This window comes from Sinorhizobium sp. 8-89 (assembly GCF_030124325.1).
GTDB lineage: Bacteria > Pseudomonadota > Alphaproteobacteria > Rhizobiales > Rhizobiaceae > Sinorhizobium.
Window position 1 is genome coordinate 1 of the sequence record NZ_JASKLR010000015.1, and the last position, 57,671, is coordinate 57,671.

The window sequence follows — 57,671 nt, forward strand, 5'->3', positions numbered from 1 at the left end:
GTGAAGCCATGAACACCGGCATCATCGATCGCTTCCTGGAGACCTTCACCTCCTATATCGATTCCGGCTTCGGCCTGCTCGGCAGCGAGGTCGCGTTTCTCTCATCGACGCTGATCGCGATCGATATCGTGCTCGCCGGTCTATTCTGGGCCTGGGGCGTCGATGAGGATGTCATCCAGCGTCTCGTCAAGAAGACGCTCTATATCGGCTTCTTCGCCTACATTGTCGGCAACTTCAACAGCCTCGCCCGCATCGTCTTCGAGAGCTTCTCCGGCCTCGGGCTGAAGGCGGCGGGATCGTCGCTGTCGAGCACTGAACTCCTGCAGCCCGGTCGTGTCGCCCAGGTCGGCATCGATGCCGGCAATCCCATCCTGCAGGCAGCAGGCGATCTTATGGGCTATGTCAGCTTCTTCGAGAATTTCGTGCAGATCTTCGTGCTGATGACCGCCTGGGTCATCGTGCTCGTCGCCTTCTTCATCCTGGCGATCCAGATCTTTATCACGCTGATCGAGTTCAAACTGACGACGCTTGCCGGCTTCGTGCTGATCCCCTTCGCCTTCTTCAACAAGACCGCCTTCCTCGCTGAAAAGGTGCTCGGCAATATCGTCGCTTCCGGCGTGAAGATCCTGGTGCTCGCCGTCATCGTCGGCATTGGTTCTGGCCTCTTCAGCCAGTTCACCGCCGGCTTCTCCGAGCAGCCGACCATCTCGGAAGCACTATCGCTGGTGCTTGGCGCGCTTGCGCTGATGGGTCTGTCGATCTTCGGGCCGGGCATTGCCACCGGCCTTGTCTCCGGCGCGCCGCAGCTTGGCGCGGGTGCTGCTGTCGGAACGGGGCTTGCTGCTGCGGGCCTCGGTGCCGCCGGCTATGTCGGCGCCCGCGCCGGCATGGGTGCCGCAGCCGGGGCGATCGGTGGCGCGATGCGGGGAGGGGCGGCTGTCGCCGGCGGTGCCAGCACCGCCTATGGCTTGGCCAGTGCCTCCTCGGACGCGGGCAGCACTGGGCGCGCCGCGGCGGGAATCGCCGGCGTGGCGAAGGCGGGCGCCGGCTTCGTGATGAGCAAGGCGAAGGAAGCCGCCGGACGGTCAGGCGAGGGGTTGCGGTCGAGCTTCGGAGCCGGGCAGGCGGCTGGCTGGAAAGCCACGGGCGGCGCGAATGATGTTGGCGCCGGTGCGTCTGGCAGCGCCGGCGAGTCCGCGAGCGGAGCCGCGCAATCCTCTTCGCCGCCGTCATGGGCCGAGCGCATGCAGCGCAGACAGGCTTTCCAGCACGGCGTCAGCACCGCCGCCCATTCCGTCCGTTCCGGCGATCACGGCGGTGGCTCCCTCTCCGTTTCCCTCAATCAGGATGACCGCAGATGAACCCCTTCAAACGCGCTTCCGTGCGCTATGCCCGTACGCTCGAGCCCGAAACCCCGTACCAGAAGGCAGCCCAGGCCTGGGATGAGCGGATCGGCTCCGCCCGCGTCCAGGCCAGAAACTGGCGGCTGATGGCCTTCGGCTCGCTGGCATTGGCCGGCGGGTTTGCCGCTGCGCTGATCTGGCAATCAACGCGAGGCACTGTCGTTCCTTGGGTGGTGCAGATCGACAAGCTCGGCGAGGCCCAGGCGGTGGCACCGGCAAGTGCCGACTACAGGCCAACCGATCCGCAGATCGCCTGGCATCTCGCTCGCTTCATCGAAAATGTCCGCGCGATCCCCGCCGACGCTGTGATCGTTCGCCAGAACTGGCTCAGCGCCTACGAGTTCACGACCGATCGTGGTGCGGTGGCGCTCAACGACTATGCCCGCGCCAATGACCCCTTCACCAAGGTCGGCAAGGTGCAGGTCGCCGTCGACGTTTCCTCGGTCATCCGCGCCTCGCCCGAGAGCTTCCGTGTCGCCTGGAGCGAGCGCCGCTACGAAAACGGCCAACTCTCATCCACCGAGCGCTGGACCGCCATCCTCACCGTCGTGATCGAACAGCCGCGCACGCCCGACAAGCTGCGCGCCAATCCGCTCGGGGTCTTTGTCAACGCCATCAACTGGTCAAAGGAGCTTTCGCAATGAAGGGGGCAACAGGAATATCCATGAACAGGATCCGATCGGGCGGGGCCGTCGTGCTGGCAACGGCGCTGCTGGCGGCGACGGCGCTTACCGGCTGCGCGAAAAAGTATATCCCGCCTGAAATCGACTACGACGACGCGGCGCCCGCCGTGAAGATCGCCGATCCGGTCGGACCGGTGAAGGTCGTCGAAGTGTCGAAGCCGCTTCCGCTGCCCGGCCAGTTGAAACCGATCGAGGACGGCAAGAAGAAGCAGGAATCGTCGGATCCAAAGGTGCGGATCGCCGCGGCCAACGAAGCGGCGCGCATGCAGCCGGTGAGGGACGGCTTCATCAACGCGGTGCAGGTCTACCCCTTCGCCATCGGCGCGCTCTATCAGGTCTATGCCGCGCCTGGCCAGGTCACCGACGTCGCGCTGCAGCCGGGTGAAGAGCTTGTCGGCGCCGGTCCTGTGGCCGCCGGCGATACGGTGCGCTGGATCATCGGCGATACCGAAAGCGGCACCGGCGCAGGAAAGCAGGTTCACATCCTCGTCAAGCCCACCCGATCGGAGCTCCAGACCAATCTCGTCATCAACACCAACCTGCGCACCTATCATCTCGAACTGCGCTCGACGGAAAAGACCTACATGGCCTCTGTCTCCTGGCAATATCCTGCCGATCAGCTGATCGCGCTTCGCCGCCAGAACACCCGCGCCATTGAAACTCAGGCCGTGGCGGCGGGCGTCGACATCTCGAAGCTCAATTTCCGCTACCGGATCGAAGGCGACGGCGCGCCCTGGCGGCCGCTACGTGCCTTCGACGACGGGTCCAAGGTCTATATCGAATTCCCCTCCGGCATCACCCAAGGCGAAATGCCGCCGCTCTTCGTTATAGGCGCCTCAGGCAATTCCGAACTGGTGAACTACCGCGCCCGTCAGAACTACTATGTCGTTGATCGGCTGTTCGCCGCCGCCGAACTGCGCCTCGGCGACAAGGACAGCCAGCGCCGCGTCCGCATCGTTCGCACCGACGGCCGCCGCGTCGGAAACCGCACGGCGCTGTTCTCCTCGGAGAGAAGCCGATGACCGGCCCGTCCGATCTCAAAGCGGAGTTTCGGTTGCGGCCCGAGCCGCCACGTGTCACCCGTCTGTCCCGCAAGGTGCTGATCGGTCTCGGTGGTGTGTCAGGCCTCGCCATTGCCGCCGCCCTGTTCTTCGCGCTCGACACCAGCAGACGGAGGGGTGAGGCACCCTCCGAGCTCTACAACACCGAAAACCGCACACCGGCGGACGGTCTCGCCAACCTGCCGAAGGATTATACCGGCATCCCGAAACTTGGGGTCCCGCTTCCCGGCGATCTCGGCAAGCCGATCCTCAAAGCCCAGGAGGAGGGCAAGCCGGTCATCGTGCCCTCGATCCAGACGCCACGCGCCGATCCGGAAGAGCAGCGGCGGCTGGCCGAAATCGAGGCCGCACGCGTCGCCAAGCTCTTCACCGACAGCCGCGGTGAGCGCACTGAAAGCAATCAGGCACTTGACGCGGGAAAGAGCACGACTGAACCCAATGCAGCCTTCAAGCAGCCGGATGCTGTCCCGCCGCTCGATGCTGGCGCGGCGCAGAACATGCAGGATCGCAAGCTCGCCTTCGTCAATGCCGAAGCCGACCGGCGCACCGTCAGCCCGGATCGGGTTGAAGAGAAGGCATCGCCCTATATCCTTCAGGCCGGTTCGGTGATTGCCGCAGCGCTCATCACCGGCATCAAGTCCGATCTGCCGGGCTCCATCACCGCCCAGGTGACGGAAAACGTCTATGACAGCCCGACCGGCTCCCATCTGCTCATCCCACAGGGCTCGCGGCTGATCGGCCAGTACGACAGCCAGGTCACCTTTGGACAGTCACGCGTGCTTCTCGTCTGGAACAGGGTCGTCATGCCGGACGGCACCTCTATCGTCCTTGAGCGTCTGCAGGGCACCGATCCGCAAGGCTTCTCCGGCCTTGAAGATGAGGTCGATTATCACTGGGGCCAGTTGTTCAAGGCAGCTGCACTTTCCACCCTGCTTGGCGTCGGCACGCAGATCGGCAGCGACGACGAGGAAAGCGAGATCGCCCAGGCGATCCGGGAAAGCGCGCAGGGAACGGCCTCGAATGTCGGCCAGCAGATCGTCAGCCGGCAACTCAATATCCAGCCGACCCTCACGATCCGGCCCGGGTTTCCGGTTCGTGTTGTAGCGAATCGCGACCTTCTGATGCAGCCTTACGGAGTCGCAAAGGAACCGAGATGACCAAGCTGAAACTATCTGCCATTCCGGATGATAAGCCTGTGAAGATCACGGTCGAGCTGCCGGCGGCGGTGTTTCGAGATTTGCAGGCCTACTCGACCCTTCTGGCGAAGGCGAACCAGGAGATGGTTGCGCCTGAGCCGGCGAAGCTTATCGTGCCAATGGTTGTCAGATTTATGGAAACGGACAGGGGATTTACGAGGGCAAAGCGGCAGGACGCCAGCCGTTTTGAGTCCGCGAACTCTTTGAAAAGCAAATACGAGTGACCACCCGATTAGAATTCTTGGCTTCGTTTGCACTTCTTAAATGTTCTTTGTATGTTCTCGCCAGAAATGGGGCCGTGTTCCGTTGAAAGAACGCATAAGCTGCGGCAAGGTGAGGCAATGAGAGAGGGTGAGTCGGCCATTTTCTGCCAGAAGCAATCTGGTGCTTATTTCACGCCGGGTGATGTCGCGCAGGCTCTTGTAGCTTGGGCGGTCCGCCGCGCCTCCGATCGCCTTATCGATCCTTCATGCGGCGACGGCCAATTTATTTCCATCCATCGCAAGTCCGTCGGCATCGAACAGAATCCGCTCTCTGCGCAGAATGCCATTGCAAATGCTCCCTGGTCCCTGGTGCACAAGGGCGATTTCTTCACCTGGGCTGCCGAGACGCGCGAGCGCTTCGAATGTGCCGCGGGCAATCCGCCCTTCATCCGCTATCAGAGCTTCAAGGGGGAGGTCCGCCGTCGCGCGCTGGAGCTTTGCGCGCTGGAGGGTGCACACTTTTCCGGCTTGACCTCGTCTTGGGCGCCGTTTCTCGTAGCAACAGCTGCCCTACTGAAGCCTGGCGGCCGTATGGCATTCGTCGTGCCGGCGGAAATCGGACACGCCCCTTATGCCGCGCCGCTTCTCGATTACCTCGTGAATTCCTTTTCCGAGGTGCATATCATCGCCATCCGGCGAAAACTATTCCCATCCCTTTCGGAGGATTGTTGGCTTCTCTACGCGGACGGTCATGGAGGTTCGACTTCGCAGATAAATCTGACTGTCTGTGAGGAGTTCAAGCCATCCAAACACCGTCCGAAGCCCGACGTCTTCGTCGACGTCGAAGAATGGCGTACGACCTGGTCGCGTCGGCTGCGGCCTTATCTTCTGCCGCAGGGTATTCGCCATGTCTACGCAGCGGCCGCCCACGATCCGGCAAGCAAGCGGTTCGGGGATATAGCAAGCATTGGCATAGGCTATGTGAGCGGCGACAACGAGTTTTTCCATCTGCGTCCCTCGGAAGCCAAGCGGCTGAAGATTCCATCCGAGCTCTTGCACCCGAGCCTCCGCAATGGTCGCGCGATGCCGAGCAATCACATTACAGAAGCGACGGTCGAAGCCTGGAAGAAGAGCGATGACAAGGTTCTCCTGCTTCGACTGAAGCGCTGCCAGGAGCTGCCGTCGAGCGTTCAGCGCTATCTGGACAGCAGCGCCGGCCGCGAGGCGCGCCTCGGTTATAAATGTCGAAATCGCACCCCGTGGTATGCCGTTCCCGACGTGCAGGTACCTGATTTTGTCCTGAGCTACATGGCGGGCCGCTCAGCGAACCTTGTGCAAAACCTTGCTGGGGTAACCTGCACGAACAGTGTCCATTCGGTTCGGGTCCGTGACCGCAAACTTGCCAAGAAACTTCTTCCGCAATGGTCAACCCCGTTCGTACGCCTCAGTTGTGAGCTTGAGGGACATGCGCTCGGCGGCGGTATGCTAAAGCTGGAGCCGCGAGAAGCGTCACGCATTCTCTTTCCTTCTGAAACGATAAATGTGCACGCGGACAACGAAGCGATGGAAGATGCGATAAGCACGCTTCAGCGTTGGAGACATTATGCCGAGTAATCTGGAGGCGAAAACCTGCCAATGGACCAATCAGGCAGACGCCTTGGCGGCATTCGCGGAATTTACCGGAAAGACCCAGAGCGCCAGCCATATCAAACCGCTGCATTGGTACGTTGCATGTCGGCTGGTCATCGAAGGTGGCTTCGATCCGGATGACATCGTTCCTCGTCCACCGTTTCGAGTACAGCGCCGTTCCGGCAAAGCCCCTGTGCTCGAATATGAGCCTACCTTGGGAGGCGGCGGCGAACGAACCGTCCTTGGTGGCCTGAAAACCAAGAACGTCGACGTCGTGGTGACTCGCAACGGTATCGGGCCTGTCCTCGCCGTCTCATGCAAAGGCGTGACCGGCGCCTTCAGGAACTTGACCAACCGCATGGAAGAGACGATTGGTGAGTGCACCAATCTCCACATCACCTATCCGGCGCTCGTTCTTGGTTATCTCGTGTTGTTGCGCGCTAACCGGATGGTCGAGACGGTGCTGGATGATGCCGCTAAAGCCGCCGCGGATGCCGAGCAGCCAAACGAAGGTGCCAAGACGCTCGCCGCCAACGATATCGCCATGACCGAGGGCGGGGAGCCAGTCGCCGGCATCGTCCGTTTCCACAATGCGCTGCGCGAGCTGGTGGGCCGGCGCGGCATCCGCGACGATGTAAGCCGGTACGAAGCGATTGGATTCGGTCTCGTTGAGATGCACGGTGATCATCGCAATGACTTGCTCGACAGCTTCCCTCTCTCGGATAGCCCGCTCAAGCTCAATGGCTTTTTTGATACGCTATACGCCCGCTACGATGAGCGTTTTGTCGTCAGCGCGCCTGACCTTTCGCGCACGACGCGGCGCCTGGAATGGGATGCGGCGTCGCCGGCTTTTCAGGTTCCAAATCTGGACTATGCGCCGCGAATCGATGGTGAAAGCGGAGAAATCGCGCCAGCCCAGAGTTTCGACTAAACCCTCGAGAGACAAGAACACTGTTAGTGGATTCTGTCAGGGAAGGGCACCGGGGAGCCTATGATGGCCTTGATCAGACTCGCCGGAGGCAAGAGATCTTGAAGTTTCACATCCTTGATGCGCTATAACTTGGAAAGAGAACGGATTGTTTTTCTTTAATGCGATTTCATAGTTTTCTCGGATAGAGATAACCCATAATTATGACCCCAACATATAGTCGAGTCTTCATTCGTGGAAACAGAAAAATACCTAGTCACGATGTTGAGGAGAGGAGCCGGCGACTACTCGCGCAGGGAAGCTTTGGTCGCCGCATGCATCCCCGTCGGACGACCGGATGCGGATTTCACACTTATGTCGACCGACTGCATGTCGGCTGGAAGTTGGAGCACAGATAATGACTGACCGTTCGGCCGCACTTTCGCTCCTTCAGAGGGCTCTCGACGATGCCGAAGCATCGTTTCGCGAGGGCCAATGGGAAGCCATCGACGCGTTGGTGAATAGGCAGGAGCGTTTGCTCGTTGTGCAGCGAACGGGTTGGGGCAAGAGCTCCGTGTATTTCATTGCGACACGCATTCTCCGGGATCGGGGTCGCGGACCAACGCTTATCGTGTCTCCACTTCTGGCTTTAATGCGCAACCAAATTGAAGCCGCTAACCGACTCGGTATCCGTGCCTTGACGATTAATTCTACGAACAGGAACGATTGGCCCGCGCTTCAAGATGCAGTTCGAGTCAATCAGGCAGATGCGCTTTTGATTTCACCCGAGCGCTTAGCCAACGATGATTTCGTCCAGAATCTTCTGCTACCAATTGCGGAAACGATTGGTTTGCTTGTTGTCGACGAGGCGCATTGCATATCTGATTGGGGCCACGATTTTCGTCCCGACTACCGACGGCTTGTAAACGTATTGCAAAGAATGCCCGATAACGTTCCGATACTAGGCACGACAGCGACGGCTAACAATCGTGTCGTTACGGATGTCCGGGCTCAACTCGGCGATATCGGAATTCAGCGTGGGGCGCTTACGCGTCAAACTATTGCACTACAGACGCTGCACCTACCCTCGCAGGCAGCTCGCCTTGCTTGGCTCGTAGAGCATATCAATGAACTTCCCGGCACTGGCATCATTTATACGCTAACCAAGCGTGATGCGAACCAGGTTGCCGACTGGCTCAACCAACACGGGGTTCCCGCTAAACCCTACTATAGTGGTGTGTTAGGCGATGGATTTGTAGACTCTGACGTCTATCGTGAGCACCTTGAAAACCAGCTTCTCAGAAACGAGATCAAGGCGCTGATTGCAACAACGGCTCTTGGAATGGGGTACGACAAACCTGATCTCGGTTTCGTCGTTCACTATCAGGCACCCGGATCGATCGTTGCCTACTATCAGCAAGTGGGGCGTGCGGGACGCAGCATTGGCCATGCGGTCGGCATTCTGATGTCGGGCGATGAAGATGATCACATCCACGAATACTTTCGCAGCAGCGCGTTCCCACGCGAACGGTGGGTACAATCGATCCTAGAGGTACTTGAAGAAAGCGACGGCTTGACCACGACCCAACTCGAAGAGGCCGTGAACTTGCGCCATGGCCAGATCGAGCAGGTGCTCAAATTCCTCTCTGTCGACAATCCAGCCCCCGTCCTCAAAGACGGCTCCAAATGGCAGAGGACACCCGTCCCATTCCGCATGGATCATGACCGCATTCAGCGCCTAATTGAGCAGCGCGAGATCGAATGGGGCGAAATTCAAGCCTACATCCATGAACCTCGATGCCTAATGGAGTTCCTGGCGCGCGCGCTAGATGATGTAAATCCACAGCCGTGCGGTAAATGTGCAAATTGCTTGGGTAGACCGGTCGTGGAGCCTTCGTTTGCGCGGGAGACGGCGGTTTTGGCCGGTCGCTTCCTGCGTCATTCGGAGATTCCTCTGGACTGCAACAAGCAGGTGGCAAAGGATGCCTTCGCCGAATATGGCTTTAGAGGAAACCTGCCCTTAGAACTCAGAGCCGAAACGGGTCGTATCCTCTCCCGCTGGGGTGACGCCGGTTGGGGGCAGGTGGTTGCTGATGATAAGCACGCCGGCCGTTTCCGAGACGAACTCGTCGATGCGGTTGCGGAGATGCTGCGGGACCGCTGGCAGCCAAATCCATCGCCGATGTGGGTGACCTGTGTGCCCTCCAGAAATCATCCGATGCTGGTACCGGACTTCGCCGCACGTCTCGCGAACCTTCTCGGTCTCCCGTTCGCGCCTGTGGTAACCAAGGTAAAGGACAACGAGCCTCAAAAGGGGCAGCAAAACAGATTTCACCAGTGCCGTAACCTTGATGGAGTTTTTGCAATCGTTGGCAACGTGCCCGACGGCCCTGTGCTCCTTGTAGACGATGTCGTGGACTCCGCATGGACAATGACGGTAACAGCCGCGCTACTCAAGCGGGCCGGCAGCGGCCCTGTTTGGCCCCTTGCGTTGACGACTTCAAGTGTAGGAATCTGACATGCATCTTACACCTCAAGCTCAAGCGGTGATGCTTCTGACCGTATCGCTTGGGAAATCAGAGAGCCAAGATGGGAGGCCCTTCTCCAACAGCGAATGGGCGAAATTTGCTATTTGGCTGAAAGATCACGGGCTGGAGCCCGCTACCCTGCTGAAGGGCGATGTGGAATCTTTGCTTGCTGGCTGGGTGGATCGTACAATCCCGGTAACGCGTATCCGTGCACTTCTAAGCAGGGGAGCGGCCCTTGGCCTTGCGCTCGAAAAGTGGCAACGCGCAGGCTTATGGGTGTTGACAAGGTCCGACCAGGATTACCCGGAACGATTTAAGCGACGTCTACGTTCCGAGTCGCCCGCTGTCCTGTTCGGTTGCGGAAATAAGGCTCTTCTTAATGCCGGTGGCATTGCCGTCGTAGGATCGCGTGACGCCAACGAGGAGGACCTCGCTTACACTGATAAATTGGGAGCCGAGGCCGCGGCACAAGGGCATTCGATCGTCTCTGGAGGTGCCCGCGGTGTTGATCAGAGTGCAATGCTGGGAGCGTTGGAAAGAAAAGGAACGGCCCTGGGCGTTCTTGCCGATAGCCTCCTTCGATCCGCCACATCATCCAAATACCGGAAGCACATAATGTCCGGCGATCTGGCCCTGATCAGCCCCTTCAATCCCGAGGCGGGTTTCAATGTAGGCAACGCGATGTCGCGAAACCGGTACATTTACTGCCTCGCCGATGCCGCCGTCGTCATCAGCAGTACCCCCGATAAGGGGGGGACGTGGAACGGAGCACTCGAAGATCTTCGCGCTGGATGGGTGCCGCTTTGGGTTAAACAAAGCAACGACAGAAAATCCGGTAATCGACAACTTGTGCAGCGAGGGGCGCGCTGGCTTCCGGAAGACCTTCCTTCGTTCTCGAACTTGCTTGAGGGATCTCACCCGAGACCATCGCACACTTTGAGCAATGACCTTCCCTTGCTTGCGCCCGAGGCTGAGAGTGAGAAAAGGGGCGACACCCGTCCTATAGCTACGAGCCAGCAGCCGGCGAAGCCGGTGGCAGAAACGTCATCGATCCCGAGAGCATCGGCTCCCGAGGGACAGGCCCCGGTCGATATTGATTTCTATGAGCTTTTTCTGGCTCGATTGCTTGACCTTACATCAGCCGCGCCGATGACGGCCGACGACATAGCTGCACGCCTTCACTTGGAGAAGTCACAGGTGAGCGCTTGGCTCAAGCGAGCGGTAGGGGATGGTAAGGCGTCAAAGATCCTGAAACCATTGAGGTACCAATTTGCAACAAGCCAAGAGCCGCAGGAGTCTTTGTTCAATAAGGACTGAAACTCCGTCAAGCAAGCCGCTGTTGGGGTCATCTTGACGTGGTGCATAAGGTTGCATACGGTTGCTGTATGTCTCGTAATGATTCGCCGGATTTTCTTTCTTTGGCAGAGGCCGCTGATTACATCGGCGTCTCGAAAGACACGCTTCGCCGGTGGGATGCCGTAGGCCGACTTAAGTCGGTGAGGCGTCCGGGTAGCGGTTATCGCTTCTATCGTCGGCCAGACCTCGAGCCATTTCGGTTGGAATACCGGCGGGCGGAGCAAGCCGCCGAGGAACCAGAACATATCTTTCAGAGCTTACCCGTTGATATCGAATCGAACAGTCAGATTCGTGAGCCGCAGCAAGGTGCCCATCGAGCAGTGCGGACCCATTTCCAGGTTTCGAACGAGCCTGTGATTCTTCAAATCCCGGTTGGTTGCGGCAAGACCGGCGTGATGGCGACTTTACCGTTTGGAGTCGCCAAGGGGCGCACTTTGGTAATCACGCCCAATCTCACGATCCGAACTGGTGTCGCTCAAGCCCTGGACATCAGCAATCCCAAAAATTTCTGGCGGCGCACCGGCGCCATTCATGATTTCTCTGCCGGTCCGTTTCGCGCAGTGCTCGATGGAGTCGACGCCAATCTTCACGACTGCAATGCCAGCCATTTCGTGGTGACAAACATCCATCAGTTGGCAAGCTCTGCCGACCGCTGGCTTCCGCAATTTCCGCCCAACTACTTTGATATGATCCTAATCGATGAGGGACATCATAACGTCGCCCCGAGCTGGGCGAAGGTTTACGAGCGCTTCCCGGCCGCGAAAGTCATCAGCCTGACCGCGACACCTTTCCGAAGCGATGGGTCACGACCTGTCGGGAAAGTCATTTATCGTTACCCCTTCACCAGGGCAATGGTGAAGGGCTACATCAAGCAAATTCACTCGCGCAATGTCGCGCCATCGGAGTTGTCGTTCACATATCGGGACGACACGAAACGCCACTCGCTAGAAGAGGTCATGGCACTGCGCGAGCAGGCTTGGTTCCGAAAGGGCGTCGCCCTTGCGCCCGAGTGCAATCGGCACATTGTTGACGCTAGCATCAAATATTTGCAGGAGCTGCGAGAACGGAGCGGGTTCCGTCACCAGATAATCGCGGTGGGATGTTCAGTGGACCATGCCCGCCAGATCCGCTCGCTGTACGAGGAGCGCGGCGTTCGCGCGCACGAGATCTACGGCGAAATGGATAGGGACAAACAAGACGCTGTTCTGACCAACCTTCGTACCGGGAAGCTAGACTGTATTGTCCAGGTGCAGATGCTCGGAGAGGGCTTCGATCACCCGCCTCTTAGTGTCGCTGCGATCTTCAGGCCTTTCGCCAGTCTGTCACCCTACATCCAATTTGTGGGCCGGGTGATGCGGGTAGTTCATGAAGCAAAACCCGATCATCCCGACAACAATGCCTTCGTCGTGTCTCATGTTGGTTTGAACACCGATGCTCACTGGGACGATTTTCGTGAGCTGGACTTCGACGACCAGGCAATGGTCAAGAAGTGGCTTGAAGCAGAAGATCAAAGCGGCGAGGAAACGGGCGCCGGCGAACCCAGACGGTTTGACGTTGGCATGCTCGTGGATAATGAGATCATCGGTTCATTCATCAACCGCTCCTTTCTCGATCCTGAAGACGATCGAGTTTTAGACGAGATGCTTGACCACGAAGTTGGCGGTGGCCTGCGCCTTAGAGACTTGGTGAAGAAAGACCAACTGAGAGAAACGCTCCGGCGCAAACAGCAAGAGTCGTCGCCTGTGATCGACGTAGGCGAGCTCCCCGTACAGCCGCAGGCGCGGAGGGTCCAAGCGCGCAAGCGATTGTCTCAACGTACCGGGTCCGTAGCTGCCCGAATCCTCAAAGACCTAGGTCTTTCTCCGCACGGTAGGGAAGTGGGAAAATGCGACAAGACCGTCGCTGGCCGGGACAACCGAGCCGCGGTGACGTCTCTTCTCAACAAGGCGATCAACGAGCACTTGGGTATACTACCGGGGAGGCGGAACGATCCGGATGCAGTAAACAACGAAGACGCATTGTCGGCGCTGGACATGCTCGGCGATAGGGTAAGGGATGCGCTGAAAGGAAAAAACGGCAATGCCTAAAGTGCGAGATATCCTGATCCACGTCGGAGTGGAGCAGGCGCAACGCCAACGAAAATGTCGCCGGAATGCCGTGTATCTAATTCCCAAAGGGGAAAAGTGTTTAGTGGTGAAAACCGGTCCTACAAACGACGACTACAGCTACAGTCGCGATGCGGCGAAGGCGATGCTCGACGCCGCTTGGGCAAAGATGAAACGCCTATATGTGGATCTAGGGTTGGTGCCCCCGAATTAAACGGACAGCAGTATGGGCGGCAAGCACATCTTTCTACAGCTTAAGACAGTGAGCTTCGGTGCAACATGCGCCAAACCGCTTGAGGACGGCATTTTAACCGAGATCAGTACGAAACTGATTGCTGCACTGGACGTATAATGACCGACGACGGCGTAGCGATCGAAGCAGACATCGAACTAGTAGATGCTATTGCTGCGCTATCGGCAGATTGCACCGCTCTTTCCAAGAGGCTTCATCAGCTCGATCATACGATTACCACAGACTGCGCCGGGCTGACCCTCCGCCTTCACTATCCGGCTTTCAGGCAAGGGAAGGCGATGGTCGGAGAACTTGTCGACGCGATTTCTCACCACATTGTAGCATTCTGCCTCCCGCGGACCAAAGTTGCGCAGGTGGATGCCCTGTACGGCTCCATACCTGTTGCAGAGTTCAAGGTTCGATTGGAGCAGCTTCGACAATCTGCATTTGATCTTTTCAAGCGCGCTCAGCTTGCGTGCAACCGCAACGGCGAGGCCGGCGAGCTCCTACTTTATCTCTTCACCGAATGGGTACTCGGGGCTCCGCAGATTTTGGCTAAAATGTCCTTGAAGACGAATAGTCAGATGCCTGTGCATGGCGCCGATGGTGTCCATGTAAGGTTCTGCCCGGAGACGAAACGCCTGTTCATCTACTGGGGTGAATCCAAACTACATAAAGATTTGGGAAAAGCGATAAACGATGCGGCAAAGTCGATCGCTGAATCGCTTACAGAAGAGAAGGTCAAGCATGAGATCGCGCTCGTCCACCGCAACCTGGATCTCTCAGGTTTGCCGTCGAGTGCAAAAGAGGCGCTCCTCTGCTACCTCGATCCCTATGCTGATGAATACGTCCATAGGTACGACGTGATCACATGCCTCATCTCATTCGATTTCGATGGCTTCGCGAAGACAGCCGCCGATCCTGAGACCTGCGACGCAGTGTTTAGAAAGCTGGCCGAGGAGAAACTCAAGTCGGCTAGCGTTGATCTCGCGCAGGCGCTCAAAGACAAGGGTCTCAATCACCAGCCCGTCGAGATGTTCTTCATGCCGGTGCCGTCAGTCGCGCGGTTGCGTGAACTCTTTCAAGACAAGATTGGTTGGAAGCCGATGGGGGGGAGCTGATGCAGGAACTCGCCGACCGCGTTTGGGCAAATCCACGTTTTCGGGAAGCGGCTGCGCGTATCCAGCGCTCCTGGATCTCCCGCGAACTCGGCTCCACGCCATCAGATTCGCCTGGAAATCCAGAAGACGCCGCCCGGATCATGCAGGCCGCAGCAGTGCTCGCCTGCTCCGCTACCCCCGAGCATCGTCGGCTCGCCTACCGCGCGGCGACGGCGGCATATGAACTGGTGGGCACCGATATCCTTCCGTTGGAGCAGGCGTTGCGGGTCGTACTCGGACGCCTCGGCAACTTCCCTGCCTTTCAGACGCGCGCCGACGTTGATCGCGCGCTTGCGGATATGCCGCCTCTGCTTGTGGCAGAGGAGTTGGCTCTCTCAGACGACCGGCGCGTCATGCTGCGCGACAAGCCATTTTTCCTCACTGCCTTTCAGTACGATCTCTGGGATCGGCTTGGTAAAGGCCGCCGCGTCGCAGTCGCCGCGCCGACCTCAGCAGGCAAATCGTTCGTTCTCCAGAACCATCTCGTGCGGCTCTACGACGGAGACACCGACAGAACTGTGGTCTATCTGGTACCCACACGTGCGCTTATTGCACAGGTTTCGCAAGATCTTGCCAGCATCTTCTCGCAAGATCCGAAGGGACGTCCCGAAATTCTGACCGTGCCCACCGAGCCAGACGTCGCGCTTTCGAAGCGCTCCATCTGCGTAATGACGCAGGAGCGAATGCAATTAATGCTTGGTGCGCATCCGGATTTCTCGGCGGATGTTGTGATCGCCGACGAAGCCCACAGCATCGCAGATGGTTCGCGTGGCGTTCTTCTTCAGTGGGTCGTCGACGATCTCTTGCGTCGCCGCCCGGACGCGCAACTGCTTTTTGCTAGTCCCGGAATTCGCAATTTGGAGGTATTCGGCCGAACCTTTGGACTCGACGACATCGAGAGAATGCCGTCGAGTGAACCGACTGTAGCACAGAACTTCTTGTCCGTGAGGATCGTCTCAGCCAGAGGGGGGCTCGTTTCCGTCCATTCGGTAGAGCCGGGGGGCCATGAAACCCAGGTTTCTGAGATCGTCATCGGCCACACGCTGGCAAGCCGTAAGGAAATGCTAGTTCACGTCTCCGCGGCGCTAGGAAAGGGCGCTGCAAACATCGTTTACGCCAATGGCGCAGCAGAGGCGGAAGACGTCGCACTCCAGCTATCGGAATTGCTGAAAGAGCGGGAGGCCACGCCTGATCGTGAGGCTCTCGCTCAGCTGGCGGCCGAATCCGTCCATGGGTCCTATGTACTGGCGGAATGTGTGCGGCATGGTATCGCGTTCCATTACTCCACTATCCCGACCCAGGTACGACAGGCGATCGAGAAGGCGGTATCCGATGGAGTGGTGGATTTCCTCGTATGTACAAGCACTCTCCTACAGGGAGTGAATCTTCCTGCTCGCAACGTCTTTATGTGCAAACCAGAAAAGGGGCGCACACACCCGCTTGAAGCAACCGACTTCTGGAACCTAGCAGGGCGAGCTGGCCGCTTGCGGCGCGAATTTCAGGGAAATATTTTCCTAATCGATTATGAAGCGTGGAAAGTGAAACCGCTGGATCAGCCGCGTGATAGTGTCATCGTTCCGGCAATCGAGACTGGCGTCACAGACAGACGCACCGACCTTGTAGCGACCATTACCCGCGACGGACCGCAACTTCGCGATGATCCCGACGTTGAAACAATCTTCGTTCGCTTGTTCGACGATCTCGAGCGCGGCGATCTGTCGAAAACCATGGATCGGTTCCACACCGCCGGAATCGATCCGGTTGCCACGGGTGAAATTGCGACAGCACTGATTGGGGCTGCAACGGAAATCACATTACCGGCGCACGTTCTCAGACGGAGTCCGAGTATCTCGCCGCACAAGCAGCAGGATCTCTATCGAGTTCTGGAAAGGATGGCAGCGGGTGATCGCGCAAAAGCCCGCGCGTTGATCCCCGCCCATCCCCGCGAATCTGGCGCCTATGATTCCTATGCCGCTGTTTTGAAGCTCTGCAACATGCATCTTGTCGGACTTCCCGAAACTGACCGGCGCCACCGCTTTCAAGCGCTAATGGCGACCTTCTGGATGAGCGGTGAGCCGCTCCCTCGCATCATAGAGCGCCAGATAATAAGAGGAGGTGCAGAGGCGAAATCTCGCAAGATCATTCGCGATGTTCTGGATGCCATCGAGAAGATCGTGCGCTTCGAGGCGGTCCGTCTGCTCAGTTGTTATTGCGGTGTCCTGCTGCAGTTGTTCGAAGACATTGGAATGCCAGACCTCGCGACCTCGGTTCCGCCGATTTCACTATATCTTGAAGTTGGCGCGTCTGACAGAACCATGATCAGCTTGATTGCTGTCGGACTTTCAAGAGCCTCTGCCGCCATTCTCAACGATGCCGCCGTAGACAAGAACATGGACGTTGCCGCTGCAAAGAACTGGCTAAAGACGAGACCCTTGGAAGTCTATGGTCTTTCACCGCTTCTATTGGAAGAAGCCAATAGGATCGCGCGGGAGTGCTAATTTCCTCGGCTATTCAAGCTGCCATCATGACGGGGACAGATTGCTCGACCAATCGCAGGAATCGGTGGTTGCGAGCCCCCGCAATCAATGGCTAGATAGGCTCAGTCTTGTCTGTAGTTCGACGCCGCATTCTCGTTTATGAAACTGTGATCGGCAGGTGACTCCGCTCAAAGCCTTCGCAACGACCGCTCGTCCTCATTCCGCTGTCGTACCGGTGTTTCAAATCTTGGCGGTCGAAATCTTCCGTCATCGGCTTAGCCCTCAAACAGTATGGCGGCATACTCCATTGCACCATGCAGAACGTGGACAATGACCACTTGCTCAGCTTCCACACGGTAGAAAATCAGGTAACTGCCATGAACCCTGCGGCGAACGCCGTGATGTTCATATCGAGGCACCAAAGGGAAGGCTTTTGAGGACGTTGCTAGCGTCAGACATTTCTGTTCCAGCTCATCAACGAATGACAACGCACGGGAGGGATTGTCCTTTGCGATGTAGTCACCGATCTGCTGCAAATCCGCCTTTGCTTCAGTCGTAAAGCGGACCTTCATTCTGCCGAGTCCGGCAGCATGGCTTTGTATCGCTTACGCAGTTCGCTGAAAACATCTTCGGCGGCATGGGTGCGGCCAGCGTCAGCATCGGTAATGCCGCGCATGATTGACGCATCGAGAGCGGCAAGACGTGTCTCACGATCTTGAATCAACCGCACTCCCTCTCGTAGTACTTCACTTTTCGAACCATAGCGGCCCGTATCGACGAGCTGTTGGATATAGCTTTCGAGCTGTTTACCCAGATCGGCACTGATCATGTTGAAATCTCCTGCGGTCGAAGCTGTCCCTAATGTAATCTCCTTATCAACTATTATCAATATGCATTGCCTCATGCCCACCAGGTCCGCACATCGCATTTGGTAATGAACCGAGTACCGAACGGGACTGCTCCGTGCGGCCTATCCGCCAAGCGGGTAACTCGAGGGAAAAAGCGGTGTCGCGGAAAGACGATCGCGCAGGTGAGGAGGGTAAGACCACGAGGATTGAGCTCACCATCGCACAAACCAGAAGATGTTGGACTTACTCCTGGTCACGCGGTTCATTCTCTGCGCGGAGCGCTTCCCCAAGTTAAGAACGACCGCGACGCGGCCGGCGGATCATATCCAGATTCGCACCTATCGTTGCGGCCCGTCAGCCTGAAATGCGCTTTGTCGAGCCGAAGACCGCTGATTAACAAGCGCGGGCGGTTCTGTTTCGGGCGCGCGAGCGTATTCTTCATCAGCGAACGGAACTGGTGAACGCTCCGCGCGCCGTTCTCTACGAATATGGGCAGGTCATTCCGCAGGGGATTGGTCACATCAAGCGCATTGAGGCGATTGTCGAGGATGCTGAGATCGGCCTGCCCGAGCTTGTGCGGGAGGAGTGCCGCGACCTTCTGGCTCAGATCGGCGAGAAGACGGCCCGGATCGCGGAGAAGACGAAGAAGCTCACTGACCTGTCGCGGCAGAGCCAAACTGCGCGCCGGCTTCAGACCATGCCGGGTGTGGGGCCGCTGATCGCCCTAGCCGTCGAAGCTTTCGCGCCGGCGATGCAGAGCTTCCGATGCGGTCGAAACTTTGCTGCTTGGCTCGGCCTGGTTCCACGACAGTTCTCTTCTGGTGGGAAAGAAAGGCTAGGTCGGGTGTCGAAAGCTGGTCAGGCCGACATCCGCAGGCTCCTGATCATCGGGGCAATGGCCCGCGTGAGTTGGGCGTGTCGCAAACCGCCAGCGCAAGGATCGTGGCTCTCGCGGATGCTCGCGAAGAAGCCGCGCATGCTGGTGGCGATCGCATTGGCGAACAAGATGGGTCGGGAAATATGGGCCATGCTGACGAAGCAGGAAGATTATCGAGACCCGGCTCTGGCTGTGGTGGCGTGACAAGAAACCACCGCGGATAACCAGGACTGGCAAGGAGGTGTGAGAAGTCGCTGACCTCAATGGGCGCATGATCGAACAGATCTGGATCGGGAAAACCAGAGTTAAACTGAGGGCCTAGAACTCGTTTGGCAGATTTGAACCCGATCCGCAGATCACCATACCGGCCTGCGGCTTCTGAAGTGCCGCAAATAAAGGCCTGACAGAAGACCGCATTCGATCACACGGCAAAAGGGGTCAGACACTACTTGCACAACGGACGGCAACCACAGAAGTTAAACGGGTTCATCCTCAATTTCTGTGATTCAGCGGCAGCATTCTCGCCCTCATCAGTTCTGGGCCGGCGCGACCGTACATTGCACGCTTCAGCATCTTGAGGCGATTGATCTGCCCTTCGGCTTGACCGTTGCTCCAAGGGAGTTCGATTGCATTTTTGACGGCATCAATATCCCGGCGCAAAACGCTGGCGAAACGCATGATTGCCGTGAGGTTGGTGTCAATGGCATCGTCGATCCATCCATCCAGTGCCTCCGAATTCCTGCTGCGCAAGATGCCGTTGAAGCGCATGGCCAGCCCACGCATTATGGCGAAGACTGTCGAGCCCTGCTTCAAGGCATTGACCTTTCCGGCCTGACGATCGGTCAGCAGGCCGCGCGGTTTTATGCACAAAGCTGCGGCCACCACAGACGAGATCATATGGCCGGCGTCAGGATCGCGGACGGGTTTTGAAACATGCACATCTGGAGGCGGTTCGTCGGGTTGGATGTTTTCGGCTTCACGCCACACCTTCAACAGGCGCTCCAGATTGGGCGCTCGTATCCGGTCCGCCTTGCAATCTCGCTGTAGGTGAGGCCCTGCTGGCGCAAAGCTTGAAGCGTCTCGAATATCTCCTGACGGGATTGCCTGTGCGCCAAGCGGGCTCGGCGGTGTTGTGCCGTAGCGCTGGTAATAGCATCTTCGGAGAGAATGGGTCTCACATGGGCGTGACCATAAACGCTCATCTGTTCCTTGATCGCCGCCCTGAGATTTTGGACCAGATGAAAACGGTCAGCCATCTGGCGGCCCTGCGGTGCGCCCTCCCGGGCTGCCTGGGCATACAGACCACAGCGATCTCGGCTAACGACCTCGATCGTCGGACGTTCTTGCAACCATGCTTTTGCGCTCTCGACGCTGCGGTCGTCCAGAACCTCGATGACCGAATGATGCTCAAGATCGACCATGATCGTGCCATACCGCGAGGAATGCCGCCAACTCCGATCATCAATGCCCACAACCCGAATATTGTCTTTTTGCATGGACGCCGGATTCTTGCGCTTCAATTGCCGCAAGATCGTGTCGTCGCTGACCGGCATGCCGAGCCGATGCATCAAGTATTCACCTGGGCGACCGCCCATCCTGTGGCCAATCAAGCCCACAATCTCAGCCATCCGTTCAGTTCGTCGCATGTAGGGTAAACAACCTCGGGCAACCTGTCGGTGAAGGTTCGTCGCCCGCATTTCCGGTGTCTACACTGCCACCGGTTCAGCGCGAGTTTGATTTTCACAACTTGACCCTGAACAGGCAAGTCCTGGAGGCGGCGGTTGTGCCAGCCGTGCCGGTGGTGGCTTCGCGTTCCGCATCCGGGCAGATACCGACAGGTTTCGCAGCGGCAGAAACAACCCAGTTTCCTTCATCTTGAAGGGTGATACCCAGAACTTTGACCCCTGGGCCGGGTGACCATTTCAATTGCGCTCGCATCCCCGCAGATAGCAGTCGCGGCACTAACACTCTGTTAACCACAGAAATTGAGGAAGAATCCCATTAAATGGAAAGCGACAGCGCCTCGTTCGCGCTATGCCTCCATATCATCTGCGTATGCCAGTCAACACTGGGGCTGTGCTAGACTTTAGTCGCACGCTCCTTTCTCCCTGGTTTCGAACTCTGCTGCATCATGCGTTCACGCCACCCATTCATTGATGATAGGTCTGATTATCCTGTAGCGCGGGACAGCAGTTCAACGCCTGGCCGTTGTGTCCGGGATCTGCCGGGCCTCCCGTCGCCTGGTCTCGATTCCACGGAGCACCGCGCCATGCTGCAACAGCAGCAAAGAGGATGTACGGTGTTTGAGCGGCGCCTGAACGAAGCTCGGCAACCCGGAGCTGTCCAATGCTATAGTCGCGCTCCTTGCGCTCTGGTTGGGGCCGCTCGAGCCTCAGATAGGTTCTACCTCCGTCAGCAGTCGGTGTTCGACCGCTGCCGTTTTGTTTCCATATCTTAGGGGATTGAGCATGTTTCCATATCTTAGGGGATTGAGCATGGTTGACATGGGCCTTCGGATCAACGGGCAGGGCTTTTCGAGCGCACAGGAAGACCTGCAGCCAGAGGATCAAGGCACCCAGTCTTCCGTGGCGCGTGTCGATCAAGAGGAGCTTTGGCAGGCGGCGGATCACGCCGGTCCGCTGTCGGCCGACAGCTTCGGTTCGCAAGGCTTCGGGCAGGAGCCTTCGGCATTGGCCGCCTGGCCAGCGGCAAGCGTCAACCAGCCAAATCCGCCGACCGAGGTTGAAAGCCCCTGGGAACTAAGCCCGCAAATGTTGGCTGAGCTGACGGAGCTGATGCGAGGTCCGGTCCCGGTGGAGACCGCGAGCGAGCCCTCCAGCACAACGGCGGGGGTAGTCAGCTTTCGGCAGCCCACGGATCGAAGCACCCAGTTTTCCGTGGCGCGTGTCGATCAAGAGGAGCTTTGGCAGGCGGCGGATCACGCCGGTCCGCTGTCGGCCGACAGCTTCGGCTCGCAAGACTTCGGGCAGGAGCCTTCGGCATTGACCGCCTGGCCAGCGGCAAGCGTCAACCAGCCAAATCCGCCGACCGAGGCTGAAAGCCCCTGGGAACTAAGCCCGCAAATGTTGGCTGAGCTGACGGAGCTGATGAGAGCTCCCCTCTCCCCGCAGGAAACGGCGATCGACCTCGCCAGCACTCCGGATGAATACAATACCGATGACAGCGTGCGCGTCTTCGACGGCCAGCCGCTGGAGACTAGTCCTCAGGCCCCGGAGATACACGGCCTTGGGGAGCCAGATGCTTCGGGAGTTGCCTGGCCGAGCGAGGTGCCAGTTGGAAGAGCGCAGCATTCGGCCATGTCCGAGACGGCCGTGACGCCAGCGATCCGGCGGGTGGCGGGCGCAAGAGGCAGGCCACTGAGAATGAGGCAGACGTAAGGTCCAGCCGACGGCGTCGGTTGCATGTTCCGAGGCCACAGGCGTTGGCGCTCGGCGCCAGGGAATGGCTGGACGATGAGCATATCGCGGCGGACTACGCGCTCCTGGCCGAGGAGCTGAGGCGGGCCAACCCGGGCTTGGCCGCCCAAATTCGGCTCGTGCCACCCGCCCTCGCCCACCACTTGCGCTTGGCTGAGACCCGAGAGCGGGAGGAGAACCTCGCAGGGCTTTATTTCGATGACACGGGACAGGACACGGCGCGGTTTCTGTTTTTGCCGGTGAGCAATGCCAGGGAGGCCGGCGGCACGCATTGGTCGCTGCTTTTCGTCGATCGGAGGCATTCGGAAGGACCGCAGGCCCATCACTATGATTCCTCGCAAACGCTTGCTCAGATGTTGGTGGCAGCCCGGCTGGCTGGCGGACTGGGGGTGACCCAGTACAGCGAGGGGCAGGTGGCCCAGCAAACCAACAACTTTGACTGCGGTGTCTCGGTGCTGACAGCCACGCGCGCGTTGGTGGCCCGGCTGGCGAGCGGCCAGGCGCCGGAGGCCGGAACCTTGCAGCTTGGTGACGTCATCGCTGATCGTGCGGCGCTCCAGGCCCGGCTCGGGGCGCAACCGGGGATCGCCGACGAAGACATGGCTGAGGGCGATCCGGATCCCTCCTATGAGAAGATGGACGAAGGTCCCGATCTTGCGGCGCTCGCCCGGCAGACGGTGTGCAACGAGGGCGAGAACGTATATCCGGGCCTGAGCACCGAACAGCTCTCGCGCCTGTCGGGCGTATCGGAGGGGGAGCTGAACAAGGGCCCGGCGTTCCAGGCGGTGTCGGCACAGGATCAGGCGAGGCTGGACGCGATCGCGCGAGCGACGCCGCGGCAGCCGGGGCAGAGCAACGGAGCCTGGGCGGACGCGCTGAAGGCGTCCCATCCCGATCTCAGCGCCGCGGATGCTGCCAAAATCGTAGGGGACGCCAAAAGCAATATCGCCAAGAGGGCGGCGTACAAGCCGATGTAGGAACCTCCATGATTTCCAACGGTCGCGGTAATGACGGGAATGGCCGCGACCCGAACCAAATCGGAGGATTACGGTCTGGCCGTCGTCATCGATCTGCGGTATCAGCCCCGCGGGCGTCTCGGTCATAATTGCGAGAAAACCTGCCACTTGAAGGCGAGGAGCTACCCGAAAGGGGATTCTGTGCGGAGGCGTCTTTGGATGGCAGACGCTCATTGTCGCGCCCTGCCTCTGGCTCGAGCACGTGCAGGTGTCGTCGGGCGCAGCCAATCGGCGGCGATCAGGAAGAAAAGTTCCGTGTCGCTTGGCAATAACTGTGAGAATGCGGCTGTTTCGCCTTGATTTGGCATTTAATGTGAGAATCGAGCTGTCAGAATTCTCAGGCTGACTGCCGTAACTTGTGTGCTATCTCATTGTATTTACGTAGCTTTGTCTTAGTTCCTCATAGAAGCCGTGCGATCACGCTCCGGCGCTGGTTTCTCATGTGTGGAGCGGCCGTTTGTTGCAAGAGAGAAAATCTGTGATGCCGCTCTGGTCGGGTGCAAGCCATGTGTCCGGCCTTCGCGAGGCGGCGCATATGGCCGCAGGCCCTGATGAAGTCCGCGGATCGGGTTCCAATCAAATTAGCGCGCTCGAAGCGCCTTGAGAATCTCGGATTAATCCAATCCCTCCCGCCAATCGTTCAGGGCCTCCAGCGATGGAAAGCGCGGCATGGGCTGCCTGAGTCGATGCCGCGCATCCTAAACGTTCTTCTCGACCTGTCCCTTCTCCCAGCCCGACGCCGGATTGCAGAACTCGGGTTCGAACAGATAGTGGCTGGCCATCGCCAGGAAGCGGACATTGACGTCGCGCTCCTTGCCGCGCCCGACCTTGTCGATGGCGGTCTTCATGTTGTCGTAGATGCCGCGCCGGGGAACGCCGCCGAAGACGCGGAAGGCATGATTGTGGGCGTCGAACAGCACTCGTGCGTCTGCAGCAGATAGGCCCGCATGGCGAAGGTGCGGCTGTAGCTTCGTATGCGCGACTTGCAGCTTGGTGCGCTCGTTGCCGATGATCGCCCAGTCCTCGGACCAGTCGAACTGGAACGCTTCACCGGGTTCGGACGCCAGCGGCACGAATGTCCCGCGGCCCGACGTCTGCAGTTCCCTTTGCCGATCGGCTTTCCATTCCCGAGCTAAGCCCGCCACGCGATTGTAGGAACCGTCATAGCCGAGGCTCAGCATATCGGCGTGCAACTGCTTGAGCGTGCGCTTCTGTTTGCGCGGCTTGCTGGCCTCCGTCTTCAGCCAGGCCGACAATCGGTCGGCAAGGGGTCAAGCTTGCTGGGCGGTTCCGGAACCTTGAACTTCGGCTCCACGCCCTCGGATTGCAGATATCTGCGGATGGTATTCCGGGACAGGCCAGTCCTGCGGCAAATCTCCCGGATCGATAAATGTTCTCGAAAATACCAGCGTCGGATCACGCTCAATAACGCCATGTCGATCACTCCACAGCCCCCACTCAAAACAAGCAGGGGTGGTTCAAACGTAACCGCCCGATTGTCACCGCCTGCCGGCTATCGTCGTGATGGCCTAAGACACGTCTTTAACGACGTCGTTAGCGACGTGTCTTAGGCGAGGTTTGCGATGCGGGTGGAAATTCTTGGGCAGGAACGGCGGCGGCGGTGGTGCGACGAACAGAAGCAGGCGATCGCCTCCGAAACACGCATGCCGGTCGCTGCAATCAGCCCGAACATCGTGGCGTAGGTGAGCGATCGGATTGAACCGTCGGGGCCAAGTCGCTGAGCGGCGTCGAGAGTTAAAGGCACAGAAGCGGGCGACGGTCCGCTTCGAGACGGCGCCGGGTCATCAGATGCAGATCGACTTCGGTGACACGAAGGTGTGGATCGGCGGCGAGCGCGTTCGGGTTCACCTGTTCGTGGGGACGCTGGGTTATTCGCGGCGGATGCACACTCGCGCGTCACTCAGGGAGCGCCAGGCAGACTGGTTTGAAGGCATGGAAGGCGCATTCCTACGGTTCGGCGGGGTTCCGACGGAAGTGCTGATCGACAATGCGAAAGCCCTGGTCGAGCATCATGATGCGGTGACGCGAGAGGTGAGATTCAACGCGCGACTGCATGCTTTTGCCCGTTATTGGGGCTTCACGCCGCGGGCCTGTGCGCCGTATCGGGCGAGAACGAAAGGCAAGGACGAGCGCGGAGTCGGCTACGTCAAGAAGAACGCGATTGCGGGACGGCGCTTCGAGAGCTGGGCGGAGTTCGAGGCGCACCTGGATCGATGGACACGCGAAGTTGCCGACCAGCGTGAACACGGCACCACCGGTGTCCAACCGGCGGAACGTTTTGCTGACGAAGCCAAGGCGCTACGCCCGCTGGCCGGACGGGCCCCCTTCGGACAATTGCGGGATCTGGTTCGCAAGGTTCAAGCCGATTGTGCGATCGACCTCGATACCAACAGCTACTCCGTCCCTTGGCGCCTGATCGGCGAAAGCGTTCAGGTTGTGGTGCTGGCAGGCCGCGTGGTTATCCGTCATGCCGGCCAAGTCGTCGCTGACCATCCCCAGTGCCGGGGGCGACGACAACGGATTGTCGACCGTGCGCATTTTATCGGCGTGGCCGGTTTCGAGGGGCCGGTGCGTAAAGAGGCCATCGAGATCGCGCCCGCTGCCTTGCTGCGGCCGCTTGCGGAGTATGAGGCGGTGGCCGGAGGAAGCTGGTGATGACGACAGTGGATCATGACGTGCTGATCGCAACGCTCGACCGGCTGAAGCTGACGGCGATCCGCGACCAGCTCGATACGTTGCTGGACGAGGCAGCGCGGTCGAAGATGACATTGGGTGAGGCACTCGCCTTCCTGGTGTCGCGCGAGATCGCCCGGCGCGACGAGCGGCGGATATCGATGTCGAGCAAGTTGGCGCAGTTCCCGTTCGTGCGCGAATTGTCCGGCTTCGACTTCGAGGCGCAGCCGTCGCTGGACCAGGGGCAGATCAGGGAACTTGCGACCTGCCGCTGGATCGCTCACGGCGACACCGTGCTGTTCCTTGGACCGCCAGGTACAGGCAAGACGCATCTGGCTGTGAGCCTCGGCCGCGAGGCCATTCGTCAGAACTACAATGTCCAGTTCGTAACGGCGGCAACTTTGGTGGCGATGCTGGCGAAGGCTCACAGCGACGGCTCGCTCGACAAACAGCTGACGATCCTGTCGCGGCCGAAATTGTTGATCATCGATGAGCTCGGTTATTTGCCCTTCGAGGCCAATGCCGCCCACCTGTTCTTCCAACTGGTGTCCCGGCGCTACGAGAAGAGCTCGATCCTGATCACCTCAAATCGTTCCGTGGGCGAATGGGGAAGTGTTTTTGGGGACCAGGTCGTCGCCACGGCCATATTGGATCGCCTGCTTCACCACTCCACGGTGATCACCATCCGGGGCGACAGCTACCGGCTTCGCGAAAAGCGCCGCTCCGGCCTTCTGCAGAAGGCCGGAGCGGCGCTCGAACCCAACGAAACCGCAAACCAATGAGGGGGGGGCAATTCCTCGATTCGCTTGACAGGCGCGGATAACCACATCGCCCACGACGTCCTCGACCACAGCAGCAGAACCCCGCTGTAAAGGCGGCTCTTCAACAACCAGCGCTGCAAAGGGTGCCGTCGGGGCCGTGTCGCCGAGCCCCAGGCGACCGTCCCGCAGGCGCTTCCGCCAATCATAAATCTGCCAGCGCGTCGTACCGTAACGACGGGCAAGCTCCGAAACCGCCGATCCCGCAATCAAGCTCTCTGCCGCGATCCGGGCTTTCTCCGCATCCGTGCGGCGACGGCGGCCCGTCGGCCCTTCAATCACGTCCAGCCGGCCGGCAAAGCCACCATTCGAGACGTCCACATGGACGTCCATTTCGCCGTCTCTTGCCATCCAGTCACCTCCGAACAAACAGAGGTGCTTTTGCCATGTTCACGCCGACTGGCAGAGAAGGGGATCAAGGCAGCGCTTACGAAAGAACAACCGGCAACTGGCGAGGTTCGCGCGCATACGGAATATGCTCCGGGATCGTCTTCTGGCCGAGCGTTACGCCATAGAGGAACCGGAGTGCGCAGACGATCCGCTTCAATCCGGACCAGGATATGCCCGTAGACACAAGGTGGCCCTGGAAGGCGTGGACCTCGTCTAAGCCGAGCCGATCCGGTGATCGGCTGAAATGACGGCTAAACTTTGCGACTGCATAAAGATAGGATTGCTGCGTGGCCCGAGAACGATTGCGGACCGTCATGTCCTCGATCATCCGGCGACGCACGCTCATCTCGGCCATCTGGATCTCCTGTCTGAAGGGTGGGTTTGCAACACCCAAATCCTCTCAGACAGGAGGCATCTCTCAAAGCGGGCACCAATTGCCGCGACTAGCGGCTTGGTTCAAGCCTGGCCGTCTCCGGGTGAGGCAGCAACATCGCAAGACCGGGGAAATCCTGGCCAGCACGCGTGACCTTATCGAAGGCGTTCGTTATTTCCAAAATGAGCTGGAACGTCATCGCTGAGATCGAGGCGGCGAGCCCGGTCGATGGGCTGGACACCTTTATGGCGCAGAATGCGGCGACGATCCAGGCCGAGCATCCCGAGTCCGTCTTCGATATCTATCCTTCGCGGTTTGCTGCCGCATCGATAGCGATGGACCACCTGGCGGTCGGGGCATTAGTCGGCGGCCGAGATCCGGGGCTAGTGATTGGAATTTCTCCCGCAACTCCTGTGTCAAAGCCCATGCGTCGGCATCACTATCAACCACCCGAGGATTGAGCAACACTAAGAGCTCGGTTCGATACCTGGTGTGTTCCGTGTTGCGGAATAGCGGCCCAAGCAAGGGAATGCTCTTCAGCCCTGGAAAACCGCCATTGGCATGCTCCACGCTATCCTGCATCAAACCGCCAATTGCTATCGTATCACCGTCTCGTGTCGACACGGTGCTTTGGAGGCGGCGTACCGAAATGATCGGGGACTGAAGATCGGTCAATGTGTTCTTGTCGGCGGTGCTGACCTCCTGAAAGGTGTCGAGCGTTACACTACCACCTGCGCCGATTCGAGGCGTAACAGCCAAGATTACGCCTGTGTCGCGCAATTCGACGTCGCTCACCACTGGGGAGCTCTCACTCACGGTGGATTGGGATGTTCGCGTCAAAATCGGCACCTGATCGCCCACCTGTATTGTCGCGGTTTGATTGTCGAGAGCCAGAATACGTGGCGCTGATACAACCTTGACGTCTCCAAGCCCACTGAGCGCGTGTAACACGGCGTTGACGTCCGAACCGGGAAATACATACGACAAGCCGCCTTGTGGAACTGCACCCAAGCCCCTAGACGAGAGAAGATAGTCCACGCCGTATTTCAGGCGCTTGCTAAGCCGCACCTCGGCGACAATGGCCTGGATGAGAACCTGTCGAGGCTTGACGTCCAGCCGACGAACAGCGGCCTCGATTGTCCTGTAGTCTTGCGGTGCTGCAATGATCACCAGCGCGTTCTGTCCGGGGTCGGCCTGGATGCGCACAGGCCGCGAGAGGCCGAGACTCACTGCTGAAAGCACCGCTTCGTCCTGCGCCTCGTTTGTCAACGCGGATGTGTTCGGCCCTTGGTCCGGAAGGCCGGGCAGGTTGACTGGCAGGCTCGATCGCGTAGATGCGTTACCTCCGACTGAGAGCTCACCAAACTCTCCCGCGACTTGCGGGGCACGTTTGGCACCGGGTATCTTGGCGCCATAGGCCTGCGCCAGGACATCCGCCACTTCCGTTGCTCTTCGGTTCTGCAGTGGACGTACGTGAATGTTCGTCGTCGCCTCGGAAGCGATATCCAGCTTGGCGACAGCCCGACGAACTTGGTTGAGTGACGCAGGATCGTCCGCCACCACAAGGATGCCGTTCAAACGCTCGAGCGCGGCAAACCGGACGCGCTCCGTGCCGTGGCCATTCTGATTGAACAAGAAACCGAGTTCTCGCTCGACCGCGGATGGACTCGCCTGAGACAGCGTATACACTGCAAACGACTTGTGGAGCATGGCATCGTTGTCAAATAGGCCGATTAGTTTGCGTACGGAGCTCACGGCGCCGGGCGGCCCCGTGATGGCGATTCCCCGCTCCCCTGGCGCTGGTTTCAGACGCACGCTCTCTTCGACATTCGGTCGGATTACCTCGATGACTTCGGCCGGATCGACATAGCGAACGGGAATAACTTGAAATTCGCTTCGGATTCCGCCGGCGAGGTCGGTCAAACGCCCCACCCGAACTCCCTGCTCGACCACCGCCAATCCGTAGCCGTAGGGCGCCAGCGCTCGGTCGAGCAGTCGCGGCACATCACTAGCAGGCACTTGGCCAGAGGTACGAAGCGTCATTGTCCCCCCAACGCCCGGATCAATGATCACAGGCATGCTCATAATATCGCCGACAACATCCTCCACGACTTGCCGAATGTCGGCATTGGTGTAGTCGAGGCTCACGCGCCTGTTCTCCGACATGACCGGCAGCTTCCGTTCCACGGTGGCGGTGATCGGTTCGGCCGGCGGCTGTGCCAGCAGTTCAAAGCCACGCGCTTGCGGCCCCCGCGCTCCACCTAGGGATGGTCCGGACTCATGCGAGCCGAACCTTGGAGGCGCTAGAAGAGGGTCGGGTTCAGCAATCGAGTCGAGATTAGCACACCCGGTAACAAGTAGACAAAACAGCGCCGGCAACGTCCTGCGCGCTCGTGGTGGAGGAGGCTCCGCGCTTAGGACGCGCATTGAATCAAACTTTCTCTTCACCGCCACAGTGTACACATGACTGGTATTGTATTTAGGTGAGTGGGAGATCACTGCCTTTCTCGCACTCATTGGGTGGTCGCCGTGTTTAGCGCGTGTTCCCGACAATGGTTTCCTTGGTCTTGTAATCCTTCGAAAGGAGGTTGGACATCAGTTCAAGAGCCTGATTTATCTTATCCAAAAGCCCCTGCAGACGAATGAGGGCCATCTGCCCTTCGCTGTTGGCGCTATCAATGGCTGCCTTAAGATTGTTGATGGCGGCGTCGAACTCCGTCTGCAGGCCCAGCCTGTCATTATTGATTTGCTCGATGGGGATGCGGTTGTCCAGCATCCACTGATGCACGTCCTGCCTAACACCCTGGGAATCGGTGAACGCACCATACCCGACTCTCGCGTGTTCATCGGTAGGGCGATTTCTACGCAGTTCAGCCAACGCGGAATTCATGTCTTTCAAAAAGTTGTTCCGCGTCTGCATGTCATCGTATTCAGCTCGGATTTGCTTCTCGTTGATGTCATGCCGCTCCATTAGGATCACCGACATAATCGCGGATAGCGGTAGGCCACGCGGGAGCAGATTGTCTATCCGGAGGGCCGGAGTGTAGGACCACCACGCTGAGTCGATCATTTTCATTTTCTCCATATAATCGTTATCGAACTGTGCTCGTGCATTTAGCCCATATTGATGATTTTGCTTCGCATGTCGGTATCCGCGCGACGGATTTCAGCAAGTTTCTCGAGAATGTCCTGAATCAACTTTTCGTAGTTTGCGATGAATTCGCTCTCGTCCTCAGCCTGCTCGTGAGCTTTGGTGCTATTCGCATCCAGCCTCACCTTCTCCTCCTGGAAATGGGTAGCGCCCATGTTCAAGGCGGCGCCGGGCAGCTTTGAGGCTTCCGTTGCGATCGTGCCCAACGCACTCCATCGCATCGCTTCCGTCTGCGCAGCTGTTTGTGCTTGGATGATGGATGTATCGCCAAAGGGCTCCGCCGTGCCATCAGTCGGCGGGGCGTCGCGTTTCCCCGGCTGGGTAGACGTAGCGCTTTCGTCGACTAATCCGCTCCTGTCCGGAGTCCGTGCCCTGCCTTCAAGGCTGTCCTCCGGAAGCCGCGTCGCGGAATTGTCCGGAGTCTGTGCCCTGCCTTCAAGGCTACCCTCCGGAAGCCGCGTCGCGGAATTGTCCGCAATCGGCGCCTTGAGCTTAGAATTGAATTCCTTTTCAATCTGACGGGCGCCTTTTAGGTTCACACCAGCACCGGCCATGGCCCCGCAAGAGATGGCTATCGCCCCGAAAAACTGGCATAGCCCTGAATCGCGAAGCGCTTTGGCCGCCGCTTTCTGCCCAGCCATCTCGGCGTCACGCGCAGCCCATCGGTCCTGTCGAGCCGCCTCGCGGTACTGCCTATTGAGACGGAGGACGAGCGAGGCCACTGCTGATATGTCTACCGCCGCAGCGAAGTCCTTCAGCTTCGCCGGCATGCCTGAGAGCTTCTCTTGGAGGGCAAAGTCCGCGAACCGGGGTACATCGGCTGTCGTGGAAATACCGATTGACCCATCCCGCGCCCGATCGAAGAGACCGGCCCGAGGGAGCGTGATCGCGCCTTCCAACGCGCTAGGCCGGTGGACGGTTGTACAGGCTGGCATCAACGCAAGTTGGTGCTGCGCGATACGGTCCGACAGATCGTAGTCGCGACCGCCCTTTGCCTGATCAATGGTATCTAGCACGATTGCACTCCTTAAGCTGAATAGGTAATTGCGACTCCAAGCGGCTGTCAGCCGAAGTGTCGTATGAGGTTCGCGTTGGATCGACTGTGTCTCTCAATGGTGTCGGCAACCTTTTGTGTGGTCGTTTCCTTATCGAGGAGCAGGTGCTTGATGAAGTCCATTTCATCCTCTTGAAGCTGCCTCAGCCTGGCAATAAACTGTCTGATGTCCAACGTTTGCGCCTGCGTATCCGTTGCCTCCTTCTGCTGGACGGCATTCGCTATGCCGGCCCCGGCCGCTCCCAGAGAAGAAATTGCTTCGCCGATTCGAGCGGCACTCGAAACATGCTGACTGATCTGAACAACCTTAGCGGAATTAGACGCTAGCTCAGCTGTGTTGGAAGCCGCCTGAGTGATGAGTTTCGCGATGAAGGCGCGCGAGGAGCCAGACCTGGCCGCTACGGAGGCAAGCCCGCGTAGGGCTGAGGCCCCTGCCTCCCCGAAGCGGCTCCACGTGGCAGTTCCATTCGCAGCTCCACCCGCCCCGGCGCCCAGCGTTAGCAGCGATATGGCGAATACAATACCAATCGTAATGCCCAAGGCCAACGTTTTGGCCTCGCCTTCCTTAAGTCCGAGATCTTTCATGAGGCTTTTCGCAATTGCCTCGGTCATCTTTTCGACAACACCCGTCTCGACAAGCGTCGCGACTCCGACAGTCACTGCTGCTGCGACCACAGACAGAGCCCCGCCGGTCACGACGGCAGCCACTACTGAGAGTCCAACCGCCAGCCATCCTAGGAATTTCATGGCGAGGGAGCTTTTCTTTGCTTCCGCCAACTTCTTCGCCGTTTCAATTATGTTTGCAGCGATCTTATTGTGCAACTCTCTTTGCTGCGCACCCCAGTGTCGCGCATCCTGGATGCCTGACGCGACCAGACCGTCGTCCATCTTGGTCTTCAGGGTCACTAACGTGGCAAGGAGCTCAATCCCATCCAACGCACGAGGCGCCGGTAAGCTCGGAATAACGTCTGACTTGACAGCGTTTCCGGAAATTGGTGGCGGCACTACGTCGACCCCCTTGATGTGAGCATTGGCTGGATAGCCAATAACGGAGGCGTCGACTGGAGGCGGAGTCTCGACTTGTGGTGTTGCTTCGCGAATGAGAGCCATCGTATTGCCGCTACCGCTATGCATCATCGCCCTCCTGGGTCCCTGCTTCTGATCTGAGTCGATCCAACATCATCAGCGCGCGTCGGCTGAAAACTGCGTGCTCGGGCTTTCCAGCACTCAGTGCCAGGGCACCCTCGAGTGCGTTGATGGCCGCTGCGGACCGGTCGAGCCTGATGAAACATTCCGCAGCGCGAAGCGGTATCTGCGGATCCTCGCTGTTCAGAAGCGCTGCAAGCCGATAGGCATGCACGGCCGTTTCTGCGTTACCTAGCATCTGGCTCGCAGCAGCCAGACCGAACCAGAAACGTCCGTCGATGTGTCGGTGCACGCAGAGGAAGCGAAAGAAATTCAGCGCCTCCTCGTACTTGCCGGAGGAATAGTAGCGGTGGCCGAGCACATAGAGAGCTTCAATCTCCTCATCAGTGATCCCAATGATGGCAGCTAGATCAACGCGCCCGGCCATGAGCTCAGCGGCAAGCTGTCCCGCCTGGGCCAAGTCGGCTGCATCACCAGCCATCAAAGGATTAAACTCGGTCATCGTCATCGTTATCAAATCCTCTGTCTCGTCGGCTTAACGCGTGGGATATGCGAATTGGGCGCCGACGGCACGACGTGGCTTAAAGTCACTTCCTCCCACCAATACGGGCGTTGAAAATCTTCGTCTTCGTCTTCCACGCCTGCCGCAATTAAAGCGGAATTCATCGCGTTGTCGCGGACCAGTTGCGCGCATCGGGTAAGTTGTTCGCGAGTCTTCCTCAGGAGACTATCCATCTGCACAATTGTCTGTCGCGCACTCTCTATCGTTTCATCAAGGTCCATGAGGCCTCCTACGGCTTGCTATGCAATGCGACTGTGGCGGACCATGCTCGAGTACGGACGAACCATCTGCTCTCGGCAACGGGCGGCTCCAAGCCTGACCAGCACATGGTCTGTCGATGTTCGCACCCACGCTTGCGCCATCAAGCCCCAGACATAAACATTCGCTCACATCATTACTTGAGGCCTTGCAAGGCGCAAAATACTTGATCGCTATGAACACATCGGCGCCCGTTATGCGCTTCGATGCCGACTGCTGCGGGAACCCGCCGGTTCGTGGCCCTAGAGCCAGCTGTTCCGGTACATGCTGCAAACGATGGCTTCCACTCAGAATCTTGAGGCGTTGGGTGAGCGCGCCTCGGCAAGAGATTGTCGGTAAGATCATGGCCGGATAGACCCGATGCACTTTCTAGTTCAAACCGCTACGAAAAACGCACCTGTCCGATTAGGTCTCGCAGACCACTTTGCGCAGCCGGCCGCTTCAAACTGTTGTGGCGGACCGAGCGATGAAACGCGCGCATCGATTATCCATAAGCAGCCAGTCTGACCCCATACCGGCATTGTATTTGCGCCGACCGGTTGGGTGAATTAAATGCTCATAGGAGTTGATTGTCTCAAGGGCTTGATTGTCGGCAGAAGCGCCGATCGAGTGCTTACGGACCTGGTCAGCAGCATTGATCTCATAGCCGTGCCGTTGCTGGCGGGAACCTGGCACGATGGTTTTTTCTTGATGAGGTAAGTGACCAGATATCGGTGCATTACTGGCAGGCAACGTACAATCACGAACAAGGAGAAATTCGACGTACATGTCTACCTTGTCTGATCTCCGCAGACATCTGGCCGCGACGGCATTCTTGGCTTGCATCACGAACGACGTCGTGCGGGCGAGGCGGATCGCAAAGGGGCTCGACGCAATGGCGCCGGGCAGCCGGGAGTGCGTTATTGCTTACGCTTTTGCAGATTTGACGGCAGGCGATATTGAGGCAGCCCTGGAGCGTCTCCGTCCTCTTGCCGACGCGAATGACGCATATGGAATGGCGTTTCAAGCCCTGGCTCTTGAGGTCGCAGGGCGCTTTAGCGAAAGCAGTACTGTGCTAGGGCGTGTCCCAGGTGGCGACCCCGGCCTCGACGGGCTCCTCTCAGCGTTGGGCAAGGCGGTGCCGGCACATACTGCAGAACGGAGCATCTGATGAGCAGCGTGAATAACATCTTCTCGCAAACACTGCCGGCCAAGTTGATGGCGGACACATCGGCCGCATCGATATTGCCAGCTGAGTCCATAGAGGCCTTTCGTGCTGCACTCGAGCGGCCAGCGGCGTTGGAACGCGACGACGCACTACTGATTACTGCTGCCGACGAGTCGACCGAGAAGGGGCATGGACCTGACGTCGTTCGCACACCCGATGGCATGCTCAGCGGGATGGAGAACCTGAGCACGAGCCTTACCGAAGCCGTTGAAGCCACTCGCAGGGCAACAGAGCGCTTGAACTTGGAGGAAATCCGCTCGGTTGACTGGCTGCGAGCGCAACTCGCGCTATCGGCCATGACCTTGCAGTACGGCATTGCGGCCAAGGTGGTTGGAAAGGCTACCGAAAGTCTCGATACATTCCTGAAAAGCCAATGAGGGACAATGGCGTGGGTGTCGTGTGTGTTGAAGCGGGTGGTGGCACCTGTTGTGCTACTCACGTTGGTGAGCTGTGGATCGAAGATAGAGCTCTACCGCGATCTTTCTGCGCGTGAGGCTAACCAAATGCTGGCATCCCTTATGCGTCAAGGTATCCATGCCGAAAGGGCGACAGACAGCAGGGGTAATGTGTCGCTTTCGGTGCCCACGCAGGACCTGCCGCGTGCTATGGATGTGTTGGATAGTGCTGGGCTGCCTCGCGAACACTTCGCTGATTTGGCGACTCTCTTCAGCAAAGAAGGGATGATCTCATCGCCGACAGAGGAGCGTGTGCGCTTTATTTATGGTACGACACAGGAACTCTCTCGGACGTTGACCAGTATCGACGGCGTGCTCAATGCGCGGGTCCATGCGGTTTTGCCCGAAAACGCGGATGACGACCTTAATACGCCCTCACCCTCAAGTGCTGGTGTGCTCGTCCGTTACACACCTGGCGCACCCATTGATCAGATCGTGCCGAAGATCAAGGAGTTGGTCGCAAATAGTCTGGAGGGTCTGTCGTATGATCGGGTCTCGGTTGTCCTGGTTGAGGCTCACCAGGACGATACTTCGGTGGGTCCCGTCGATGGGGCTGCCTCGCCGACGGAAGGCAGCGACCGATTTTACCTCTTGATGGGGCTCGTGGGCGGCATGGCGGTGTTGCTAACGGGCAATGTCGCGCTCGCATTACTCCTGTGGCGGCGGCGCTTCCGCCGCACACCCCTTGGGGCGGTGCCATGAACTCAAATGAAGCGAACAAACCAGCTATGACCGCGACGAGCTCGCGAGCGACTTCGGATGAATGGCTTAACGCGCCATGGGCGGGGGCAATGATGCGCTGCATTGCCGATCCTGCTGCCGATCTCGATATCGTTATCGCGAGTGATTGGCCCGACTGGATGCCGCTGGGCACCGCTCTGGCCGACCCGTACATCCGCGTCAAACTTGGACGCTGGCTGCTTCGCGGACAATATACTGCTCCGTCTGCCATTATTTCCGCCAGCGATGCACAACGCGTGCGGTTCGCTCTTTTGCCGGCGCCTGATGCCGTGCGCCTCATGTGTCTGGCCGGCGCTTGGACCGGTGTGTCCAGTCTCTTGGGCCTTCTTCGGAACGTGGATGTTGAGGCCGCCCGCGCCGTCCTTGGAGAAGAGGCTGTCGCATTCGCTTCGCATGCTGTACTTCTGCCGCGACCAACGGTCGAACTGATGTCGGCGATCGGCGCTTCCGAGATGCCGACCGAGCCTCGTGCATTGCTCCACTGCGGTGCGGCGATGTTCGGCCTTGCGATTGGCGGCATCCCCCCGGTGCTGCGGGCCCGACTGAGATTGCGCCGCCCTGCGTCGATTTGGATGGCGGCTGCGGACGCCTGCCGTAACGACAGTGCTGGCGAGGACGCGTTTCGTGCCATGCGGCGCCTAGTCCGCAAATCGATGCCAACATGGTCGCACTGGTTCAACTGACGTCCGGTACGGTCGGCATTCTCGGCCCAGGGCGGATCTTGCCGGCGGCCAGCGCGCAGGCGATGGTGGACGCCGAGCAACTGCTCGATCGGGCGCGACGCGATGCGGACGCGCTCACTGCTGCAGCGCGCGAGTCCGTGACCATGATCGAGACGGCAGCCAAAGAGGCGGGTTTGAAAGCAGCGCAAGCGGAAATCCAGGATCGTTTGACTGCAATCGCCGTGGGGACACTGCGGATAATGGAGCAGAATGAACAACGGATTGTCGACATGGCCTTGCACATCGCACGCCGGGTTATCGATACCGTCGCACCGGAGAACGCGGCAGTGGATATTGCTTTGCAGAGTCTGAGATTCGTTGGCGAGAGCTCTGTCGTCCGGTTGCGCGTAACGCCGTCGCTCGTTGAATCGGTTCGCAAACGGTTGAACGAGCTCCTTACTGCAATGACATCGCGGTCCATCGTCGAAGTGATCCCCGATCCGGGCGTCAATGATGCCGGGTGCATCCTTGAAACTGATGCTGGACTGGTCGATGCCACGATCGAAGCGCAGCTAGCGTTGATCGAAAGCGGCCTGCGGAACAGCCTGGGAGCCTCTATCAGGTGAAGTCCAAGCCGTCCGAACCGCTGCCAGCAGTGGCCTTCAATAACTCTTCGCAGGACTACATCGATCGCTTCTTCCAGCTTGCGGGCAGGGAGATTGCCCAGACATCAACGATGCGGCTCTGCGGTCGTGTTCTTCAGATTGTTGGAACGATCATCCGTGCCACGGTCCCCGGCGCGCGCATAGGCGACCTATGCATGCTGCGCAACCGCGAAAACCACTTCGAGCTATCAGCGGAAATCGTCGGCGTTCAGCACGACATCGCCATTCTGACGCCGCTGGGGGAGTTGCAGGGACTTTCTACCCGCACCGAAGTGATACCGCTTGGGAAGCCTCTGATGGCTCCAGCAGGCTGGAACCTGCTCGGCCGGATACTTGACGGTCTCGGGCGCCCTCTTGACGAGCCCACCCATGGCCCCTTGCTTCCAGAAACCCGCGTGCCGGTACACGGCGACGCGCCGGATCCCCTGAACCGGCGTATGATCGACAACGTTCTTCCGCTGGGTGTACGCGCGCTCGACGGTCTTGTGACGTGCGGCGAGGGGCAGCGCATGGGAATTTTTGCGGCAGCGGGCGGCGGCAAGAGTACCCTGCTGTCGATGTTGGCGCGCGGCGCAGCGGTCGACTTGACGGTGGTAGCGTTGATTGGCGAGCGTGGCCGAGAGGTGCAGGAGTTCATCGGACACAATCTCGGCGCAGAAGCGCGATCGAGATCGGTTCTCGTCGTTGCCACATCCGACCGTCCCGCCGTGGAGCGGGTGAAGGCGGCCTACGTGGCCACGGCAATCGCCGAGTGGTATCGCGATCAGGGACAGCGTGTGCTGCTTCTTATGGATTCAGTAACCCGGTTTGCGCGCGCGCAGAGGGAGATCGGTCTCGCTGCAGGTGAACCGCCCGCACGGCGTGGTTTCCCACCATCGGTCTTCGCGACATTGCCGCGGCTCGTGGAACGGGCCGGAAACAACGACTGCGGATCGATAACGGCCTTCTATACAGTGCTCGTGGAGGGCGATGACATGGCCGAACCCGTGGCCGATGAAATCCGTTCTGTCGTGGATGGCCATATTGTGCTGTCGCGCACTCTGGCGATGTCCAATCACTATCCAGCCATCGACATCCTAGCAAGTGTCAGCCGGGTCATGAGCACCATAGTCTCTTCGCAGCATGAGAATCTGGCAGGTAGGCTGCGGGAGCTAATGGCGAAATACCAAGAAGTGGAACTATTAATACGCGTCGGAGAGTACAAGCAAGGAGCCGATCCTCTCGCCGATGCGGCTATCGCGAAGATAGACGACATACGAAGTTTCCTACGACAGTCGACGAGAGAGCAGATAGGCTTCCAAGCGATGCTTCATAAGCTCGCCGCGTGCCTGGCATGATTCCCAAGGCGGTACATCAACTCCTTGAGTTGAAGCAATTGCGGCGTCGCCGTGCCGAAGAGACGCTACAAGTACGGCACTCAGCCCTTGGCAAAGCTGCCGCAGCTGTCGATACCGCTCTGACGGAACTGCGTACATGGCAGCAAGATCGTCCCCGTCGAGAAGCAGCGTTATACGATGCGTTAATCGGCGAAACTGTCGCTGTCGCCGATCTTGAGGAGGTGAAGGCGAAAATAGCCTCGCTGCACGCGTATGAACAGGTGCTCGAGAGGCGCCTTGACGCGGCCCTGACGGAGGGCCACCAAAGGCTGCAGGCACGTGAAGAGGCGCACAAGGCAGCACGTGATGCAAACCGCGAGGTGGCTAAATTCGAGAATTTGGTTCGAAGCCTTGCCGTCGGCGACACCGCGGAAGAAGAGCGGGCGGCGGAGTCGGAATTGTAGCATTTTGTCGAGGAGCGAGACTGTTCGTCGGTATCGATGTGCCGCCAGCATCCTGATTCAAATCTAAGACGCCCTGACGGATTGAATGGCGTTACTTAACGCTGCGCCCCTAACGGGGTTCCGCATCCACCAGCACCCCTTTGGTGCAATATCGGGACCGTTCCGCCGATTAAAGCAGGGCGACCATTTGTTGCGGGGGGACGCTCAGTCCAGCCCACACGGGATGATACAGCATACGAGAATAATTAATCTAAGCGAGTTGCGCAAAGAGACGTGGCGCAGACCCCTACGGCAGCCCGTCAAAGTGACGGATGCCGCGAGGAACAGGGCATTGCGGCGCGACTGGCACGACACGTTAAACGATGACGCCGGACGCGATCATGCCTTGCGGACCGCCCGGAGTACCTCCGCCAGGTGATCCGCCTCGATATCGCCGGCGGCTCGCACTACGACATCACCGATGACGATTTCGACCGTAGAACTTGCTACCGGCTCAACGCGCGCGAACTTGACCTCCTTCTTCGCGGTGTCCGTCAGGGGCGCAACCACCCCCGATGACAGTGCCTTGCGACGCCATCCGTAAAGCTGCGGGGGATCCAATCCCTCAGCACGCGCGATCGCAGAGACATTGGCCCCAGGCAACAACGTCTCAGCAATCAGGCGCTCCTTCTCTTCGTTCGGCCAGTCACGCGGTTTGCGTCGCGCCCGCACCGGCGCCGCCGTCAAAACCTCAAATATTCGCGGCTGATTCACACTGTCACTCATAGGATTCTCTGCATGATTCATGCAGAATCCCCGATCAGCGGGCCAAATGATACGTGGGGTCCCTACGCCCTCACGGAGCATGCACGCGAGCGTGCGCCATCGCGTCGGGAATGCGCGTGGTTCCTCAGCCGGGACGCTGCCTCGCTCAACGAACGTGCCGGTCACTTCCTTCGTCATCTTTACGAACATGCGCCAAAGCGTGAAAAAGCCGCAGAACTCGCTGGCCGCTTTGCCGCTCTTATTCGTGGCGACGACGATGATCTCGAAAGATGGATCGCAGATGCCAGACACAGCGAACTGGCGTCATTTGCTGCGGGGATCGAACGCGATATTGAGGCGGTGAAAGCCGCGATCACAGAGCCCTGGAGCACCAGCCCGGTCGAGGGGCAAATCAATCGCCTCAAGATGATCAAGTGCCAGATGTACGGGCGTTCGGGATACAATCTCCTGAAAAGCAAGGTGCTGGCCCGGGCATGAGAGGCAGACCGGCGGCAATATCGATTCGGCAGCGGGGATGACCACGACCCTGCACCAAATATGGCGGAAGAACCCCAGATTGTCGCTCTACAGGGCATTGCGGGTGGTATTCCATGGTCTACCGTGTTGTTTGGTCAGCGTCATCTCAGGGCGCAAGCTCCGAATAGCGCCGCGTCAGGTCCTCCTTGGCTCCAGGATCTTTCTGGCCGAATCGCTGAGCACCCTCGCTGCGACGGGCATAACATCTGCAGCTGGCCCAATACCGAAATCGTATTTGCTTCCAGTCACAGTGGGGGCGATGGTCTGCAAAGAGAATCCCCTTCCTTCAGTCGTGAAGAGATTGACCAATATAAGCTTCGCGTGGTGGCGGGTGCTGGAGACGTGGACCGGTGAGAGACACCATTGTGGGTTCGGCACCTCTCCGTCATCAGTGTCCTGCCAATTACTTCCACCGTCGGCAATCAGGTCATCCACCGCGATGAACGTTGGCGTCAGTGGAGGCAGTTTGATGCGAGAACGCCCGTTGGTAATCAATGCTCGAATCTCGGCCTTCACGCCATGCGACCATTCCGCCTGGCGAACGGAAGGGGTCCCTGCGCCGAAACGAGTGCATATGCGGGATGTCGACCGGTTCTCGCAAAAGTTCGAAGAGGGGAAGAAGGACACATGCGAGTTGGCCGAGGATGCCCCGGGCTACAAGATTGGCGGTGATCAACATGATGCGGCGGAAAACGGGAGTGCCGCACTCCTCCTTTCCTTGCTTGCCACCTCGCTCGACAGTGCCATGCTGAATGCCGTGGAGCGTCTGGGATCGGCCAAGCAGCCGTCTCGGTCAGCCGAACTCGCCGAGTTGGCCCAAGCAATAATCGAGCACATTCTGGTTGGTCAAGACGAAGTCGGCGATAGCGTCGTGCACATCGTGCTCGGGGGCGAGGTGTTTGGCAACGCGCATGTGACCATCAGTTACCGCCCCAACAGCCTGAGAGTTCACATCCGATCCGAGCGGCTTCGGCCCCTCCTAAAGTCCCACAGCCATGCTTTTGCGAGCGACTTGTCCGATCGGCTCGGCGTCCATGTCGTGGTGACGGTATGCGGTAACAGCCCAATCTGTGAGGAACAAGACGGTGATTGCCGATCTTGCGGGTGGGAGCCAGTACGGCACTTTGTCGCTGAGAAGAGTCCATGATTGATCTTCCCTGCTATCTCCCGCGTGAGGCTTCCGACGTGTCCCGTCTTGCTACCCGACTGCCGGTCGCTTTCAACCTTGCGGGTATCAATGTCGAAGCTATGATGCCGGGATCGGCGCTGCCTCCGCTCCCACCGGACTACTACCGAGCAGTGATGCGCGTATGCGGCCACAATATTCGCGTCGCAGTCGACTCGTCGCTCCTCCCGCCCATGGCGGTCAAACATTGGCCAGACGTGACTGCGCTGCCTCTCAACGACCCCTTGCGGGAACTCCTGTTCGACATCGTGCTTCGAGATGTCGCCGTCCAGGTGGAACGATGGTGCGGTAGGCGGCCCATCTGGTCCACATCCGAGATCACCGAAGCGCTTTCCCACGCATTTAAGATCGTTCGCCAGGACGTTCCAGGCGACCTCCTCGGCCTGGTAGAGTTCGATGCCGGCGGACTGCATTGGATCGCCGACTGCTGCTCAGCGCTGCCCGTCGTGCACGCCGTAGTCGATCACATCTGCCTTTCTCTCTCTCTGCTAATCGCCCGCATCAATCTTAACCTGGCGGATCTGCAGCAACTCGCGCCCGGTGACGTCATCCTGCTGGATAACACGCCCGTCTCCCCCGATGGGGCCATGACTGTTTTGCTATTTTGCTCTGACAACCCTCGCTTTCGCGCCTCCATTCTGAATGGCCTTCTTACCGTCCTTGCAGCAGTGGATCCCGTAATGGATAGACCTGACTCGCTCCCACCGGAAACCCTCGACAGCATCAACTTGCCAGTTGACGTCGATGTTGGACAGCTAACCATGCCGCTCAGGCAGGTTCGCGAACTCGCTGTCGGACAGGTGCTGGATCTGGGTTTTGATGCCACAGCCAATGTTAGCTTGCGCATCAATGGACAGGTGGTCGCAACCGGCGAACTGGTGCGTATCGCCGAGCGGACAGGTGTGCGCGTGGTGGATATGCGCTTACCGCGAGCAGAACCATGAACGGGTTGCCTGATCCCCTTATGCTGATCACGCTGCTCGGCGCCATCGCGGTTGTCCCCTTCATTGCAATTACCGTCACCTCTTACGTGAAGCTCGTCGTCGTATTTGGACTGGTACGCAATGCGCTCGGCGTTCAGAACATACCGCCGAACATGGCCCTGAATGCGCTCGCCATCCTACTTTCTGTTTATATTATGCAGCCCGTGGTCAAGAGCGTTTATGAAGCAGTGAGAGATAAGCCGATCGTATTCGAAAATACGCGGGAGCTGAGCGAAACGATGATACTTGCTGCCGAGCCAGTTCGTAATTTTCTCCAGAAAAACACATCGCGGCAGGAACGACAGTTCTTCGTCAATGCGACTCGGGAATTATGGAAGAAGCAGGACGGCGCTTCGGTAACTGACACGGATTTCCTGGTTCAGATCCCGGCCTTCCTCACTTCCGAACTGGAGGACGCGTTCAAGATCGGTTTCTTATTGTTTCTACCCTTTGTTGTCATCGACCTCGTGATTTCGAACATTCTTCTGGCAATGGGCATGATGATGGTCTCGCCGATGACGATATCCTTGCCATTCAAGCTGTTCTTGTTCGTTGCCGTGAATGGCTGGCAGCGCCTAATCCACGGCCTCGTCTTGTCTTACGCGGGGTCGGCGTCGTGAACAGCGCCACTCTCAGCAACACCGCCATCGAGGCGCTCACCCTGACACTGGTCCTCTCGATGCCGACAATCCTGGTTGCCGCGGCGGTTGGGCTGATCGTCAGCGTCTTGCAGGCCCTGACCCAAGTTCAAGAGCAGACACTTCCTTTCGTGGTAAAGCTGATATGCGTGAGTCTGGTACTGGTCGTCACCGAGAGCTGGTTCGGTGAGCTCAATCGCTATACGATAAAGATCTTCGACAAGATCGGCGCGATGTGAGTTCGATTGAATGCCTTCCTTGTGTGCATCTACTAAGGTCACCGCAGTGACCCCACCTAATCATCTAGACTGATCCACTCCATGTCGCCACTCGATCCGACTCAGTTGCATATGGCCCTCGTTGTGTTTGCGCTTGCGATGGCGCGTACGTCGGGGATGATGTTGATCACGCCCATCTTCGGACGCGGCATTATTACTGGGCTGACGCGCAATGGCATCATCATTTCCTGGGCGCTTCCGGTCATCGCATATGCTTGGAGAACCAAGCCTACGAACCTCGACGTCATGTATCTTTCACCAATACTGGGCCTGTGTCTTAAGGAACTCGTCGTTGGACTCCTATTAGGGATGCCAGTTGCCACCATCGTGTGGGGTGTGGAGGCCGCAGGTACATTCATTGACAACCAGAGAGGCGCCACGATGGCAAGCCTCCTGAATCGCGCAACCGGGAACCAAGCCTCGCCGCTTGGGGCCTTGTTAGCACAGCTTTATGTCACATGGCTCTTCGTCACCGGCGGCTTCTCCACCGTTATTGCCATACTCTACGGCTCCTATGACATCTGGCCTCTGTGGCGCTTCCAACCCGCATTCGGTCCGGCATTCGTCACCGAAATTCTACGCCTCGCGGACGTCGTCATGCTGCTCACATTGCTTCTGGCTGGCCCAGCCATCGTTGCCATGTTCCTCAGCGAACTGGGCTTGGCACTGATCAGCCGGTTCGCGCCGCAGCTGCAGGTCTTCTTTCTCGCCATGCCGGTCAAGAGCGCAGTCGGTCTTTTTCTGCTTATCCTTTCACTCACGAATGTACTGATCACCGCCGACAAGCACGTGCCCTCGGCTGTCGTGATTTTCAACCACGTCGTCAAGTGACATGACAGGTAAAAAGACCGAAAAGCCCAGCCCCAAGCGACTACGGGACCTACGCAAAAAGGGTCAAGTCCCGCACAGTAAGGAAGTCGTAACCGCGGCAGTGACCATTGGTTTCTTCGCCTTGTTTTTCGGCTCGTTGTCCGGCATCGTAGACCGACTTAAGGCAATGATCCTGAAGCCTATCCCGTTTCTGGAAGGGGACTTTCTCATTGTCTCGCGACAGCTCCTCGAAGTCTACGTCAGTGAAGTAGAAAGTGTGGTCGCACCTTTCCTCGGTGTCGTCCTGGTCATCGGAGTAGGTGCTTACTTCCTGCAGAACGGAGTTGTCTTCTCGCCCGAGGCAGCCGCGCCATCGCTCAAAAAGCTCAGCCCCAGTCAGAATATCAAGAGAATCTTTTCGCTGCAGAATCTCGCTGACGTGGGTAAGTCGATCGTAAAGCTGTTGATGCTCGGTTTGGTTCTTGTATCTGTTCTGAATGAAGGTATCGATGCCCTCGTTTGGACGCCGAGCTGCGGTAGATCTTGCCTCAGCGCAGTTACAAGTAACCTGCTGCTTAAGATCGCGATCTATGTAGGGTTGAGTTATATTTCGGTGGCAATTGTGGATTTCGCATTCCAGCGATGGCAGTTCACGAAAAAGAATATGATGTCGAAGGATGAGGTGAAGCAAGAATTTAAGGAAAGTGAAGGCAACCCTCTCACCAAAGGCCGACGCAAGCGGTTCCATACGCAGCTGCTTGCTAAGAACATGATTGACCCGTCGCGCAGAGCGACCGTTTTGGTTACCAATCCCACGCACATTGCGGTAGCGATTTACTATGATCGGCAGCACACTCCCTTACCCATCATTGAGGCCATCGGTACCGATCACTTGGCGCAGCGAATGATCGATGCCGCGGTCGCTGCCGGAGTGCCGGTGTTGCGAAACATTCGACTGGCGCGCGCGCTCCTAGAGGATGGCCTTGTCGATGAGTATATTCCGTCGCACCTGATTGAACCTCTCGCGGAGGTCCTTCGGGCGCTCGGGACGCTGGCGGCCGATGCCGGCAGTCCATTGCGTTAGTCTCATTCGAGTTCAAGTATTTGAAGACATGCTGCCGCCCGGTCTGTCCGCAGCTCTCTTGGCAGCGATACGCCTGAGATATGGGGTGATATCGAACAACTATTTTGTCTTGTTCACAGTAAGTTTTATCTGTCGGGTGCGTAAAGTGCGGCGCAATGACGGTTCCCGTCGATTTCACTGTCTTGCTGTCAAGATGGGTTATCACAAGGAGCGGGCTCCCTTAGGTCCGCGCCGGACATATCGGCGTGAAGCAGAGCGACCGAATTTCCTCTTGGAGGCGAAACAATGTCCGATCGAGCGGGATTGCCCCCTACGCTTGCCACACTCTTGGAGCAGGCAAAGGAAGAGCGGACTTTTGGATTTTCTGAGTTGATGGAGGTGAAGGAGCGCGCCGAACGCAAGATCTCGAAGAAACTTCTAGTGCAAGGTCCCAGCGCAAATGAAGAAGTCAATGCCTGTCTCGAACGGTTGGAGTATTTCAATCGTGGCGACCCGGAGGCGCTATTGCGTGGTGTCCGCGGCGACAATCCCGCCTGTGGGGATACTCTGCTCAATGCAGGCCATCGGTCCGCGGGTCCCTCACATGCCAATGTACCACTCGATCCGGCGGCGCGAGAATTGTACCGCGAAGGTCTCGGCCAGCTTGCCGACCGCACCGGCAAGGCCCAGCGCACGGCCGAGCAAGGGGTAGCTGTCCGGACTGGTCTCAACATACCGGGCGAAGCAGATGAACAGGCGTGCGGCGGCGATCAACAGGTCGCCGGCGAACTGCGCAATTTCTGCCGCGCAATGGTCTCGAGCGCCTCAGCGCTGGGCAGACTATATAAAGGATTTTTTAAAAACCTTAGCGCCGAGGGGTTCGCGCAGCGCATTGCCTTCTTGACGCGTACGCTCGGCGAAGACATCCGCTTAGCCGGTCCCTCTGTCGAGCCAGCGCAGTTACATTGCATCCTTGGAGGACTGAAGGCCCTCCGTGTGCTGGACAGCGTGCATGAGCGCTGCGGCGAAATGATCATGCGGATACGGAGGCAGAGCCAGCTCGACATGACCCCTGCTGCGGTGATGCAGCAGTTACTGCCGTTTGTCGGGGACGTCGTACCCGGGCCTTCGAACGTCAATCCGATTCCGGAGCGACTCGGAATCTCGCCCGACCGACTGGATGTCCAAATTGCGGTACTGCGCGAATCGCGGAATCTCCTCTCGATGATACCGCCCGGTGTTTACCGCGATTTAGAGACGCGAACAGCAGGGCTAAGGGCGATGCAGCAAGCAATGGACATCCTCATTGAAAAGGAGGAAAGCGCATGAATGCCGAGATCGGCTTCTGTTTGACGATGGCGCTCATGTCCAAGGCCGCGAAGGCGTGGTTGTCCGTGCTGGCAGCGCACAAACCAGATCACATTTGTCCAGCGACGCGGTTGACGTACTCAAGCAGACGCGGCGCGATTTTATCTGAGAGGCGTGCCGTGCTCTGACACGAGAATGATCCCAATGACGGAACAACTCATCAGTTTAGACATGCGCGACGACCTGTATGTGCGCGCATACCTTTACAGGGTATTTGGCTACCAAGACAACGCCGCCAAGTTGCTGTTCGGTCCCGTGTGCCGCCGGGCAGGACATGCGCGCTGTCTAGCATTGCTGCAAGCGGGAGCCTGCGCGGATGCTGCTGCCCAGACAAGCCGGTTTCCGGCGCAGCCATTGGGCGCGAAAGACCGCGTTTGCACCCTGTGGCCGTTGGCCAGCGCCCATTGGCAGCTCGGCGTTCGGGCCAAGGTGAGGGCTTGGCCGGAAGGGGACCTACAGAAAACGTCGCGCGGATGGCCAGCGTGAAGTTTCTCCACAAAATCCTGACGGCGCCGACCGGCCGTAACGATATTGTTCTGGTGGCGTTGCTAATCGCGATCATTTTTATGATGATCATTCCGCTACCCCCAAGCATAGTGGATGTGCTGCAGGCCATCAACTTGGGCATCTCAGCGCTTCTGCTGATGCTGGCGGTTTATATCAAGTCACCCCTCGCGTTCGTCTCATTCCCGTCCGTACTCTTGCTGACGACGCTCTTTCGGCTGTCGCTTAGCATCGCTGCGACACGTACGATCTTGCTGCGCGCGGATGCCGGTCAAATCATCAGAACATTCGGCGAATTTGTAGTGGCCGGCAATCTCGTAGTGGGTGCGGTCACCTTCCTGATCATCACAATTGTGCAGTTTGTGGTCATCACCAAAGGCTCCGAACGCGTGGCCGAGGTCGCTGCACGCTTCTCCCTGGATGCAATGCCAGGCAAGCAAATGAGCGTCGACGGCGACCTGCGTGCTGGCAGCATCGATATCCGAGAGGCACGACGGCGCCGTGTCGCGATCGAGCGCGAGAGTCAGCTGTATGGTGCCATGGACGGTGCCATGAAGTTCGTCAAGGGTGATGCCATCGCCGGCTTGATTAGCATCGCGGTGAACATCATAGGCGGCATCGCGATTGGTTCGCTGCAAAAGGGAATGGGCTTGTACGAGGCGCTTGAGGTCTACGCGATCCTCACCATTGGGGATGGGCTGGTCGGTCAGATTCCAGCTCTCTTCACAGCCGTCACGGCAGGCTTTATCGTCACGAGGGTAAGTGATGACGATAATGGCGCCGATCTTGGCAGTGAAATCGGCGAAGAGGTCAGCGCACAGCCACGTGCACTGATCGTCGGGTCATTCATCCTCCTGTTGTTCTCTTTCGTGCCTGGCTTCCCCATGGTGATCTTCGTGATCTTGGCAGCACTGGCGGGGGGCGGTGGCTGGCTACTGCAGCGCAGTCGGCAGCATTCAGCCCCGGTGTTGTATTCCGGCTCGAAGAACGGCGGCGTCCTTTCACCGGCGTTGGATGGGGCTGCCGAGCTTGGCATCGTGCTGACGGTACCTGTGATGGTCGATATTGGCCACGACGTTCAGCTAATCGCCCAGCCAGATCTATTGAATGAGGCGGTGGCCGCCGTGCGGCAGACAATTCTTGTCGATCTCGGCATTCCCCTTCCGGAAATCAAACTGCGGGTCAACGATAGCTGCAAGGACGGAGCCTACATCATCATGCTGCATGAAATACCGTGTGGTGAAGGAGAGCTACGGTCGCAATACCTTCTGGCACGCGAGACGCCCGAGACTCTCGACCTTTTGGGCATTCCCTATGTACTGGATAAATGCTTCTTGCCTCAGATCGAGGCAGTCTGGGTGGACCTTGCACACCGCGAGTCCTTACAAGCTGCCGGCATCCCATTCCTGGAGCCCGTTCAGATCCTTAGCTATCATGTTGATCATGTCCTCCGCCGACATGCTGATGAATTCGTCGGAATTCAGGAAACGAAAATACTTTTGAACCAGGTGGAAGCGTGGCTCCCGGAACTCGTGAAAGAGGTGCTGCGCTCAGTTCCTGCGCAGACGATTTCTGAAGTCTTTCAGCGACTGGTGTCCGAAGGAGTCTCGCTGCGCAACATGCGCACCATTCTCACGGCACTCCTCGAATGGGGCCAGAAGGAAAAGGATACGGTCCTACTGACCGAGCATGTCCGCTGTGCGCTGAAGAGGCAAATCTGCTTCCAGTATTGCAGCATGAATCTGTTGCCGGCCTACATTCTGACACCGGACGTGGAAGACATAGTGCGTAACGCCATTCGGCAGACTTCCGCTGGCAGCTATCTCGCTCTCGACGCTCTTACCACACGCCAGATCATCGAAAAAATGAGAGAGGCGACCGGCGACCTCCACCAGCAGCCGCACAAGCCGGTTTTGCTGACTTCCATGGATATCCGCCGATACTTGCGCAAGATTATTGAAGCCGATTTCCACGGCCTTCCAGTGCTCTCGTATCAGGAGCTTACTCCCGAGATCTGTGTACAGCCATTGGCAAGGATATCGCTGCCGTGAAGAATGCCACAACACAGCAAACGGGTGAGCAGGCCGAACTGGCCTTACGCGTGTTGTCCGGCCCCAACCGGGGTGCTGAGACATCACTGGGCGAAGGAGTTTGGTTGATCGGTAGCCAAGACACCGATGATCTCACCTTCGCCGATCCGGAACTGGTTGGGTCGCATCTTTCCATCGCGATCACGGCGGGAAGGATCGAGATCACAGCGCTCGCGCCGGGCGTGCGCGTTGGCGGTCGAGATCTCCCAACAGACAAGCCGATCATTCTTGAGCCGAGCACTCCAGTTGAGGTCGGGCGGACGATTTTCGGTGTCATGCTCGCCGGGCACAGCTTTCCCGACGTAGTCTCTACGCTCGAGGATAAAATGCTGGACGCGCCGCATCTCTCCTCCTCTTCGCTTGAAAAGCTATCGGTTCTGGAGGGCCACGAAACACCTCTCTCAACGGGCCCCATACCCCGGCAATTGCGGCTTGGCGCGTTGGTTTGCGGCTTCCTGATCATCACATGCACTGGGGTCTGGGCAGGGATGGAATGGGTTCCCGCTCTCACCTTGGCCGCCGTTTCGGCTACTGATCGCATCAAGATAGCACGAAATGTCCTTCGCGATTTGGGCGTTGCACACGACATCAAATTCAGTCTCTCCGGTGAAAGGCTCGTCATCGACAGCGAACTACTACCTGCAGAGGGTAAGAAGCTTCAAGCCGCCCTACGCGGCGCCGGACTAACGGCTGAAGTCGCACCGAAAAGACGGCCGGCCACTCCGTCCGGTGCAAAGCTCATTGATCTCGCAACGACGGTCTTGCGGGCGTTCGGCATCGAGGGCAGCGCTCGCGTGGGAGACGCAGGACAGATTGCGCTGACTGGATACGGTCCGAGCGACGCGAGCGTCGAAGCGGCGCTTCTTCGCCTGCAGCAGGATATTCCCGGGGCGCACAAAATTGATGATGCGATCGCAACACCCGAGCGCGCCCGCGCTTTCCTGGAGACGGCCACAGCAACGCAATTACGCCGCTCCATTCGCATAGTGACGAAGCCACACGTCGTACTTGTCTCAGGAATGTTGTCACCGGCCGCCTACGACGAGTGGACGGCTGTTTCTTCTCGCTTCGAGAAGAAATTCTCACCTCACATCCGACTTGAGACGCGCTTCTCGCCCGTGTGGTTGCCGGCGCCGACAGGTTTAGACCTCGGCCCGACTCCATTCATCGTTATTGAGAATAGAATGCACCTGAAAGTTGGCGATAACGTCGATCACGTCGGCAAGATCATCGCCATCGATCGTGACGGAGTACTTGTGCATATCGGCGAGTCTGACGTGCATGTTCTTTATCCAAGCAAGCCGAAATGGATAGCAGAGGAGGCTCAATGATGAGTGAGGATTTGGTCATGTTTGACCTACAGAGGCAGCTTTTCAATGATGTCGATGGCACATACAGATCTGCTGTTGATACAGAGTTGGAAAAATGGCGGGAATCGTTGAAACGCGAGATGGATGTCGGCGTTCCGAGGCAGGCGTTCGAAGTATTATCTGCCATTGCCGACTCGATAACTGCCGCAAGAGAGGTGGTTGATACAACATGGATGCGTTATCACGCCAACCAATTCCAATCTGGGAGAAGATAATGGATTTCAATACCATAAATTCCAACGTAGGCGGAGATGTTGTGACCTCAGAACAAAATCTCAGAAATTACATGGCAAATATGAATCCAGACAACACTATGGATCAGCTTCGCCTCCAATCCGCGATGAACAGGCATACTACACTCGTGAATTTGGATTCGACCCTCATCAAAGTGATCCACGACGCCCTCAATGGCATTATTGGAAACATCCGGTGAGTGACCTAGGTCAGATTCCGGCGGCCCGCGGCTCACTGCCGGGACTACATCTGCCGCCCCGTGCAGGCAGCCACGTGCTTTCGAGTTTTTGGCGCTCCGCGTCTATTCGGTACGCGTCGGGGATTGTTTCCAATCGCCGGCAGAGCATGAGAGACACCCGCATCAGCAACGCAACGGCCACCCGGTGACTTTTAGGCGCAATTAGATGTTTTCAAGGTTTTTGCAACTACGCCACCTCCGCTATTTCAAAGGCATCGTGGATGCTGGTAGCTTTTGCCGGGCTGCGACCGCAATCAACGTGGCGCAGCCGGCCTTAAGTCAACAGATTGCTGCCTTGGAAGCCGAGCTTGGCGTCCCGCTCCTGCACCGCAGCGTCCGGGGCGTTTGCCCGACACGGGAGGGCAAGGCCTTGTATCGAGAGGCCGCCTCCATCCTGCAGCAAGTGGAACAACTGCACGGCATCGTTCGCTCCACGGCGGGAGAACCGGAAGGCTCGGTAAGGGTCGGCATGTCCTCGGCGCTCGCTGCTTCCTTCGCGAGCGCCTTTGTGGGCGCCTGCCAGACTGAACTCCCAAAAGTGAAAATGCGTCTAATCACGGGAGACTTCCTCCACATGAGGCCGCTCATCGAATCACGCGCGCTCGACATCTGCGTCGTGTTTGAGGATGAGCCCGCTCAAGGCTTTGCGCGCCAGCCGCTGTTTCATCAGCCATTGTCCCTGGTCCGGCCGGCGCATGCACAAGACGTGGAATCCTCGGTTCCGCTCGAGTGCTTGGCTGAGCTTCCTCTTGTTCTGCCAACACGGCCGAGCACAATTCGCAATGCACTGGACCGGGCGTTTGAGGCGGCCCGCGTAGTTCCGAACTGCCTTGCGGAGGTCGACACCTTTAGCAGTGCGCTCTCCTTAGTCAAGGCCGGTATCGCCAGTGCCATCGTTCCCAAGAGCGACCTGTCGGACATTGCCGGCCATGAAGACCTGATCCCGGTTGTCATCGATCCACCAATGCATATGACGGCATGCCTGATCTCCTCCCGCGACCTTCCGCTCACCTCCGCCGCCGAGGCTGTAAGCGCCTTACTCGTTACGCAGGTGGAGAAAGTGCATCAGAAAGACCTCACATCGGATGCGAGCGCGGCTTTTTCAGATAACCCGTCTCGTGGGTCGGCTACGCGAGATAATCAAGCATCTCTTGTACCTGAAAGCACCTGATAATCGAGGCGGCCGACTTCCGGATGTAGGCCCCTGCAATTTCATATTGGCGCCGTTTCAATGTGGATTCTAGTCGCCGAAGTGGGGAACGGATGGTCCAAGCTTCGAAACTTTGCGCGAGATCAATGCGGTCATGCCCGATTGATGCTGTTGAGGCTGGATCATCGGCGTAGTTGAGGAGTGATGCGATGCGAATCGGGAGTGACCGCCTCGGCGGCTTTGCGGCGTTAAACCAGCAGATCGTTGACCGACTGGCAGAGGCCCCGAGTGCGATGACTGCGTTCCGCGAAGGGGTTCACTCACTTAGCTCGCTGTGTTCTCGGAACACGCAGACCCCACCTGCGAGGAGCCCTGAACTGCCATACGGCGACCGGGCAAAGCATAGCGGGGAAGGTACGACGGAAAGCGGGACGGGCGGCCGATCAAGCTTTGCCGCGCGAGCGGTGAAGTACGGCTTGTGCGTTGCAGCTGCCGGCTACACCTATGATAAGGTCGCTAATGACTTCCCCCTTTCCACGACCTCGCTGCATGATGGGAAAAGGGGCTTCACCAGCAACCAACGGTTGAAGGTGGCCCGGGCGACGGCGAGGGAATATTACGCGCGCTATCACGCCGCAGGCCACGAAGCTCAGCGTTTGAGTAGGCGCCCCCACGTTCCATTTCGTATCTGCGGCAACAACCAGTTCGCTACTATGATCGATTACCGGGCAGCGACCCGCGTCCACGTCGCGCAATTGGTGGATTCCGTAGAGGCGCGCGGATCACTCGTTCGGAACCTAGCCTTCATGAAGGGCCACCTTGTGAATAACGAGCGCGTGGCCAAGTACAAGCCGCCGCAGGTGCCGAATGATCCGGATCTGACGAAGAGTCCCCTTTACAATCAGAAGAATAAATACGCGCTGACGGGCGTGCTCAATAAGGATACCGGTGCCTACGGATACACCTCGAGGTCGGTCACTCAGCCTTTTGTGAACAAGGGGGTACAGCACTTTCGAGATACCATCCACAGTGAGAAAGGGCTGACCCTCAAGCGATGCATCGAAATGGTTGAGGCGCTGCTCCAGAGGAACAGCGGGCTTAGCGAGGAGATCCAGTTTGCGGCCGGCCAGGCTATCTTAAACTTCAGACAGGTCTACGCTGCGGACGCGCACTGGGGACATGCCGAGAACGTCGTGATGAAGACTCTGGCCGAGCACGGTTTGCTATCACTGTCGGAAACCGCGAAGCTCGATGCGACTCTGATGTTTGAGGATCCCGACAAGAACAGGCTGAAGCGTAACACGAGTTTAGTGGGTCCATGGCTGCACAAACTCGATACCCGAATCCAGGAGATTCGGTCAGGTCACGACCCCGCAGTGGTCGCGGATCTGAACCACCCGGATATCGCACAGATGAGATACCTCCCCATCGCGCATTTCAAGTTGAACGAGCAGGGAAATGGTTTCGAGGACTGCTCCGGATTCGGCGATTCATTCACGTGCGCCAATGCCGTCGCCTGCATTAACCACACGCGCTTGATGAGTGGCCAGCAGCGGCTCTCAAAGGAGGAGGTCATAGTAATCGTGGCATGCATCAACGCCGTGTATGACGACACGAGCTCAATCCGGCATACGCTCCATGAGATAGCGCGTGGCTGTTTCGCGGGCGCTGGTTACACGATCGAGGATGCGGATGAGTTCTACGCGCTTGTCTGTCGAAAGGCGGCGGAAGAGTATTATGGCGGCCGGAGTCTTTCGAAGATTGGGTAATGATGGTGGAAGTCTGCAGCCGCCTGGAGGAAGTCTGCCCCTAAGAAAACTGATCGCTTGGCGCCGCGGCATGTCGCGAAAGGAGATGCCCTCTTCAAAAGGTCGTTGCGCGGCGTCATCCGGCTCCGTCCCTTGGCTGCGACCTCTACGAGATGGTTCACGCCCTCGATGCGGGCGCCGATAGTCTCAAAACGAGTTCGGACTGCTCTGTCGCCTAAGCCGCGTTTCGGCGACCACCGTCGAATATGCCAGCGGTGTTGATACTGCCGCAGAAGAATTTCGTGGATACCAAGGCGCTGCCTGGCAACTTTACGTTGGGCACACGATGGAGGCCATCGAGAAAACCCAGGCGACTAGATCACTCGTCACCTGAATCCGAAATTCGTGTCATAAGTCCTGGGCTTTCTGGCAGAAACGTTTGACGGAGGTCAGGATGTCGTCTGCGATTTCGTCCACTGTAAGGCTTCGGGTTCTCGTTATGGCGTTCGATGAAGCTACGGATGTCGGCTTCGAGCTGCATTGTCGAAGTGTGGACGCCGCGACGGAGCTGCGTGCGGGTCAGTTCCGCAAACCAGCGTTCGACCTGATTGATCCGTGATGCCGAGGTCGGGGTGAAGTGCACGTGGTAGCGCCGCCGTCGCATCAGTTTTTGACCATTGCAGTTTTGTGGGTCGCATAGTTGTCCATCACGATATGAACGTCCAAATCGGACGGCACATTCGCATCGATCTGTCCAGCTTTCGCGAAGCGCGCATGGAGCGCGCAACACGATGCTTGCGCACCTGTCGCTCTAGATATTCCCGCTCCGCTCGCTCAAAACCAATGGGGCCGTTGGTCGGCCAGTCGCATTTGCCACTGCTCAACCTCCAATGAAGAGGTCAAAGCATACAATGTAGTGAATTTTAATTCCAGATGACTGGTCTTAGTCTAGATCAAGCGCACCCTCGCCAGCGCCCGCTACCGCGGCCACAATGGCCCCGGTGAGCCTCCGGTTGCGGGGCTTTACCAACGGCCAGAAGCGCCGCCTCACACTGCCGATCGAGCGCAAGAAGCAGGGACGTTCCGCCATCGAGCTGGTCATCGCCATAGCAATGCTGACATCCCATGCGCGCATTTACGTCGCCGGCGAACGCCAAGACGAGATGCCGACGGAATAGATGCGCCCGGACCATCTGTTCGACAGCCGACGCCACCTTCCGTTAGTCGACAAAGATCCGCTCTGCCCTGTGGGAACTGTGATGCGAAAATCTCTTGTGCCGACCGCCTGCGAGTGTGCTTACTGCTCCATATCCGACTGGCACGTTCTTTGCTTGATCTCATAGTGCCGTTCCATCACAGAAACCAAGGCCAAAGAGGTCCATCTCCATGCATCCCGTCGCACCGAATGATAATGTGACTTGTTGTCCGGCTGTAGTTGCTCGCGTGATTTCGCAGCAGTTGTTGATGATGAAGAACCTACATCATCGATTGCTCAGCCTCATTTTGCACAGCGGTCGGAAACCTTGAGTGCACCCAAAACGCAATCCGTTCTCAAGGGTCTCGAAGGAGCAGACTTCATTAGCACAATCGCTAGCTTCGGTCACGAGTCGCTGGTCTATCTTGCTAAGGCTTGATTACGTGGAACAAAAGTGTTCGTTCCGGATTGACGATGCTTGCCCGATATCTCAGGCCGGGGAGGGCGTTTCGCGCTCTGAGGGAGGCAGCTCTAGGCCGTCGGTGGATCAATCTTCCCAGTCGCCAGTGCGACGTTTTGATCAAGACGAGCTTTGGCGGAACGTGAACCAAGCCGGTCAAGTGCCGGCCGTCAGCATTGATTCGGCGAACTTTTGGCGGTGGATGTCTCCACCTGCCATTTCGCCAGTGCCAAGTGTCAGTTCAGCCAAGCCCGCCACCCTGGCATCCAGCCGTCGGTCGGGGGTAGCATTCCTACGCCTCATCCCCCCATCGATTTCCTAGAACCTATAGGCAGCGCATTCTCGCCTCCATCGGAGATGAATTATGACGAGCATCGGCAGACTTGGGAAGTCGCACATCGAGGATGCTGGAGCCGATGGCACATGCGGACCGAGCAGTTCGCGCTCGGAATCAAGTCTTGCCCCTGGAGAAGGCTGCCAATCATTCGGTTCGGTCGTGGAGCCGACGCGCTCTAGGCCTCAAGATACAGGGACATCCTGCGCTCGCATCGCGCGCCGTGCCGATGATGCACTTGGGGACAGCTCTTCCGGTCCCTTCGCTGGCGCCCGTCGAATTTTGAGCGCTGCGCTACGTGCAGCGACGGCGCCACGGCGGCACGTGCAGCCGTGGAGCGGTCTTCCCTCATCGCCCGAGGCTGGCGCGCCAGTTCGAAAAGAGAGCTATTTGCGTTCTGATGACACATCCTGGCCACATGATCAACAACCCTCAAGCTCGCAGTCAGACGCGCTTTCACCTCACGGGCACACCGTGTCCGGCATGGATGCGCAAACACGACGACGTGTATGGGATGTAGCCGCGCGGGGTGCCCAAGTCGCAAGCTCGGCAACACACCTTGAGGAAATACACCTTAATGACGCTCTACACGATCTTTGCTTCGTTAGCGACATCGCCACATTCTCTCGCGCGGTCGCGGAACATGGCCATAAGCTGCGGGGCCAAGCGGGGCATGCAACATTCCTGCAAAAAGCCGCAGCCGAGTTCACGCGTCGATTTGTCCCACGATGGGGACAAGATGCCCGCGCCTGGTCCTGGCAGTATGCCACGACGTGCAACGCATTGAGTCGGGAGGCTGGAGGTCAGGCAGGCATGGAAGCTTGCAAGGCTATGGCAGCTCAGGTGTCGATGTTTGACCACGCGCTAAACGGAGTCGAGAACAAGGCGCTTTCGCTCTTCGTATTGTCGTTCAGTCGACATCCCCGGGTGAAGGAATGCCGCAACGGAATGATTAGCGTTGCCGAATTTATTCGTAATCAAAGGGAAGTGCTTCGGGAACTCAACGGTCAAAGTCTGGCCCTGCTGGTCAACGGTTTCAGCAAGTGGCCGGAACAGCAGAACGCTCGTGAGGCTACAGTAGCAATTGCCGTCGAGATCCGTCATCATGCCGACCGGCTCTCCGGTTTTGATCCACAGAATTTGGCAAACTTGGTGAACGGCTTCAGCAAATGGCCGGAGGACTGCCGTGCCGCCATAAATGCGATCGCTTGTGAGATCCGTCATCGCGCCGGCCGCCCCGACCAGCTTTCGGACCACACTTCCCAGCATTTGGCCAATCTGGTGAACGGTTTCAGCAAATGGCCCGAACAAGCGGGCTGCGGCGAAGCCATCGTCGCGATCGCCGGTGAAGTCCTTCGCCGGCCAGAAGGACTGGCTGACTTCAGCTCGCAGCATCTGGCGAACCTGGTGAACGGCTTCAGCAAATGGCCACAAGAGGAGGACACTCGCCGCGCCTCGATCGCGATTGTCGGTGAGGTGCTTCGCCGCGCCGACCGCATCGCTGATTTTACCCCGCAGGGACTGGCGACCTTGATGAACGGCTTCAGCAAATGGCCGGAAATGGGGGACTGTTGCCGTGCTGCGGTCGCGATAGCCACAGAGGTTATTCGCCGCGCCGATCGTGGCGCCTTGAAAAACGCTTTTAATCCGCAGCACCTGGCAAACCT

General features: G+C 58.4%; 51 protein-coding genes and 6 pseudogenes (1 of these 57 running past the window's edge). 40 read left to right on the forward strand and 17 right to left on the reverse strand.

All coding sequences use genetic code 11. From position 1 onward, the window contains the following. The first annotated feature begins 8 nt into the window (after positions 1–8). From trbL to QN219_RS23355, 12 genes are all read left to right on the forward strand, one after another. Positions 9–1,361, forward strand: a complete 1,353-nt coding sequence (gene trbL / locus QN219_RS23300) for a P-type conjugative transfer protein TrbL (RefSeq protein ID WP_284002554.1) — start codon at positions 9–11, stop codon at positions 1,359–1,361. Beyond that, a complete protein-coding gene (gene trbF, locus QN219_RS23305; RefSeq protein ID WP_284002464.1) occupies positions 1,358–2,047 on the forward strand; it encodes a conjugal transfer protein TrbF in 690 nt (229 codons plus the stop codon). Before trbL ends, trbF begins: the two co-directional genes overlap by 4 nt. A gap of 20 nt (positions 2,048–2,067) precedes the next feature. Next, complete coding sequence (trbG, locus tag QN219_RS23310; protein WP_284002465.1) at positions 2,068–3,108, forward strand: P-type conjugative transfer protein TrbG; 1,041 nt, start codon at positions 2,068–2,070, stop codon at positions 3,106–3,108. Beyond that, entirely contained in the window at positions 3,105–4,304 is a 1,200-nt protein-coding gene (locus QN219_RS23315; RefSeq protein ID WP_284002466.1) for a TrbI/VirB10 family protein, read from the forward strand. The genes trbG and QN219_RS23315 overlap by 4 nt, the downstream gene beginning before the upstream one ends. After that, complete coding sequence (locus QN219_RS23320) at positions 4,301–4,567, forward strand: DUF2274 domain-containing protein (protein WP_284002468.1); 267 nt, start codon at positions 4,301–4,303, stop codon at positions 4,565–4,567. The genes QN219_RS23315 and QN219_RS23320 overlap by 4 nt, the downstream gene beginning before the upstream one ends. Before the next feature lie 117 nt (positions 4,568–4,684). After that, positions 4,685–6,160, forward strand: coding sequence for an Eco57I restriction-modification methylase domain-containing protein (locus QN219_RS23325; protein WP_284002470.1), 1,476 nt, complete (start codon positions 4,685–4,687; stop codon positions 6,158–6,160). Between the two features lie 43 nt (positions 6,161–6,203). After that, positions 6,204–7,106, forward strand: a complete 903-nt coding sequence (locus QN219_RS23330) for a hypothetical protein (RefSeq protein ID WP_284002472.1) — start codon at positions 6,204–6,206, stop codon at positions 7,104–7,106. A gap of 394 nt (positions 7,107–7,500) precedes the next feature. Beyond that, positions 7,501–9,600, forward strand: coding sequence for a RecQ family ATP-dependent DNA helicase (locus tag QN219_RS23335; RefSeq protein ID WP_284002474.1), 2,100 nt, complete (start codon positions 7,501–7,503; stop codon positions 9,598–9,600). Position 9,601: 1 nt separating this feature from the next. Next, positions 9,602–10,927 carry a DNA-processing protein DprA gene (locus tag QN219_RS23340; protein WP_284002476.1) on the forward strand — a complete coding sequence of 442 codons (1,326 nt, stop codon included), beginning with the start codon at positions 9,602–9,604 and terminating at the stop codon, positions 10,925–10,927. 68 nt (positions 10,928–10,995) lie between these two features. Further along, positions 10,996–13,053 carry a DEAD/DEAH box helicase family protein gene (locus QN219_RS23345; RefSeq protein ID WP_284002477.1) on the forward strand — a complete coding sequence of 686 codons (2,058 nt, stop codon included), beginning with the start codon at positions 10,996–10,998 and terminating at the stop codon, positions 13,051–13,053. A 369-nt stretch (positions 13,054–13,422) separates the two neighbouring features. Continuing rightward, a complete protein-coding gene (locus QN219_RS23350) occupies positions 13,423–14,424 on the forward strand; it encodes a DUF1837 domain-containing protein (RefSeq protein WP_284002478.1) in 1,002 nt (333 codons plus the stop codon). Further along, positions 14,424–16,961 carry a DEAD/DEAH box helicase gene (locus QN219_RS23355; protein ID WP_284002479.1) on the forward strand — a complete coding sequence of 846 codons (2,538 nt, stop codon included), beginning with the start codon at positions 14,424–14,426 and terminating at the stop codon, positions 16,959–16,961. Before QN219_RS23350 ends, QN219_RS23355 begins: the two co-directional genes overlap by 1 nt. 254 nt (positions 16,962–17,215) lie before the next feature. On the opposite strand, the gene QN219_RS23360 is transcribed toward QN219_RS23355, so the two are convergent. After that, complete coding sequence (locus tag QN219_RS23360) at positions 17,216–17,512, reverse strand: type II toxin-antitoxin system RelE/ParE family toxin (RefSeq protein WP_283980142.1); 297 nt, start codon at positions 17,510–17,512, stop codon at positions 17,216–17,218. After that, positions 17,509–17,769: a type II toxin-antitoxin system ParD family antitoxin gene (locus QN219_RS23365; RefSeq protein ID WP_284002481.1), complete on the reverse strand. Its 261-nt coding sequence runs from the start codon at positions 17,767–17,769 to the stop codon at positions 17,509–17,511. Before QN219_RS23365 ends, QN219_RS23360 begins: the two co-directional genes overlap by 4 nt. A gap of 428 nt (positions 17,770–18,197) precedes the next feature. Between QN219_RS23365 and QN219_RS23370 the strand changes: the two are divergent. After that, positions 18,198–18,869 (forward strand): annotated as a pseudogene (locus tag QN219_RS23370) (IS110 family transposase); the annotation flags it as partial. 288 nt (positions 18,870–19,157) lie between these two features. On the opposite strand, the pseudogene QN219_RS23375 reads toward QN219_RS23370, so the two are convergent. After that, positions 19,158–20,603: pseudogene (locus QN219_RS23375) on the reverse strand (ISL3 family transposase). Positions 20,604–21,160: 557 nt separating this feature from the next. Between QN219_RS23375 and QN219_RS23380 the strand changes: the two are divergent. Together QN219_RS23380 and QN219_RS23385 are read left to right on the forward strand one after the other, a co-directional pair. Further along, positions 21,161–22,063, forward strand: a complete 903-nt coding sequence (locus QN219_RS23380) for a hypothetical protein (RefSeq protein ID WP_284002482.1) — start codon at positions 21,161–21,163, stop codon at positions 22,061–22,063. Positions 22,064–22,107: 44 nt separating this feature from the next. Beyond that, the gene (locus tag QN219_RS23385; protein ID WP_284002483.1) at positions 22,108–23,079 is read left to right on the forward strand and encodes a Ulp1 family isopeptidase; all 972 of its coding nucleotides are present in this window, start codon (positions 22,108–22,110) and stop codon (positions 23,077–23,079) included. 737 nt (positions 23,080–23,816) lie between these two features. Here QN219_RS23385 and istA (QN219_RS23390) read toward each other — a convergent pair. Both istA (QN219_RS23390) and QN219_RS23395 read right to left on the reverse strand, forming a co-directional pair. Continuing rightward, the gene (gene istA / locus QN219_RS23390) at positions 23,817–24,374 is read right to left on the reverse strand and encodes an IS21 family transposase (RefSeq protein WP_283980166.1); all 558 of its coding nucleotides are present in this window, start codon (positions 24,372–24,374) and stop codon (positions 23,817–23,819) included. After that, entirely contained in the window at positions 24,359–24,553 is a 195-nt protein-coding gene (locus QN219_RS23395) for a helix-turn-helix domain-containing protein (protein ID WP_283980165.1), read from the reverse strand. The genes istA (QN219_RS23390) and QN219_RS23395 overlap by 16 nt, the downstream gene beginning before the upstream one ends. Positions 24,554–24,849: 296 nt before the next feature. On the opposite strand from QN219_RS23395, the pseudogene istA (QN219_RS23400) reads away from it, so the two are divergent. Both istA (QN219_RS23400) and istB read left to right on the forward strand, forming a co-directional pair. After that, positions 24,850–25,794: pseudogene (gene istA / locus QN219_RS23400) on the forward strand (IS21 family transposase); the annotation flags it as partial. After that, a complete protein-coding gene (gene istB, locus QN219_RS23405; protein WP_284002484.1) occupies positions 25,794–26,594 on the forward strand; it encodes an IS21-like element ISSme2 family helper ATPase IstB in 801 nt (266 codons plus the stop codon). The pseudogene istA (QN219_RS23400) and the gene istB, both read left to right, overlap by 1 nt. 138 nt (positions 26,595–26,732) lie before the next feature. On the opposite strand, the pseudogene QN219_RS23410 reads toward istB, so the two are convergent. The 9 genes and pseudogenes from QN219_RS23410 to QN219_RS23450 form a co-directional block, all read right to left on the reverse strand. Continuing rightward, positions 26,733–26,981 (reverse strand): annotated as a pseudogene (locus QN219_RS23410) (transposase); the annotation flags it as partial. Between the two features lie 79 nt (positions 26,982–27,060). Beyond that, positions 27,061–27,375 (reverse strand): annotated as a pseudogene (locus QN219_RS23415) (phage integrase N-terminal SAM-like domain-containing protein); the annotation flags it as partial. Between the two features lie 261 nt (positions 27,376–27,636). Next, positions 27,637–29,541 carry a secretin N-terminal domain-containing protein gene (locus tag QN219_RS23420; RefSeq protein ID WP_284002485.1) on the reverse strand — a complete coding sequence of 635 codons (1,905 nt, stop codon included), beginning with the start codon at positions 29,539–29,541 and terminating at the stop codon, positions 27,637–27,639. 385 nt (positions 29,542–29,926) lie between these two features. Next, a complete protein-coding gene (locus QN219_RS23425; protein WP_284002487.1) occupies positions 29,927–30,463 on the reverse strand; it encodes a hypothetical protein in 537 nt (178 codons plus the stop codon). Positions 30,464–30,507: 44 nt separating this feature from the next. Continuing rightward, positions 30,508–31,314 (reverse strand): hypothetical protein, encoded by an 807-nt coding sequence (locus tag QN219_RS23430; RefSeq protein WP_284002489.1) that lies wholly within the window; start codon positions 31,312–31,314, stop codon positions 30,508–30,510. 293 nt (positions 31,315–31,607) lie between these two features. Continuing rightward, entirely contained in the window at positions 31,608–32,732 is a 1,125-nt protein-coding gene (gene sctE / locus QN219_RS23435; protein WP_283979375.1) for a type III secretion system translocon subunit SctE, read from the reverse strand. After that, positions 32,725–33,252 carry a SycD/LcrH family type III secretion system chaperone gene (locus QN219_RS23440; protein WP_283979376.1) on the reverse strand — a complete coding sequence of 176 codons (528 nt, stop codon included), beginning with the start codon at positions 33,250–33,252 and terminating at the stop codon, positions 32,725–32,727. The genes sctE and QN219_RS23440 overlap by 8 nt, the downstream gene beginning before the upstream one ends. Before the next feature lie 5 nt (positions 33,253–33,257). Continuing rightward, complete coding sequence (locus QN219_RS23445; RefSeq protein ID WP_283979377.1) at positions 33,258–33,527, reverse strand: hypothetical protein; 270 nt, start codon at positions 33,525–33,527, stop codon at positions 33,258–33,260. Between the two features lie 478 nt (positions 33,528–34,005). Beyond that, complete coding sequence (locus QN219_RS23450) at positions 34,006–34,332, reverse strand: hypothetical protein (RefSeq protein WP_283979378.1); 327 nt, start codon at positions 34,330–34,332, stop codon at positions 34,006–34,008. Between the two features lie 381 nt (positions 34,333–34,713). On the opposite strand from QN219_RS23450, the gene QN219_RS23455 reads away from it, so the two are divergent. The 6 genes from QN219_RS23455 to QN219_RS23480 are packed head-to-tail and all read left to right on the forward strand — an operon-like array spanning position 34,714 to position 39,074. Continuing rightward, on the forward strand, positions 34,714–35,148 hold the full coding sequence (locus QN219_RS23455) for an EscI/YscI/HrpB family type III secretion system inner rod protein (RefSeq protein ID WP_284002490.1): 435 nt from the start codon (positions 34,714–34,716) through the stop codon (positions 35,146–35,148). A 6-nt stretch (positions 35,149–35,154) separates the two neighbouring features. Beyond that, positions 35,155–35,928 (forward strand): type III secretion system inner membrane ring lipoprotein SctJ, encoded by a 774-nt coding sequence (gene sctJ, locus QN219_RS23460; RefSeq protein ID WP_284002491.1) that lies wholly within the window; start codon positions 35,155–35,157, stop codon positions 35,926–35,928. After that, on the forward strand, positions 35,883–36,650 hold the full coding sequence (locus QN219_RS23465) for a hypothetical protein (protein ID WP_283979381.1): 768 nt from the start codon (positions 35,883–35,885) through the stop codon (positions 36,648–36,650). Before sctJ ends, QN219_RS23465 begins: the two co-directional genes overlap by 46 nt. 38 nt (positions 36,651–36,688) lie before the next feature. Continuing rightward, positions 36,689–37,255 (forward strand): FliH/SctL family protein, encoded by a 567-nt coding sequence (locus QN219_RS23470; RefSeq protein WP_284002492.1) that lies wholly within the window; start codon positions 36,689–36,691, stop codon positions 37,253–37,255. Continuing rightward, the gene (gene sctN, locus QN219_RS23475) at positions 37,252–38,631 is read left to right on the forward strand and encodes a type III secretion system ATPase SctN (RefSeq protein WP_283979383.1); all 1,380 of its coding nucleotides are present in this window, start codon (positions 37,252–37,254) and stop codon (positions 38,629–38,631) included. The genes QN219_RS23470 and sctN overlap by 4 nt, the downstream gene beginning before the upstream one ends. Continuing rightward, entirely contained in the window at positions 38,628–39,074 is a 447-nt protein-coding gene (locus tag QN219_RS23480) for a type III secretion system stalk subunit SctO (RefSeq protein WP_284002494.1), read from the forward strand. Before sctN ends, QN219_RS23480 begins: the two co-directional genes overlap by 4 nt. A 378-nt stretch (positions 39,075–39,452) precedes the next feature. Here QN219_RS23480 and QN219_RS23485 read toward each other — a convergent pair whose 3' ends face one another. Next, a complete protein-coding gene (locus QN219_RS23485) occupies positions 39,453–39,839 on the reverse strand; it encodes a transposase (protein WP_283979385.1) in 387 nt (128 codons plus the stop codon). Between the two features lie 12 nt (positions 39,840–39,851). On the opposite strand from QN219_RS23485, the gene QN219_RS23490 reads away from it, so the two are divergent. Then, complete coding sequence (locus tag QN219_RS23490) at positions 39,852–40,316, forward strand: transposase (protein ID WP_284002495.1); 465 nt, start codon at positions 39,852–39,854, stop codon at positions 40,314–40,316. 174 nt (positions 40,317–40,490) lie between these two features. Here the strand turns inward: QN219_RS23490 and QN219_RS23495 are convergent, their stop codons facing one another. Continuing rightward, a complete protein-coding gene (locus QN219_RS23495; RefSeq protein WP_284002497.1) occupies positions 40,491–40,871 on the reverse strand; it encodes a hypothetical protein in 381 nt (126 codons plus the stop codon). A 58-nt stretch (positions 40,872–40,929) separates the two neighbouring features. Here QN219_RS23495 and QN219_RS23500 point away from each other — a divergent pair, with 58 nt between their 5' ends. From QN219_RS23500 to xopAG, 14 genes are all read left to right on the forward strand, one after another. Further along, positions 40,930–41,502: a hypothetical protein gene (locus tag QN219_RS23500; protein ID WP_283979387.1), complete on the forward strand. Its 573-nt coding sequence runs from the start codon at positions 40,930–40,932 to the stop codon at positions 41,500–41,502. Then, positions 41,499–42,485, forward strand: a complete 987-nt coding sequence (locus QN219_RS23505; RefSeq protein WP_283979388.1) for a FliM/FliN family flagellar motor switch protein — start codon at positions 41,499–41,501, stop codon at positions 42,483–42,485. The genes QN219_RS23500 and QN219_RS23505 overlap by 4 nt, the downstream gene beginning before the upstream one ends. Continuing rightward, on the forward strand, positions 42,482–43,144 hold the full coding sequence (sctR, locus tag QN219_RS23510) for a type III secretion system export apparatus subunit SctR (RefSeq protein WP_283979389.1): 663 nt from the start codon (positions 42,482–42,484) through the stop codon (positions 43,142–43,144). Before QN219_RS23505 ends, sctR begins: the two co-directional genes overlap by 4 nt. Continuing rightward, positions 43,141–43,401, forward strand: a complete 261-nt coding sequence (gene sctS / locus QN219_RS23515; RefSeq protein WP_283979390.1) for a type III secretion system export apparatus subunit SctS — start codon at positions 43,141–43,143, stop codon at positions 43,399–43,401. The genes sctR and sctS overlap by 4 nt, the downstream gene beginning before the upstream one ends. 81 nt (positions 43,402–43,482) lie before the next feature. Then, entirely contained in the window at positions 43,483–44,271 is a 789-nt protein-coding gene (gene sctT / locus QN219_RS23520) for a type III secretion system export apparatus subunit SctT (protein WP_283979391.1), read from the forward strand. Between the two features lies 1 nt (position 44,272). Next, positions 44,273–45,334, forward strand: coding sequence for a type III secretion system export apparatus subunit SctU (sctU, locus tag QN219_RS23525; protein WP_284002499.1), 1,062 nt, complete (start codon positions 44,273–44,275; stop codon positions 45,332–45,334). Between the two features lie 285 nt (positions 45,335–45,619). Next, entirely contained in the window at positions 45,620–46,642 is a 1,023-nt protein-coding gene (locus QN219_RS23530) for a TyeA family type III secretion system gatekeeper subunit (RefSeq protein ID WP_284002500.1), read from the forward strand. Next, positions 46,639–46,809: a hypothetical protein gene (locus tag QN219_RS23535; RefSeq protein ID WP_283979394.1), complete on the forward strand. Its 171-nt coding sequence runs from the start codon at positions 46,639–46,641 to the stop codon at positions 46,807–46,809. Before QN219_RS23530 ends, QN219_RS23535 begins: the two co-directional genes overlap by 4 nt. A gap of 345 nt (positions 46,810–47,154) precedes the next feature. Further along, positions 47,155–49,236, forward strand: a complete 2,082-nt coding sequence (gene sctV, locus QN219_RS23540; protein ID WP_284002501.1) for a type III secretion system export apparatus subunit SctV — start codon at positions 47,155–47,157, stop codon at positions 49,234–49,236. Beyond that, entirely contained in the window at positions 49,233–50,606 is a 1,374-nt protein-coding gene (locus QN219_RS23545; protein ID WP_284002502.1) for an FHA domain-containing protein, read from the forward strand. The genes sctV and QN219_RS23545 overlap by 4 nt, the downstream gene beginning before the upstream one ends. Beyond that, positions 50,606–50,860 carry an EscE/YscE/SsaE family type III secretion system needle protein co-chaperone gene (locus QN219_RS23550; protein ID WP_284002503.1) on the forward strand — a complete coding sequence of 85 codons (255 nt, stop codon included), beginning with the start codon at positions 50,606–50,608 and terminating at the stop codon, positions 50,858–50,860. Before QN219_RS23545 ends, QN219_RS23550 begins: the two co-directional genes overlap by 1 nt. Then, on the forward strand, positions 50,860–51,078 hold the full coding sequence (locus QN219_RS23555; RefSeq protein ID WP_284002504.1) for an EscF/YscF/HrpA family type III secretion system needle major subunit: 219 nt from the start codon (positions 50,860–50,862) through the stop codon (positions 51,076–51,078). The genes QN219_RS23550 and QN219_RS23555 overlap by 1 nt, the downstream gene beginning before the upstream one ends. 205 nt (positions 51,079–51,283) lie before the next feature. Next, the gene (locus QN219_RS23560) at positions 51,284–52,288 is read left to right on the forward strand and encodes a LysR substrate-binding domain-containing protein (RefSeq protein WP_283979399.1); all 1,005 of its coding nucleotides are present in this window, start codon (positions 51,284–51,286) and stop codon (positions 52,286–52,288) included. 188 nt (positions 52,289–52,476) lie between these two features. Beyond that, positions 52,477–54,036 carry a XopAG/AvrGf1 family type III secretion system effector gene (gene xopAG, locus QN219_RS23565; RefSeq protein ID WP_284002506.1) on the forward strand — a complete coding sequence of 520 codons (1,560 nt, stop codon included), beginning with the start codon at positions 52,477–52,479 and terminating at the stop codon, positions 54,034–54,036. 387 nt (positions 54,037–54,423) lie between these two features. On the opposite strand, the pseudogene QN219_RS23570 reads toward xopAG, so the two are convergent. After that, positions 54,424–54,768, reverse strand: a pseudogene (locus tag QN219_RS23570) (transposase); the annotation flags it as partial. A 239-nt stretch (positions 54,769–55,007) separates the two neighbouring features. Here QN219_RS23570 and QN219_RS23575 point away from each other — a divergent pair. Together QN219_RS23575 and QN219_RS23580 are read left to right on the forward strand one after the other, a co-directional pair. Then, positions 55,008–55,193: a hypothetical protein gene (locus QN219_RS23575; RefSeq protein WP_283979401.1), complete on the forward strand. Its 186-nt coding sequence runs from the start codon at positions 55,008–55,010 to the stop codon at positions 55,191–55,193. Between the two features lie 1,642 nt (positions 55,194–56,835). Then, a protein-coding gene (locus QN219_RS23580) for a shikimate kinase (protein WP_284002507.1) crosses the window boundary here: on the forward strand, positions 56,836–57,671 show its beginning. Its footprint extends 5,341 nt past the window's final position; 836 of the gene's 6,177 nt are visible here — the first part of the coding sequence; the start codon lies at positions 56,836–56,838; its stop codon lies off the right edge, out of view.

Coding starts and splice junctions, on each gene's coding strand:
- trbF (WP_284002464.1), top strand. CDS start 1,358: ATGAACCCCTTCAAACGCGCTTCCGTGCGCTATGCCCGTACGCTCGAG.
- sctE (WP_283979375.1), bottom strand. CDS start 32,732: ATGCATAGCGGTAGCGGCAATACGATGGCTCTCATTCGCGAAGCAACA.
- trbL (WP_284002554.1), top strand. CDS start 9: ATGAACACCGGCATCATCGATCGCTTCCTGGAGACCTTCACCTCCTAT.
- QN219_RS23555 (WP_284002504.1), top strand. CDS start 50,860: ATGGATTTCAATACCATAAATTCCAACGTAGGCGGAGATGTTGTGACC.
- xopAG (WP_284002506.1), top strand. CDS start 52,477: ATGCGAATCGGGAGTGACCGCCTCGGCGGCTTTGCGGCGTTAAACCAG.
- QN219_RS23530 (WP_284002500.1), top strand. CDS start 45,620: ATGTCCGATCGAGCGGGATTGCCCCCTACGCTTGCCACACTCTTGGAG.
- QN219_RS23575 (WP_283979401.1), top strand. CDS start 55,008: ATGGCCCCGGTGAGCCTCCGGTTGCGGGGCTTTACCAACGGCCAGAAG.
- trbG (WP_284002465.1), top strand. CDS start 2,068: ATGAACAGGATCCGATCGGGCGGGGCCGTCGTGCTGGCAACGGCGCTG.
- sctV (WP_284002501.1), top strand. CDS start 47,155: ATGGCCAGCGTGAAGTTTCTCCACAAAATCCTGACGGCGCCGACCGGC.
- QN219_RS23450 (WP_283979378.1), bottom strand. CDS start 34,332: ATGTACGTCGAATTTCTCCTTGTTCGTGATTGTACGTTGCCTGCCAGT.
- QN219_RS23315 (WP_284002466.1), top strand. CDS start 3,105: ATGACCGGCCCGTCCGATCTCAAAGCGGAGTTTCGGTTGCGGCCCGAG.
- QN219_RS23335 (WP_284002474.1), top strand. CDS start 7,501: ATGACTGACCGTTCGGCCGCACTTTCGCTCCTTCAGAGGGCTCTCGAC.
- QN219_RS23395 (WP_283980165.1), bottom strand. CDS start 24,553: ATGGCGTTATTGAGCGTGATCCGACGCTGGTATTTTCGAGAACATTTA.
- QN219_RS23355 (WP_284002479.1), top strand. CDS start 14,424: ATGCAGGAACTCGCCGACCGCGTTTGGGCAAATCCACGTTTTCGGGAA.
- QN219_RS23550 (WP_284002503.1), top strand. CDS start 50,606: ATGAGTGAGGATTTGGTCATGTTTGACCTACAGAGGCAGCTTTTCAAT.
- QN219_RS23535 (WP_283979394.1), top strand. CDS start 46,639: ATGAATGCCGAGATCGGCTTCTGTTTGACGATGGCGCTCATGTCCAAG.
- QN219_RS23505 (WP_283979388.1), top strand. CDS start 41,499: ATGATTGATCTTCCCTGCTATCTCCCGCGTGAGGCTTCCGACGTGTCC.
- istB (WP_284002484.1), top strand. CDS start 25,794: ATGACGACAGTGGATCATGACGTGCTGATCGCAACGCTCGACCGGCTG.
- QN219_RS23345 (WP_284002477.1), top strand. CDS start 10,996: ATGTCTCGTAATGATTCGCCGGATTTTCTTTCTTTGGCAGAGGCCGCT.
- QN219_RS23455 (WP_284002490.1), top strand. CDS start 34,714: ATGAGCAGCGTGAATAACATCTTCTCGCAAACACTGCCGGCCAAGTTG.
- QN219_RS23430 (WP_284002489.1), bottom strand. CDS start 31,314: ATGCCGGCGAAGCTGAAGGACTTCGCTGCGGCGGTAGACATATCAGCA.
- QN219_RS23485 (WP_283979385.1), bottom strand. CDS start 39,839: ATGAGTGACAGTGTGAATCAGCCGCGAATATTTGAGGTTTTGACGGCG.
- QN219_RS23440 (WP_283979376.1), bottom strand. CDS start 33,252: ATGACGATGACCGAGTTTAATCCTTTGATGGCTGGTGATGCAGCCGAC.
- QN219_RS23320 (WP_284002468.1), top strand. CDS start 4,301: ATGACCAAGCTGAAACTATCTGCCATTCCGGATGATAAGCCTGTGAAG.
- QN219_RS23500 (WP_283979387.1), top strand. CDS start 40,930: ATGCGGGATGTCGACCGGTTCTCGCAAAAGTTCGAAGAGGGGAAGAAG.
- sctU (WP_284002499.1), top strand. CDS start 44,273: ATGACAGGTAAAAAGACCGAAAAGCCCAGCCCCAAGCGACTACGGGAC.
- QN219_RS23445 (WP_283979377.1), bottom strand. CDS start 33,527: ATGGACCTTGATGAAACGATAGAGAGTGCGCGACAGACAATTGTGCAG.
- sctT (WP_283979391.1), top strand. CDS start 43,483: ATGTCGCCACTCGATCCGACTCAGTTGCATATGGCCCTCGTTGTGTTT.
- sctJ (WP_284002491.1), top strand. CDS start 35,155: ATGGCGTGGGTGTCGTGTGTGTTGAAGCGGGTGGTGGCACCTGTTGTG.
- QN219_RS23425 (WP_284002487.1), bottom strand. CDS start 30,463: ATGATCGACTCAGCGTGGTGGTCCTACACTCCGGCCCTCCGGATAGAC.
- QN219_RS23340 (WP_284002476.1), top strand. CDS start 9,602: ATGCATCTTACACCTCAAGCTCAAGCGGTGATGCTTCTGACCGTATCG.
- QN219_RS23365 (WP_284002481.1), bottom strand. CDS start 17,769: ATGATCAGTGCCGATCTGGGTAAACAGCTCGAAAGCTATATCCAACAG.
- sctR (WP_283979389.1), top strand. CDS start 42,482: ATGAACGGGTTGCCTGATCCCCTTATGCTGATCACGCTGCTCGGCGCC.
- QN219_RS23325 (WP_284002470.1), top strand. CDS start 4,685: ATGAGAGAGGGTGAGTCGGCCATTTTCTGCCAGAAGCAATCTGGTGCT.
- QN219_RS23350 (WP_284002478.1), top strand. CDS start 13,423: ATGACCGACGACGGCGTAGCGATCGAAGCAGACATCGAACTAGTAGAT.
- QN219_RS23360 (WP_283980142.1), bottom strand. CDS start 17,512: ATGAAGGTCCGCTTTACGACTGAAGCAAAGGCGGATTTGCAGCAGATC.
- QN219_RS23480 (WP_284002494.1), top strand. CDS start 38,628: ATGATTCCCAAGGCGGTACATCAACTCCTTGAGTTGAAGCAATTGCGG.
- QN219_RS23490 (WP_284002495.1), top strand. CDS start 39,852: ATGATTCATGCAGAATCCCCGATCAGCGGGCCAAATGATACGTGGGGT.
- QN219_RS23560 (WP_283979399.1), top strand. CDS start 51,284: ATGTTTTCAAGGTTTTTGCAACTACGCCACCTCCGCTATTTCAAAGGC.
- QN219_RS23380 (WP_284002482.1), top strand. CDS start 21,161: ATGGTTGACATGGGCCTTCGGATCAACGGGCAGGGCTTTTCGAGCGCA.